This window comes from Pseudomonas sp. S3_B08, assembly GCF_054667725.1.
Map to the genome: position 1 here is coordinate 1,581,499 of NZ_CP162750.1, position 56,873 is coordinate 1,638,371.

Annotated in this window: 53 protein-coding genes (2 of these 53 only partly in view); 20 read left to right on the forward strand and 33 right to left on the reverse strand. The window is 59.8% G+C overall.

Annotation, left to right across the window (positions count from 1 at the left end):
• Positions 1–161, reverse strand: partial view of a fumarate/nitrate reduction transcriptional regulator Fnr gene (fnr, locus tag AB4N73_RS07345; RefSeq protein WP_353187760.1) — the 5' portion only. The gene continues 580 nt to the left of window position 1, outside the view; 161 of the gene's 741 nt are visible here — the first part of the coding sequence; it begins with the start codon at positions 159–161; its stop codon lies beyond the left edge, outside the window.
• A gap of 233 nt (positions 162–394) precedes the next feature.
• Between fnr and AB4N73_RS07350 the strand changes: the two genes are divergently transcribed.
• Entirely contained in the window at positions 395–1,366 is a 972-nt protein-coding gene (locus tag AB4N73_RS07350; RefSeq protein WP_460143173.1) for a universal stress protein, read from the forward strand.
• On the opposite strand, the gene AB4N73_RS07355 is transcribed toward AB4N73_RS07350, so the two are convergent.
• The 9 genes from AB4N73_RS07355 to AB4N73_RS07395 form a co-directional block, all read right to left on the reverse strand.
• Positions 1,360–1,572 (reverse strand): hypothetical protein, encoded by a 213-nt coding sequence (locus tag AB4N73_RS07355; RefSeq protein WP_252869429.1) that lies wholly within the window; start codon positions 1,570–1,572, stop codon positions 1,360–1,362. The two genes, AB4N73_RS07350 and AB4N73_RS07355, sit on opposite strands and share 7 nt — an antisense overlap.
• Before the next feature lie 342 nt (positions 1,573–1,914).
• Positions 1,915–2,118: a hypothetical protein gene (locus tag AB4N73_RS07360; protein WP_224787232.1), complete on the reverse strand. Its 204-nt coding sequence runs from the start codon at positions 2,116–2,118 to the stop codon at positions 1,915–1,917.
• Positions 2,119–2,126: 8 nt separating this feature from the next.
• Entirely contained in the window at positions 2,127–3,497 is a 1,371-nt protein-coding gene (locus AB4N73_RS07365) for an ATP-binding protein (protein ID WP_460143174.1), read from the reverse strand.
• Positions 3,494–4,156 carry a response regulator gene (locus tag AB4N73_RS07370; RefSeq protein WP_016774538.1) on the reverse strand — a complete coding sequence of 221 codons (663 nt, stop codon included), beginning with the start codon at positions 4,154–4,156 and terminating at the stop codon, positions 3,494–3,496. The genes AB4N73_RS07365 and AB4N73_RS07370 overlap by 4 nt, the downstream gene beginning before the upstream one ends.
• A gap of 11 nt (positions 4,157–4,167) precedes the next feature.
• Positions 4,168–4,812, reverse strand: coding sequence for a tetratricopeptide repeat protein (locus tag AB4N73_RS07375; RefSeq protein ID WP_041478760.1), 645 nt, complete (start codon positions 4,810–4,812; stop codon positions 4,168–4,170).
• Positions 4,809–5,618, reverse strand: coding sequence for an SDR family oxidoreductase (locus tag AB4N73_RS07380; RefSeq protein WP_041478761.1), 810 nt, complete (start codon positions 5,616–5,618; stop codon positions 4,809–4,811). The genes AB4N73_RS07375 and AB4N73_RS07380 overlap by 4 nt, the downstream gene beginning before the upstream one ends.
• Positions 5,605–6,279 carry a TenA family transcriptional regulator gene (locus AB4N73_RS07385; RefSeq protein WP_056785591.1) on the reverse strand — a complete coding sequence of 225 codons (675 nt, stop codon included), beginning with the start codon at positions 6,277–6,279 and terminating at the stop codon, positions 5,605–5,607. Before AB4N73_RS07385 ends, AB4N73_RS07380 begins: the two co-directional genes overlap by 14 nt.
• Complete coding sequence (locus tag AB4N73_RS07390) at positions 6,279–7,757, reverse strand: AMP-binding protein (RefSeq protein ID WP_460137947.1); 1,479 nt, start codon at positions 7,755–7,757, stop codon at positions 6,279–6,281. The genes AB4N73_RS07385 and AB4N73_RS07390 overlap by 1 nt, the downstream gene beginning before the upstream one ends.
• The gene (locus AB4N73_RS07395) at positions 7,747–8,424 is read right to left on the reverse strand and encodes a thermostable hemolysin (RefSeq protein ID WP_460143175.1); all 678 of its coding nucleotides are present in this window, start codon (positions 8,422–8,424) and stop codon (positions 7,747–7,749) included. The genes AB4N73_RS07390 and AB4N73_RS07395 overlap by 11 nt, the downstream gene beginning before the upstream one ends.
• A 206-nt stretch (positions 8,425–8,630) precedes the next feature.
• On the opposite strand from AB4N73_RS07395, the gene AB4N73_RS07400 reads away from it, so the two are divergent.
• Both AB4N73_RS07400 and AB4N73_RS07405 read left to right on the forward strand, forming a co-directional pair.
• A complete protein-coding gene (locus tag AB4N73_RS07400; protein ID WP_460143176.1) occupies positions 8,631–9,182 on the forward strand; it encodes a cytochrome b in 552 nt (183 codons plus the stop codon).
• Positions 9,183–9,314: 132 nt separating this feature from the next.
• Positions 9,315–9,443 (forward strand): hypothetical protein, encoded by a 129-nt coding sequence (locus AB4N73_RS07405; protein ID WP_024012797.1) that lies wholly within the window; start codon positions 9,315–9,317, stop codon positions 9,441–9,443.
• Positions 9,444–9,450: 7 nt separating this feature from the next.
• Here AB4N73_RS07405 and AB4N73_RS07410 read toward each other — a convergent pair whose 3' ends face one another.
• The 17 genes from AB4N73_RS07410 to rfaH all read right to left on the reverse strand — a co-directional run bounded on the left by AB4N73_RS07410 (position 9,451) and on the right by rfaH (position 29,985).
• Positions 9,451–10,860 carry an MFS transporter gene (locus tag AB4N73_RS07410; RefSeq protein ID WP_460143177.1) on the reverse strand — a complete coding sequence of 470 codons (1,410 nt, stop codon included), beginning with the start codon at positions 10,858–10,860 and terminating at the stop codon, positions 9,451–9,453.
• A 215-nt stretch (positions 10,861–11,075) separates the two neighbouring features.
• A complete protein-coding gene (locus tag AB4N73_RS07415; protein ID WP_460143178.1) occupies positions 11,076–11,750 on the reverse strand; it encodes a polysaccharide lyase family 7 protein in 675 nt (224 codons plus the stop codon).
• A gap of 27 nt (positions 11,751–11,777) precedes the next feature.
• Complete coding sequence (locus AB4N73_RS07420) at positions 11,778–12,962, reverse strand: MFS transporter (protein ID WP_252878090.1); 1,185 nt, start codon at positions 12,960–12,962, stop codon at positions 11,778–11,780.
• Positions 12,963–13,371: 409 nt separating this feature from the next.
• Positions 13,372–14,850: a family 16 glycosylhydrolase gene (locus AB4N73_RS07425; RefSeq protein WP_460143179.1), complete on the reverse strand. Its 1,479-nt coding sequence runs from the start codon at positions 14,848–14,850 to the stop codon at positions 13,372–13,374.
• Between the two features lie 30 nt (positions 14,851–14,880).
• On the reverse strand, positions 14,881–15,936 hold the full coding sequence (gene galE / locus AB4N73_RS07430) for a UDP-glucose 4-epimerase GalE (protein WP_305383002.1): 1,056 nt from the start codon (positions 15,934–15,936) through the stop codon (positions 14,881–14,883).
• 31 nt (positions 15,937–15,967) lie between these two features.
• The gene (locus tag AB4N73_RS07435; protein WP_305383003.1) at positions 15,968–17,386 is read right to left on the reverse strand and encodes an oligosaccharide flippase family protein; all 1,419 of its coding nucleotides are present in this window, start codon (positions 17,384–17,386) and stop codon (positions 15,968–15,970) included.
• Between the two features lie 17 nt (positions 17,387–17,403).
• Positions 17,404–18,333: a glycosyltransferase family 2 protein gene (locus tag AB4N73_RS07440; RefSeq protein ID WP_056785618.1), complete on the reverse strand. Its 930-nt coding sequence runs from the start codon at positions 18,331–18,333 to the stop codon at positions 17,404–17,406.
• Entirely contained in the window at positions 18,327–19,634 is a 1,308-nt protein-coding gene (locus tag AB4N73_RS07445; protein ID WP_095179847.1) for an O-antigen ligase family protein, read from the reverse strand. The genes AB4N73_RS07440 and AB4N73_RS07445 overlap by 7 nt, the downstream gene beginning before the upstream one ends.
• Before the next feature lies 1 nt (position 19,635).
• Positions 19,636–20,742 carry a glycosyltransferase gene (locus AB4N73_RS07450; protein WP_056785623.1) on the reverse strand — a complete coding sequence of 369 codons (1,107 nt, stop codon included), beginning with the start codon at positions 20,740–20,742 and terminating at the stop codon, positions 19,636–19,638.
• Positions 20,739–21,818 (reverse strand): glycosyltransferase, encoded by a 1,080-nt coding sequence (locus AB4N73_RS07455; RefSeq protein ID WP_460143180.1) that lies wholly within the window; start codon positions 21,816–21,818, stop codon positions 20,739–20,741. The genes AB4N73_RS07450 and AB4N73_RS07455 overlap by 4 nt, the downstream gene beginning before the upstream one ends.
• An 11-nt stretch (positions 21,819–21,829) precedes the next feature.
• Positions 21,830–22,537: a WecB/TagA/CpsF family glycosyltransferase gene (locus AB4N73_RS07460; RefSeq protein ID WP_460143181.1), complete on the reverse strand. Its 708-nt coding sequence runs from the start codon at positions 22,535–22,537 to the stop codon at positions 21,830–21,832.
• On the reverse strand, positions 22,534–23,892 hold the full coding sequence (locus tag AB4N73_RS07465) for a UDP-glucose dehydrogenase family protein (RefSeq protein ID WP_460143182.1): 1,359 nt from the start codon (positions 23,890–23,892) through the stop codon (positions 22,534–22,536). Before AB4N73_RS07465 ends, AB4N73_RS07460 begins: the two co-directional genes overlap by 4 nt.
• Before the next feature lie 46 nt (positions 23,893–23,938).
• Positions 23,939–25,330: an undecaprenyl-phosphate glucose phosphotransferase gene (locus tag AB4N73_RS07470; protein WP_460143183.1), complete on the reverse strand. Its 1,392-nt coding sequence runs from the start codon at positions 25,328–25,330 to the stop codon at positions 23,939–23,941.
• Between the two features lie 66 nt (positions 25,331–25,396).
• Positions 25,397–27,706: a GumC family protein gene (locus AB4N73_RS07475; RefSeq protein WP_460143184.1), complete on the reverse strand. Its 2,310-nt coding sequence runs from the start codon at positions 27,704–27,706 to the stop codon at positions 25,397–25,399.
• Between the two features lie 2 nt (positions 27,707–27,708).
• Positions 27,709–28,242 carry a polysaccharide biosynthesis/export family protein gene (locus AB4N73_RS07480; protein WP_305383009.1) on the reverse strand — a complete coding sequence of 178 codons (534 nt, stop codon included), beginning with the start codon at positions 28,240–28,242 and terminating at the stop codon, positions 27,709–27,711.
• Positions 28,243–28,254: 12 nt separating this feature from the next.
• Positions 28,255–29,415: an outer membrane beta-barrel protein gene (locus AB4N73_RS07485; RefSeq protein ID WP_305383010.1), complete on the reverse strand. Its 1,161-nt coding sequence runs from the start codon at positions 29,413–29,415 to the stop codon at positions 28,255–28,257.
• A 51-nt stretch (positions 29,416–29,466) separates the two neighbouring features.
• Positions 29,467–29,985, reverse strand: a complete 519-nt coding sequence (rfaH, locus tag AB4N73_RS07490; protein ID WP_305383012.1) for a transcription/translation regulatory transformer protein RfaH — start codon at positions 29,983–29,985, stop codon at positions 29,467–29,469.
• A gap of 685 nt (positions 29,986–30,670) precedes the next feature.
• Between rfaH and AB4N73_RS07495 the strand changes: the two genes are divergently transcribed.
• A complete protein-coding gene (locus tag AB4N73_RS07495) occupies positions 30,671–31,645 on the forward strand; it encodes an NAD-dependent epimerase (protein WP_460143185.1) in 975 nt (324 codons plus the stop codon).
• Position 31,646: 1 nt separating this feature from the next.
• Here AB4N73_RS07495 and AB4N73_RS07500 read toward each other — a convergent pair whose 3' ends face one another.
• Both AB4N73_RS07500 and AB4N73_RS07505 read right to left on the reverse strand, forming a co-directional pair.
• Positions 31,647–31,856, reverse strand: coding sequence for a hypothetical protein (locus tag AB4N73_RS07500; RefSeq protein WP_460143186.1), 210 nt, complete (start codon positions 31,854–31,856; stop codon positions 31,647–31,649).
• A gap of 94 nt (positions 31,857–31,950) precedes the next feature.
• The gene (locus AB4N73_RS07505; RefSeq protein WP_460143187.1) at positions 31,951–32,877 is read right to left on the reverse strand and encodes an alpha/beta hydrolase; all 927 of its coding nucleotides are present in this window, start codon (positions 32,875–32,877) and stop codon (positions 31,951–31,953) included.
• Between the two features lie 118 nt (positions 32,878–32,995).
• Between AB4N73_RS07505 and AB4N73_RS07510 the strand changes: the two genes are divergently transcribed.
• From AB4N73_RS07510 to AB4N73_RS07550, 9 genes are all read left to right on the forward strand, one after another.
• Complete coding sequence (locus AB4N73_RS07510; RefSeq protein WP_341637643.1) at positions 32,996–33,901, forward strand: LysR family transcriptional regulator; 906 nt, start codon at positions 32,996–32,998, stop codon at positions 33,899–33,901.
• Between the two features lie 202 nt (positions 33,902–34,103).
• Positions 34,104–35,351 (forward strand): ABC transporter substrate-binding protein, encoded by a 1,248-nt coding sequence (locus tag AB4N73_RS07515; RefSeq protein ID WP_460143188.1) that lies wholly within the window; start codon positions 34,104–34,106, stop codon positions 35,349–35,351.
• 77 nt (positions 35,352–35,428) lie between these two features.
• Positions 35,429–36,304 (forward strand): branched-chain amino acid ABC transporter permease, encoded by an 876-nt coding sequence (locus tag AB4N73_RS07520; RefSeq protein WP_122507239.1) that lies wholly within the window; start codon positions 35,429–35,431, stop codon positions 36,302–36,304.
• A gap of 11 nt (positions 36,305–36,315) precedes the next feature.
• Positions 36,316–38,097, forward strand: a complete 1,782-nt coding sequence (locus tag AB4N73_RS07525) for a branched-chain amino acid ABC transporter ATP-binding protein/permease (protein ID WP_205869292.1) — start codon at positions 36,316–36,318, stop codon at positions 38,095–38,097.
• A complete protein-coding gene (locus tag AB4N73_RS07530; protein ID WP_016774571.1) occupies positions 38,090–38,794 on the forward strand; it encodes an ABC transporter ATP-binding protein in 705 nt (234 codons plus the stop codon). Before AB4N73_RS07525 ends, AB4N73_RS07530 begins: the two co-directional genes overlap by 8 nt.
• 33 nt (positions 38,795–38,827) lie before the next feature.
• Complete coding sequence (locus tag AB4N73_RS07535; protein ID WP_024012827.1) at positions 38,828–39,598, forward strand: SDR family oxidoreductase; 771 nt, start codon at positions 38,828–38,830, stop codon at positions 39,596–39,598.
• Positions 39,599–39,622: 24 nt separating this feature from the next.
• The gene (locus AB4N73_RS07540; protein WP_460143189.1) at positions 39,623–40,747 is read left to right on the forward strand and encodes a glycerol dehydrogenase; all 1,125 of its coding nucleotides are present in this window, start codon (positions 39,623–39,625) and stop codon (positions 40,745–40,747) included.
• Positions 40,748–40,877: 130 nt separating this feature from the next.
• Positions 40,878–41,414, forward strand: a complete 537-nt coding sequence (locus AB4N73_RS07545; RefSeq protein WP_024012829.1) for a 2,4'-dihydroxyacetophenone dioxygenase family protein — start codon at positions 40,878–40,880, stop codon at positions 41,412–41,414.
• Positions 41,415–41,501: 87 nt separating this feature from the next.
• Positions 41,502–42,407 (forward strand): LysR family transcriptional regulator, encoded by a 906-nt coding sequence (locus AB4N73_RS07550; protein ID WP_460143190.1) that lies wholly within the window; start codon positions 41,502–41,504, stop codon positions 42,405–42,407.
• Positions 42,408–42,528: 121 nt separating this feature from the next.
• On the opposite strand, the gene AB4N73_RS07555 is transcribed toward AB4N73_RS07550, so the two are convergent.
• From AB4N73_RS07555 to AB4N73_RS07565, 3 genes are all read right to left on the reverse strand, one after another.
• Positions 42,529–44,988 carry a fimbria/pilus outer membrane usher protein gene (locus AB4N73_RS07555; protein WP_460143191.1) on the reverse strand — a complete coding sequence of 820 codons (2,460 nt, stop codon included), beginning with the start codon at positions 44,986–44,988 and terminating at the stop codon, positions 42,529–42,531.
• Between the two features lie 197 nt (positions 44,989–45,185).
• Positions 45,186–45,935, reverse strand: a complete 750-nt coding sequence (locus AB4N73_RS07560) for a fimbrial biogenesis chaperone (RefSeq protein WP_041478776.1) — start codon at positions 45,933–45,935, stop codon at positions 45,186–45,188.
• Positions 45,936–46,003: 68 nt separating this feature from the next.
• Positions 46,004–46,609, reverse strand: coding sequence for a fimbrial protein (locus AB4N73_RS07565; protein WP_056785673.1), 606 nt, complete (start codon positions 46,607–46,609; stop codon positions 46,004–46,006).
• Between the two features lie 320 nt (positions 46,610–46,929).
• On the opposite strand from AB4N73_RS07565, the gene AB4N73_RS07570 reads away from it, so the two are divergent.
• The 6 genes from AB4N73_RS07570 to AB4N73_RS07595 all read left to right on the forward strand — a co-directional run bounded on the left by AB4N73_RS07570 (position 46,930) and on the right by AB4N73_RS07595 (position 55,665).
• A complete protein-coding gene (locus AB4N73_RS07570) occupies positions 46,930–48,150 on the forward strand; it encodes an EAL domain-containing response regulator (RefSeq protein WP_056785675.1) in 1,221 nt (406 codons plus the stop codon).
• Positions 48,151–48,323: 173 nt separating this feature from the next.
• A complete protein-coding gene (locus AB4N73_RS07575; RefSeq protein ID WP_041478777.1) occupies positions 48,324–49,031 on the forward strand; it encodes a response regulator transcription factor in 708 nt (235 codons plus the stop codon).
• Positions 49,032–49,038: 7 nt separating this feature from the next.
• A complete protein-coding gene (locus AB4N73_RS07580) occupies positions 49,039–52,671 on the forward strand; it encodes a transporter substrate-binding domain-containing protein (RefSeq protein ID WP_258708114.1) in 3,633 nt (1,210 codons plus the stop codon).
• Between the two features lie 102 nt (positions 52,672–52,773).
• On the forward strand, positions 52,774–53,151 hold the full coding sequence (locus tag AB4N73_RS07585) for a type 1 fimbrial protein (RefSeq protein WP_016774580.1): 378 nt from the start codon (positions 52,774–52,776) through the stop codon (positions 53,149–53,151).
• 308 nt (positions 53,152–53,459) lie between these two features.
• A complete protein-coding gene (locus tag AB4N73_RS07590) occupies positions 53,460–53,921 on the forward strand; it encodes a hypothetical protein (RefSeq protein ID WP_056785680.1) in 462 nt (153 codons plus the stop codon).
• A 115-nt stretch (positions 53,922–54,036) separates the two neighbouring features.
• On the forward strand, positions 54,037–55,665 hold the full coding sequence (locus AB4N73_RS07595; RefSeq protein WP_095179876.1) for a methyl-accepting chemotaxis protein: 1,629 nt from the start codon (positions 54,037–54,039) through the stop codon (positions 55,663–55,665).
• 38 nt (positions 55,666–55,703) lie between these two features.
• Here AB4N73_RS07595 and AB4N73_RS07600 read toward each other — a convergent pair whose 3' ends face one another.
• On the reverse strand, positions 55,704–56,288 hold the full coding sequence (locus tag AB4N73_RS07600; protein ID WP_056785683.1) for a hypothetical protein: 585 nt from the start codon (positions 56,286–56,288) through the stop codon (positions 55,704–55,706).
• A gap of 330 nt (positions 56,289–56,618) precedes the next feature.
• Between AB4N73_RS07600 and AB4N73_RS07605 the strand changes: the two genes are divergently transcribed.
• A protein-coding gene (locus AB4N73_RS07605; protein ID WP_056785684.1) for a fimbrial protein crosses the window boundary here: on the forward strand, positions 56,619–56,873 show its beginning. It continues 702 nt past the right edge of the window; the window shows 255 of its 957 coding nt (coding positions 1–255); its start codon is at positions 56,619–56,621; its stop codon lies off the right edge, out of view.

Genomic DNA, 56,873 nt, shown 5'->3' on the forward strand with positions numbered 1-56,873 from the left:
TAGAGAGCGACACCTTTCTTCACCTTGTATCGCTGCACGATCAGCGTGTCGAGCCGCTCGACCTCCGGGCCCGTCAAACCGAGCGGCAGGCATAACTCCACCACACTGCAATTGCAACAGGCAGTTTTAAGAATCGGCGGGGGCGAGTGGGCTTCAAGCATGGATAAGCAGCCTCCAGTGAGTGTGATAAGCATAGAAGTCTTCGCAGCGCACGTGCCTTTCGTTTGGCGTGCCAGCGTGATTACGGACGAACGGCGGGGAGGGGAATCACAAAGGCAACGGCCTCTGCGCCGCTCTTGTGTCGCAGGCTTGATGGGGAGACTTGATGCATATCAAGCGTGGCGGTTGGCAGAGTTGCAGAATCGTCCAATGGCGCTGACTGGAAATACACGTGATGTTCAGGCTCAAACGCATTCTGTTGATCGCACCCGCCGAAATGACCCGCACCCCGGCGTTTGATCGCGCCCAGGCACTTGCTAGGGCCAGTGGCGCGTTGCTGCACATCGTAGCGTTCGATCATGTCCAGTCCTTGGCGTTGGCCGGTCTGTTCGATCACGACGCCATGGCGCAAGCGCGTGAAGGCTATTTGCAGATGCATCGCCAGTGGCTGGAGCAGCAGGCCCGGTTTCAACGTGGCGCCGGCGTGCAAGTCAGCACCGAAGTGGTCTGGGCCAGGGCCACGCCGGCGCATGTACTTGAGTACATCAATGACTTTCATGTCGATCTGGTGATCAAGGATGCTCACCATGTTTCGGCGCTCAATCAAACGTTTCACCAGCCGTTGGACTGGCTATTGGTACGAGATTGTCCCGCCTGCGTGCATCTGGTCATCGAGGCCGCACATCCGAAACCCTTGAAGATACTGGCGGCCATTGACCTGTCGCATCTCGAGGATCTGACCCAAGGGCTCAACGACCGGATACTCGGCGTTGCATCGACATTGGCAGCGAAATGCGATGCGTCGCTGCACTTGTTGAATGTGAGCAACTGGTCAGTGGTGGGTGATGCGGCGATGAGTGTGCCGAACTTGAGCCTGGACCACAGTTTGCGCGATGCGATCAACGATACTCAGCAGGAAGCCTTCGATACGCTGGCCGAGCGCTATGGTCTCGATGAAGAGCATAGCCACTTGCTCTCGGGTGTCCCGTTCCGGGTGATCGAAGACTTCGCCCGGCAGAACGCGTTCGACCTGCTGGTGCTCGGCATCTGTCACCATCAAACGCTGGACGGCTTCATCGGCGGCACGGCCGAATGCCTGATGAACTGGGCTCCGTGCAGTTTGATGATGGTCAAGGCAATGCCTGCCACAGCCTGCCCGGTCATCGCAGCAGTTGATGGTAATCGGTTGAGGGTAATCAATCAGTGACTGCGCCCACCATGTGCGTATTGCCATTGTTGCCAGGCGTGCCGATATTTCTCATCGGCGCGTTTCCTCGCTTCGCTGAACTTGTGCATGGTGTCTGGAGAAAACGGCTCTTCAAGGACGGCATAGGCCTGTTCGCTGAGCCGATCGGCTTCGTGAAACAGTGCGCCACTGTCATCGATTGCGTCGCGGACATTGGCGGTTGTCATGGCTGGATCATTGATGACCATATCGTGAACCTCGCAAAGCAAGAATGAGGGTGGGTTGCGGACCTGTCACCCTGTGGCCGCATCTGTAACTTTCACGTGTTCGAGCAGCTTGTGACTGTCGCTGATCCGAAACGCGGGCGCCGCCGAATCATGACCCTATTTCGATCCGGTTTGTCGTCGCAGCGATTGATCCAGATCAATGCCGCTCGCCAGTTTCATCGCCGCTTTGTCGGTTTCCCAGGCGCTTGCGCAAGGGTGGTGGACAAGCCTCCATATTCAGGTTTTTCACTGTACCAGGACCCCTGCAGCGTACTGGCGGTCTAGCGCAAACGCTGGTGCACCTTACAAAGTCAGCGTTCCGGCCCACAACATCCGGCCAGCGTAAATCGCGGCGGCCCAGATGATGATCAACACACCCGTTTCCGGACCGCTGAGCGGCTGACCCTGACGCGTTTTCAGCGTGCCCAGGTAAATCAACGAGCCAGGCGCGTAGAGCAGAGCGCTGAGCAGCAGGTATTTGGGGCCGGCGGCATACAGCTGAATCAATCGGATGATTATTCCCCTGCCGGAATCGATAACGTCGCCCTCAAACCGCCCTCTGCGCGGTTCGCCAGTTCAATCCGTCCGTTCAGTCGCATCGCGATGGTGTTGACAATGGTCAACCCCAACCCGGCGCCATGCTCCGTGCCACGGCTGTAGAAACGCTCGAACAATCGCTCTCTGTCCGATTCATCGATTCCCGGCCCTTGATCGTCGACCGTCAAATGACAGAAGCCATCGGACTTGCTCAGGTGCACGGTGATCGCACCGTGTTCGGGGGAGAAATTCGCCGCGTTGGTGATCAGGTTATTCAGCGCGATATCGATGGCGGCGGGGTCGGCGAGGACATGAAACGGTTGGTCGCTGACCTCGAAGATCAACTCAAGGTGTTTGCTCAGCAACCATGGTGTCAATTGCACCAGGCAGTTGCGTACGGTTTCGCTGAGATCAATGCGTTGCAGTGGCGGCGGGTTGGGTTTGGGTTCAAGACGTGCCATGGTCAGCAGTTGGTTGACCAGCCGGCTGGTGCGGTCGACTCCGGAGATCAGAAATTCCAGCGACTCACGGCGCTCCTCTTCGGTACCGGCCTCCTGCAGATTTTGCGCATGCACCCGCAGCACCGCCAGCGGCGTGCGCATTTCGTGCGCGGCATCGGCGATAAAACGACGCTCCCGGCCGAGCACTTCCTGAATCTGCGCGAGCATGCGATTGAGCGCTGCCTGCATGGGCTCCAGCTCACTGGGCAGGGGCGTCAGTTGCAGCGGCTCAAGTGAACCACTGTGACGGGCGCGCAGAGTCGCCGCCATGTCTGCCAGGGGCTTGAGCCCCCAGCCTATGGCCAGCCAGATCATCGCGGCGAGGATCAGGCTGCCAACTATGTTCGGCCACAGTGTGTGGCGCACGATGCGGTCGACCAGGTCGGTGCGCACATCGTCGCGCTCGCCGACCCAGATGCGCAGGCCATTTTGCTTGTCTTCCAGCATGAACGCTCGCCATTGCCGACCTTTCAGATCGACCACGTCGCTGAAGCCCGTTCTCGTCGGCGGCGCAGTGAAGGAGGGCGCACTGGCGGTATGTACCAGCACCTCGCCTTGCGGGTTCCACACCTGGAAGGCGATTTTGCTTTCGTAAGGATGTCCATCAACCCGTGGCTTGGCTTCGCCGAGAGCCTGATTGAACGCCTGATACAACTGCGCGTGCTCGGTACTCGCCATCGGCATACGCATCACGCCCTGCAGCAGGCGTGCGTTCTGCGCCAATTGCGCGTCGTAGACCTCGGCGATTTCGTGGTTGCTGTCATGCACGTTGAAGAGGCTGAGTACCGCCAGACCGGCCAGTAACAGGCCGATGATCAGGGTCAGCGTGCGCCGGCGGATCGAGGTCATCGACGCTCCTCCACCAGATAACCCACGCCGCGGATGGTGCGGATCAGGTCGGTAGAGAACTTCTTGCGCAGGTGATGAATGTGCACTTCCAGGGTGTTGCTTTCCGCTTCTTCATTCCAGCCGTAAAGCAACTGGATCAATTGATCGCGAGTCATCACCCGCCCCGGCGGCGACAGCAGTTCGTGCAGCAACTGATATTCCTTGGGGGTGAGCGCGACCGGTTGGCCTTGATAACTGACCTGCTGGGTGCCGGGGTTGAGGCTGATGCCGGCGTGTTCGATCAGCGCCTGGGCGCGCCCGGCACTGCGGCGCAACAGGGCACGCAGGCGGGCTTTGAGTTCGGCGAGGTCGAACGGCTTGACCAGGTAATCGTCAGCACCGGCGTCGAGTCCGGCAATGCGGTCTTCGGTGGCATCGCGAGCGGTGAGAATCAACACCGGCAGGTTCGAACCGCTGTCGCGCAGGCGGCGCAACACTTCGAGGCCATCCATGCGTGGCAGGCCGAGGTCCAGCACGGCGACATCAAACGTTTCGCTGAGCAGGGCATGCAAGGCGCTGCTGCCGTCCTTGAGCCAGTCGACCGTGTACCCCTCGCGGCCCAGCGCCTGATAGATGCCTTCACCCAGCGCCACGTCATCCTCGATCAGTAATAAACGCACGCGCACTCCTTTCAGTCGAGTTTCTTGTTCACGTCCACCAGCAAGGCGTCGATCTCTTTACGACGCCCGGCATCGGCACTTTCGCGGCCCGCACGGGGTGCGGCTTGTCTGGCCTTGATCAGCGCTGCCTTGGCTTCAGCGTAGCGCTTCTGACGGTAGAGATGGTCGCCCCAGAAGTACAGACTGTCGATGCCATCGGGGTTGAGCTGCAGGGCTTGTTTGAGCAATTGCTCGGCCTTGTCGCTGTCGCCGAAGCCGATCGGCCAGCCCGGTACCCGATCGTACAATGCAGCGAGGCTGGTGTATGCCGAGCCTTGCAGGGCTTTAGGGTCAAGCGTCAGGGATTTTTCCAGGTCCGCTTTGGCGTCCTTGGCTTTGCCCAGGGCACCGAGCCCGCCCTCGGCACCGGCCCAACTGCTGGTGACGATGCCTTTCCAGATCCAGGCTTCGGCCACATTCGGACGTTGCGTGGTGAACGCGTTGGCTTCGCTGGCCAATTGCTCGAACGCCGCGGCGCGCTGCTTTTCCGCGACCTCGTATTGAATGTGCGCCCAGTTCTGCTGGATGCCGGTGAGACGTTGCTGATCAGCCGGCTCAAGCGCCCAGACACTTTGACTGAGGGCGGCAAACAGCAGGCATGTGGAGAGTTTTTTCATGGCTTTGAAGCCTCGTTGTCAGGTTTTTCACTGAGACGGCGGATCAGTGGCAATTGCTTGCGCAGACCGCGATCCACCAGATGCGGAAGTAAGCTGTTCAAACGGACGAAAAATCGCTCCGGCCAGCCTAGGTAGAGATCACGACGGTCGCCGGCAATCGCATGCATCACTGCCGACGCCACGGTCTGCGGATCGTCAACGCTGGCCTTGAGGGCATCGTTCAAGGCTTGTGCAGCGGCGCTGTTCATCGAGGTGCGGGTGGCCCGGGGCGCTACATACAACACGCTGACCCGCGTGTCGGCCAGCTCGCGGCGCAACGCCTCGGAGAATCCGCGCAGGGCGAATTTGCTCGCGCAATAACTGGCGTAACCTGGGTAGCCGATGGAGCCATAGGTCGAGCCGACGTTGACCACCATCGCGCTGTCAGCCTGCTTGAGCTGCGGCAACAGCATTTTGGTCAGGCAGATTGGCGCGCTGATGTTCACCGCCAGCATCGCGTTGATGTCACTGTCATCGAGCTGTTCGAGCATGGCGAAGTGATTGACCCCGGCGGCGTTGATCAGCAGGTTGATGCCGCCGATGGCGTCGGCGGCGGCCAACACTTTGCGGCGATCGCTGAGGAAGGTCAGGTCGGCGGCGACCCAGCACAGGTTCTGCGGATACCGCTCAAGCAGCGGCAACAGCGCCTCCTGATGCCGCGCCACGGCCAATACCCTGGCACCGGCGGCGCACAAGGCACTGGCGATGGCCAGGCCGATGCCGCCACTGGCACCTGTCAGCACCACGCGGGCTTCATGCAGCTGCATATTGGGCCTCAGCGTCGCGCGGCAGATCACGGAACATGTCGGTGTAGAGCCGATAGACGACTTTCGAAGCATGAATGACCGCCGCTTGATCGTCAGGGTCTTCCAGCTGATTCATCAACCGCCGATAGGTCTGCATGTGCTCGATATCGAGTGCGCCGTGGGAGCTCAGATAGCTGAATGCCGTTTCCGGCAGCGCCAGGCGATCGCGAATGCTCCCCGCCGCGTGGGTCGCCAGGGCAATGCTGGTGCCTTCGAGCACGTTTACCATGCCGAACAGACCCACCGGATTGCCCCGGGCGATCAGGTCGTAGAGAAAACTGACCATCAGCTCGATTGACAATGACGGCTGGCCATCGCGCACGGCGTCGCGATCACCACCACAGGCGGCAATGTCGTTGAGTACCCACTGCTCGTGGCCGTATTCATCTTCAATGTATTCGCACACCGCTTTGCGCAGCCATTCCAGGCGCGTCGGCAGGCGTGCACCGCAAGCCATCATCAGCGGCACGGTGTGGCGCACGTGGTAGTAAGCCTGGGCAAGAAAGGCCCGATAGCTGTCGAGGCTGACCTTGCCTTGCAATGCATCGACGATGATCGGCAGGTTGAACAGTTCGTGGCGTTCGCGTTGCGTGGCTTCTTGCAGGGTGTCGAAAAAACTCATTATGCGGATTCCTCGGAAGTGGCGGATTCGGTCAGTTGCGTGCGGTACTGCGCGATGATGGCGTCGCGGCGCGGCCGGCCATTGGCGGTGAGCAGGCCGTTGGCGGCGGTGAAGGGCTGCGCCAGGCGCGTCCACTGATGCACCTGGGCGTAATCGGGCAACGCCTCGTTCGCTTCGGCGACGGCAGCGGCCAGCTCGGCATCGGTGCAGTCCGGACGATGCGGCCAGAGCAGGGCGTGGTTGTGCGGCATCGCCTCGCCATAGACGAACGCTTGAGCGATGTGGCGGCGCTGGGTCAGTTCCGACTCGACCCATTCCGGGTTGACGTTTCGCCCGTAGCTGGTGACGAATTGGTGTTTTTTGCGGCCCTTGAGATAGAGAAAACCTTCCGGATCGAACTCACCGAGATCGCCACTCGGCCACCATTGATCGGTATACGCCGGCTCCCCCAGATAACCGAGCAACACCGAACCCTTGATCAGCACTTCACCGTCCTCGGCCAACCGCACCTCGAGGTGGGGCAGAGGGCGCCCGACGCTGCCCGGACGGCGCGCGCCGGGGCGATTGAGGCATACGACCGAGGCGCACTCGGACAAGCCGTATCCCTCGTAAACCGCTAACCCGACCCGTTGCGCGCGGTGCAGCAGATCCGCTGACACCCGCGCTCCACCGACCGCGGCGAAGAGCAGGGTTTGCGGATCGAAAGCCTTCTGTTCAGCGGCGCTGACCAGAACTTGCAGCAGCTGTGGCACGAGTATCAGACTCTCCGGCGCACGCTTGCCCAGATAACCGAGCAGGCGCGCAACATCGATGCCGCTGGCACCTTGAATGCCGAGGGTTGTCTGGCTTGGCAGGCTCAACACCGCACCGGCGTACAGCGCGGCATAACAGCCCAGGTTCTCCAGCAGGATCGCCAAAGGCAACAGCGCCAGATGGTGCTCCGGTCCAGTGGCTGCGCTTGCCTGATCAAGCTCCCGGGCAACTCGCAGGAAGCTGTCGGCGCTCAGGCACACCCCTTTCGGCGTGCCGGTGGTCCCGGAGGTAAACGTGAGTTTCGCGGTGCCCGCCGGCATGCGACTCGGGCCATTGAACGAGCGACACCAGAATTCACCTCGTAATTCATAGCCCGCCGCCAGCAGCTCGGCTTGCAGTTCCGGCTCGGCGATCACCCGTTCGGCCTGGCTCTGCTCCAGACAATGGGCGCGCTGCGCGGCGCTGAAAAACGGCGGCAGCGTTACGCAGGTCAAGCCTTCGAACAACACAGCCAGATCCCAAAGCATCGCGTCGACGCCGTTGTCCAGCGCCAGCGCAATCACCTGCACCTGCTCATCGCGCAGGCGCTCCTGGCGATACAACACCTCGGCATACAGCGTGGCGTAATCTATTCTCAGCGTGTCGCCCCACAGGGCTGAGGCGTTGTCATTGCGCCGGGCATGGTCGCGCAGGGTTTCCTGGAAGCGTTGCAATTCAAGCGACATGGCAGGCTCCTTCAACAGAAATCGGCAAACCCAGGCGAGTGAACAGGCCAATATTGCGCAGATGGACAAATCCCGCGCGAATGTTGCCGACGTGCACCCAGGGTTTGCTTTCGTAATAACTGCCCCATTGTTGACGCTCGTCACCCAGTCGCTGTGGATCAGCGGCGCACAATGTCACGGGCTTCAGACCCAGGCGATGGAAGCTGTTGACCAGCCCGATGTTGCCGGTGAAGGTCACCCATTCCAGGCCACCCATGGCCAGCAGATAGGTGATGGCGATGATGCTCAGGCGCGCACTGCCGGTATCGCTGGCGGCGAGGTTGCCGACTTCGACGATGACCGTGCGATCCACTGCACGACCGGCGGCGGCGCTGATCAACGGCTCGATCGGTTCATCCAGATAGCGCTCGAGAAACAGTGCCTGCAGATGCGCTCGACGGACCCCGGCCACTGCGCACAACTGGCCATCGCTGTTGTGCATGCCGAACAGCTCGGGCATGAAATGGCGGATTTCGGCACCGTGAGCCGTGCGAAAACGCTGCTGGATAAAGGCTTCGAAGGGCGCGCGCAGCTCGTCCTCCGGCAACGCGTTTCTCAGCGTCATCGGCAACGACTCGGCTTGGCCGAAGTGCAGGGGCAGCGGGATGTTCCAGTCGAATTCGGGCATGGGCAGAACGCCTCCCTCAATGGGTTTGAGCGCAGTATCCAAGCCATTTCTTAACGAAGTCTGAAGATGAAAAACCGTTAACCGCAGCGCCGATCTTCAGACTCCCTTAAGGCTGGGCAAGCATGGTTAGCCTTGATTCAGGGCAACCGGATCGATAATTTCGAGCGAGATGATCGTCGCTCCACAACAATCACGAGGCGTTTCCTATGATTCGCGACACCGCTGTAACCCGTTATGGAAAACTCTCAATCATCCTGCATTGGCTGATGCTGGCGTTGTTCGTTGGTGTGTATGCGTGCGTCGAAATAAAAGGCTATATGCCCAAAGGCAGCGAAGCACGCGGCCTGCTGATGGGTATGCATGGGCTGTTTGGCGCAAGCATCTTCGCGTTGGTGTGGATTCGTCTGATCGGCCGATTGACCCCGCGTCCACCGATCACCCCCAAACCGCCGGCGTGGCAGACCGCAGTTGCGCACCTGACGCACCTGGCGCTGTATGGATTGATGATTGTCACACCGCTACTCGCCTGGCTGATGCTCGCGGCGGGCGATAAACCGTTTCCGTACTTCGGTTTCCATGTGCCGGCGCCGGTGGCTATTGATCCGGACCTGGCCAAACAACTCAAGTACTGGCACGAATGGATTGGCAGTGCCGGCTACTGGCTGATCGGCCTGCACGCGCTGGCGGGGCTGTTCCACCATTACTGGGTGAAGGACAACACGTTGCAGAGGATGCTGATTAAGCGTGCCCGCTCTTGAGGCAAGCATCTTGCGCTGTTCGTCGAAGGGAATGTTCGCCGCAACTCAAGCGCATGGCTGCGGTGGAGTTGAAAATCCGGAACTGCCAGCCCTCGCCGATGCCGAAACAGCATCGACAACGAGGGCAAAGCCATGACTGAAGAAAAAACCGAAGTGCCGCAAGAAGTACCGGATCAAACCACCCCGGCGCATTCCACCGAAGAAGAGCGCGAGCGCTTGAAGGACTTCAACAAGGATGGCATCCCGCCGGGCAGTTGCTGATCAGCGGTCACCGTGGCTGCGTCACCAGTTCCCCGCTGATCGCATCCATCATCGCCGGATGCTCCTCAGCGGCCACGCGCAAATCCTCGGTGACCCGCAACTCCGCACCTGTCGGTGAATAGGTGGCTGCTGCCGTGAACGGTGCGGGGTTGGCCGGCACCGGGCGTTTGCCACGGCGCCAGAAGAAAAAGCTGACCATGCTCAGATTGACCACAGCGAAGACCCAGAACAGACCGTTGGCGCCGAACGAGTTCATCACCGGCGAGATCATCATCGGACTGATGGCCGAGCCCAGCGAGTTGATCAGCAGCAAACCCTGAATCATCGGCACCAGCGCTTCGGCCGGGGCGCGGTCGGCCGCGTGGCTGACGGCAACCGGGTACAGCGCGAACACGCCGCCACCGAGCAGAAACAGCATCGCCGCGAGCATTGTCGAAGACAGCGGCAGCAGCACAATCACCAGCGATAATGCCGTGCATGCCACCGTCAGAAGTGTCAGCACCTGCAAGCGATCGGTGCGGTCGGACCAGCGTCCGACCGGATACTGCAGCAACATCGCGCCGAGAATCGTCCACGCCATCATGGTGCCGACTTCACCGACGTCCAGACCTCTGCGTTGCAGATACAGCGGCAACAAGGTGTAGATCGCCGCGATGGTCACCCCCGAGCCGAAACAGCCGACCAGCCCGGTCGGCGTCACGCCCAGCAGTTGCCGGGGCTTGAGCGGCTCGACCTGATCGAGCAGCGGCGACACACGCGGCAGGATCACGATCGGCAGCACCGACAGCGCAGCAAGCATGCCGGCAACCATGAACGGCGCGCTGTCGCTCATGCCGGTGATGGTCCCGAGCGTCGCCTGGCCCAAAACGCCAGCGCCATAAAGGACGATCATGTACAGCGCGAGCAGGCGCCCGCGAATCTTCTCGTCACCGGCCAGCAGCAGCCAGCTCTCGATCACCAGAAACACACCCACCGTGGCCCAGCCATTGATCAGCCGCAGGACGAGCCAGCCCCAGGTGTCGTAGAACAGACCCTGCAACAGGATCGTCACGGCAATCAGCGAGGCGAAGCTGCCGTAGGCGCGTATATGGCCGATGCGCAGAATCAGCCGGTCATTGAACACCGCGCCTAGCGTCAGGCCCATGAAGTAGGCCGAGGAAACAATCCCGATCATCGTCGCCGAGGCGCCGGCGGCGTCCAGGCGAAGGGTGGTCAGGGAAGACAGAAAACCATTGCCCAGAGCAATAATGAACAGCCCGAGCAGGGGCGCCAGCGCCATGGCCAGCAAACGCGGAGACATAAAAACCTCAAGAAATAGTACAGCGCAACGTGCGCCTCTGCGCGTGCGGTTGCCAGGCTGGAACAGGTGTTGTGCAAGAGTCTGCCGATCGGGCAGGGCGGTGGCGTCGAACGACATGGCCAGCCCTGCAGATCGCGACTGTGACGAGACACGCGATGCCAGAGCGCGCGGGATTCTACGGCTTGCGCAGGATTTGCCAATAGCTGAAGGCTGCGACGTTAGGACGCAGGCTGTTTTGAGGTTCGAGAGGAGGCTGAAAACCAATCATCGGGCTGAGCTCCGACAAGGGCCATGCATGCAAAAGCTATGCAGGCCCTTGCTCGTTTCAGCGCCTAAGTATGCGATATCAACAAATCACTGATGATGCAGATCGAGCCATCCTCTGGCGGGGTGGCGTCGGTGTAGTCGATCTGGTTGTAGACCCCGCCGTGGAAATTGAACACCTGCGAATTCCAGGTTGAGTCGAGCTGCAAATCACCTGATGTACCGACAACGCCGTTGTAGTCGACGGTGACTCGAGCTACGCCGGCAGAGTTGGCGCGAATGGTCACCTTGAATTTCGCGCCCAGCGGTACGCCCTTGAGCACCGTGGTGTTGACCGGGGTGGGCTGGTTGAAACTCTGGCGGAAGCCCATGGTGATGTTGCCTTTCTGCCAGAACACCTTGATGGCGGGGCTGTCGTCGTTTTTCACATGCATCTGCGAGATAACCACTTTCTGCGCAGAGTTGACCTTGGTCACGGTCATTTCCTGAAAGTTGAGGTGGTCAGCGGCGCTGGCCAGCGACCAATAGAAGGATTCTTTCCATTCGCAGCGAGTGCGGTGAGTGCTCTTGCTCGAGGCGCCTTTGGTTGGCGCGGACAGTTGCAGCGATCCATCCGGCAGCACCGTGACGATGCTGGGAAATTGCGCAATGGCTTCGGCGCCGTTGAGCTCCAGTGCGACCGGATTGGTCGCCGAGACGGGTACCGGGGTGGAGAGGGTGAGATTGCTGATGCTTACGGCCATGGTTTGTACTCCTGACGATAAAAATCATTAGCGACCCAAGCCTTCGGTGGATTGGCACATCTGTCTGCGCGGACTTTCACCATCTCTTGGGCACAACACCATGGCGGCGCAAGCGGCCGCCGCGAAAACACACAGGGCAAAGGTCACGCCCGTTGCCTCCAGCACTGCGCCGAAAACCGGCGTGCCAGCGGTCTGACCGAGCGCCAGAAGCAGAAACGGAATGCCCAGTCCCAGGTCCGGGCGGTCCGGCAACAAACGAATGCCTTGCAGCAGATAAACGCCTGAAGAAACGATGTAGGCCGCGCCAAACAGGCACATCGCGGCGAGGCCCGATCCGGCTGAAACTGATGCGCCAGTGAGGCCCAACGTCCCGAGGGCGATCCCGGCAAGCGCCAGATGCTGCATGCGTGCGACACCGAAGCGGCCGGTGAGCACACCGGTCATGCAGCCGCTGATTCCCGCAGCGCCCAATACGATCCACGCCCACGCAATGCCCTGATCGGAGAAACCAGCCTCACTGCGCAAAATATCGGCGCCGAATGTCCAGATCGCCGTGCTCGCCAGGCCCATCAGGAAAGCACTGGCGCACAAAGGCAGTACGCCGGGTCGACGCAGCATTGCCAGCGAGAAGCTCTGCGCGACGTCACGCTCGACCCGGCGCGGTACCGCAAACCAGAGCCAGATCGTGACGCCGATGCCGGTCAAGGCAAACAGGGCATACAGCTGGCGCCATTGCCCGGCCGCCAATATCGCCGCAAAACCGGAAAAAACGATTCCCGCCGCTGTCCCGGCATTGATAAAACCATTGGCCCGCGGGCGATCCGCATCATCAAGACGCGCTGCCACCGCGCTGGCCAATGGCGGCGAAGTCAGACCCGTGCTCAATCCCGCCAGCGCCACACCACAGCCCAACGTCAGCCCCGACGAGGCCACAACCACCAGGCCCATCCCCAGCGTGGCCGCTGCACCGGCCATCACCGTCAACCCGCGCGGACTGATTTTGCCATTGCAGACAAACGTCGCAACGATGCCCACACAGTAAGCGGCGAACGCACTGCCACCAATCCATCCCGCAGCGGTCACGCTGAGCGTCAGATCCTGACGAATCTGCGGCAGCAGCAATCCGTAAGCGAAGCGCGCGAGGCCATAGGACAACGCCGTCAGCGCGAACGCTGCCGTGACAAGATTGAGGCTGCGCCGGTCAAGGCTCACGGTGAAATCGGATCGCTGGCAGGACAGGTTGTCTCGACCGCATGCTCCGGTCTGGACCAGATGCGATCGGAGTTGGAGGGATCATTAGCCATGAGTGTCCTCGAGGATGTCTGTTGCTGGAGTGGTTATCGATTCTGATAACGGACTTGCACTTGGGTTTGATGATTTTCCAACACAGCCGATGGATGGTAGAGCAAAGGGCGAGGGCAGCCGCTCGGTTGGCTTGGCGCACGTCAACCTTTGCGAGCAGGATCGAGTGATGTTTGCGGGTATCGAGGGGCGGGGGATGGCGCTTGGAGAGAGGCGAGTTAGTGCAGGACGGCACGCCGGAAGAACTGCGCGAGCGTCAGGGAGTTTTCCGCGCGCGGTGGCGGATGCAAGCGAGGGTACAAAACCGTTGAACACAGCACTACTGCGCTGAGCGCGTCCAGACCCGCACGTAATCGATGCGAAACACCGACGGCAGGTCAGCATCGTCGACCACGCCGAACCAGTCCCACATCGCTTCGCTGTCGAAGACGATTTGCATCGGGAAATGCCAGTAGCTGTTCTTCGCCTCCCGGACCAATACGCCGTCGACGTACCAGCGCAAGGTCTCGGGTTGCCAGTCGAAACCGTAGACATGAAAGGTACTGGCCAGCCGCCAAGGGGCATTCCACGTGCTGCCGGAACTCAGGTGTTGATCATTCTGCGGTCTGGCCCAGACATGGGCGTTCATGTTGTACCGGCGGTCGAACGCTTCGTTGCGGGTTTTGCCGCCGATTTCGAAGATGTCGATTTCCGTGGCGTTGTCCGGAAGCCCGGTCCACGCCAGCCAGAACGCACTGGAGCCGGCAGAGTTCATCGGCTTCGCCCGGGCTTCGTAATAGCCGTACATGCCCCGTTCATGGGTACGCACCATCGCCGAGCTGTAATCCTTATAGCCCAGGGCTAGGTATTTTTCCGGCAAGGTCTGTTTGCGGAAAGTGATGTTCAGATTGCCGTTGCCGACCTTGGCGTTCTCCGGCAAAAACAGCGCCGGTTTGCGCCCGAGGGAATCGGTGCCGGTGGCGTTGTTGACGTGCCAGCGTTCGGCATCGAGGGCGCTGCCGTTGAATTCGTCGGACAGCCGCGTATCGCGTTTCCAACCGCCGGCATTGGCCTGGTCCGATAACGGCAGGTCGGGCGTAACGTGCGTCGGGGTCGGGCCTAATGGGCCGACGCGAGTCCAGGCATCGACCTGTTGCGGAATGGCGACCGCCCACTTTTGCGCCAGATACTCGAACACGTTGCGGCGTTCTTCCTGGCTGCTGAATGGGCGGTCATAAACCAGTACTTCGGCGATGTCACCGCGGAGGATTTCCGAGGTGCCCACCACATTGCGCGCCACCGCGAACGGGCCGATCGGCACGTCACTGGTTTCCAGCAACGCCAGCGCCGGCTCGTAGGCGGTGGTCTGCTGCACACTGATGCCGAAATTCGGTGCGACGTTGTCGTTGTCCGCCAGTTGCGGCCGCGAGCTGAACAGGCGCTGCCAGGCCTTGCCGCCGGCCTGCTCGGGCAAGCGCCGCGAGACGACGAACACCGTCACCGGGCCTTTGCTCGTGCGAATCGCCTGGCCCATGAATGCCGCTGTGCCGCTGAAGCGCACCACGCCGTGGCCGTTGAGGGCGTTGTCGACGCGCGTGGGCAATGTCGTCGCCGCGCGATTGTCGACGGTGACGTCATTGCCCTTGCCGGATTTATCCAGCCAGCGCACGACCTGGTTTTGCCCCTCCAGAGTCATCGAGGCGGGATCATTGCCGTCCAGCCACAGCACCAGTCCGTCAGCCACCGGTTGGGGAATATTGGCGCGGGCGCCAGCGCTCAGCAGCAGCAAGACAAACAGCAAGCATCGTGATCTGTTCATGAGTCGTCCCTAACATGGATGTGCGCCGGTTCAGCTACCCACCGCCAGCAGCGGCGCCGGTTGCGGGCGGTAGCCCCATGGGTTGCTGGTCTGCCAGCGCCAGCTGTCGATGAGCATTTGCGTCAGCTCGCGTTGTGCCCGCCAGCCCAGCTCGCGCCCGGCCTTGCTCGCGTCGGCGCGGCACTCGGCGATATCTCCGGCGCGGCGTGGGGCGAAGCGGTAGGGAATGCGCAGGCCGGTGACGTCTTCGAAGGCGCTGATGATCTGCAATACGCTGTAGCCGGTGCCGCTGCCGAGATTCCACACGTGCAGGCCATGCTCGTCGTCCTGCAAAACCTGTAGCGCCTTGAGATGACCTTCGGCCAGATCCAGCACATGGATGTAATCGCGAATACAGGTGCCGTCGACTGTTGGATAGTCGTTGCCGTAAACGGTCAACGCAGCGCGCTGGCCGCTGGCAACCTCGGTCAGGCACGGCAGCAGATTGTTCGGCCGTCCATTGGGCGCTTCACCGATCAATCCGCTTTGGTGCGCGCCGATCGGGTTGAAGTACCGCAGCACGGCGATGTTCCAGCGCGCATCCGCGAGGGCAAGGTCGCTGAGCAATTCTTCGATCATCAACTTCGAGCGCCCGTAGGGATTAACCGGTTTGCCGGTGCCGTGCTCTTCGACGATGGGCATGCGGGCCGGCTCGCCGTACACCGTCGCCGAGGAACTGAACACCAGATTGAACACGTGGGCGCGGGCCATCACCTGACACAGGTTCAGCGTGCCGAACACATTGTTGGCGTAGTAATCCATCGGCCGGCGCACGCTTTGCGCAACCGCTTTGAGCCCGGCGAAATGCAGCACCGCGTCGATCGCGTAGGTGCTGAAAATCTCTTCCAGCAGCGCTGCGTCGCGGATATCGCCCTCGATGAAATCGACGTGCGAATGACTCAACAGCTCCAGCCGTGCGACTGCTTCGCGGCTGCTGTTGCACAGATTGTCGAGGATCAGCACCGAGTGTCCGGCTTCGATCAGTTGCAATGCCGTGTGCGAACCGATGTAGCCGGCACCGCCCGTGATCAACGTGGTTTTGCGCATGACGACGTGCTCCATTGCGAGGAAATCCGGCTCAGCGGGCGGTGAACACCAACTTGAATTCTTGCGGCCAGCGCGGGTGCAGCAGGCTGTAGGCCAAGGCATAGGTCAGCGTGCCGATGGCAATGTCGCCGGCCAGGTGCGCATAACCGGACAGGCCGGTCTGCCGCGACAGCCACATCACCACGACGACCATCACGGAAGAGGCAAGCAGGCTGCGGTAACTGGACTGAAAGAAGCTGCGCCAGTCGTAACCGATCGCGGCGTGCAGGCCGCGTACCTGCAACGGCGTGATCAGCAGCATGCGCAGCAGCAATGCCAGCGCCGCCGCCATGCCGCCGTAGGTCGCGCCAAGCAAATAGACCAGCGCCAGCGCGAGCAGGGTGGTGGCAACTTCCGCCTTGAGGGTCAAGTGCGTGCGATTGACCGCCACCAGCGCAGTGGTTGCATACAGCGCCAGATTGCCCAGCGCCGCCGTGCAGGCGAGCACTTGCAGCAAGGGAATCGCGTCGGCCCATTTCGCGCCGAAGATCAGCAGGATGATGTCTTCGGCGGTCAGGGCGATGCCGAAGAACAGCGGCGTGAGCACGAAGCCGCTGATCGCCGTGGAATCGCCAATCATCCCGATCAGCCGCGCCGGTTCGGCACTGCGCCGGGCGAACACCGGCAAGGCGTAACTCATCAAGCCGTTGTAGATCGCCGAGCGCGGCAGATCGATGATGCGCATGGCCAGATTGAACATGCCCACCGCGTGCGCCCCGGCAGTCAGGCCAAGAATCAGATTGACGCCGCGTTGCAGGGTTTGCGAACTCATCACGTTGACGCAGACCGGCAGACCGGAGCGCAGCAGTTCGCCCAGCACCTGGCGGTCGATCAGCAAGGGAATGCGCCGACGTTCGCTGCGCATCAGCACCAGCGTGGAAACGCCGTCCATGATCAGCGCTTGGGCAACCACCGCCCACGGGCCGAAACCCAGCAGCGCAACAGCCACGCCGCCAACCCCGCCAGCCACTTTGCCGAGCAAGGTGCGCGAGGCCAGCAGCTTGAAATTGCCGCTGCGGCGCATCTGTGCCACATACACCCGCGCCATCAGGGTGAAAAGGATTTTCACCGAGGCCACAGCGGTCATCCAGCGCAGCGCGGTGGACGGCGTATAGAGCACGACCGCCAGCGAAATCAACGCGATCGATAGCAGGCTGACCAGCACCGCAAACCAGAACACGCTGCTGATGTGTTTGTCTTCCATCCGCTGCAGGCGCACCAGCGGGTCTTCCAGCATCGACGAGAACAGAATGCCGACCACTTCGACCACGGCGATGATCAGCGTGCCGATGCCCAGCTCAGTCGGCGTCAGCAGATGCGCGTAGACGACAAAGGTAATCATCGACAGAAAGATCAGGCCGAACTTCTCGGTGAAAATCCATGCGAGGGTCATCAGGCGACGGTTGGCCATGGCGCGATCCCTGAAATTCAGCGGCTGTTGCCCAGACTTTTCAAGCAGGCGTAGAGGTAGCGAAGGGTCGGTTTGCCCCGGGAGAACAACAGCGTCTGCCACGAATGCCCGAGCATCTGCCGGAACACCTCGATGACCCGGCGATGATCGCCGCGCCGGGAAAAGGCATTGAGAAATTCCGCGTGATTGGCGAGGACGAAATAGATCCGCTGCTGCTGGTTCAGCCGGGTGCCGTAACGCGCCAGGTACAGCTGGATGAAGCGCAGCTTGTGCGGGTAATACTTGTGCGGTTGCGCGGTGATGTTGGCGGCATTGACGGCGCGCCAGTGCAGAATCTGCGGCACGCTGTGGATCTCGCTGATTTCCGCGATGCGCGTCCACAACAGGCGATCTTCAGCGAAGCGCAGGCTCTGATCGAAGCCGCCAATGGCGACGATGATCTCGCGCAGGGCGAGTACGCCGGAGGTGCCGTTGATGATGTTCTCGCGCATGAAGTCGGCAAAGTGCTCGCCGTGTTTACAGCGATCCTCCAATTGGCGTTTGCCATCACTGAATTCGCTCATCTGAAAGCAATCGATCAAACCGACTTTGCGTCCCTGTCGGGTCAATTCCGCGTGCAGTGCCAGTTGTTTTTGCAGTTTTTCCGGATGCCAGCGGTCGTCGGCATCAAGGAAAGCGATAAAGGTTTCTTCGGCGCTGAACACGCCGCGATTGCGTGCACTGGCCGGGCCTTGGTTGGGCTGCTGCAACAGCACGATGGGGAAGGGCGCGGCGTACTGCCTGACGATCTCTGGCCCGGCATCGCTGGAACCGTCATCAACGACAATGACTTTGTCCGGCGGGCGGGTCTGTGCGCACACCGAGTCCAGTGTGCGTTGAATGCTGGCGGCGGCGTTGTACAGCGGAACCACCACGCACACGGTGACGGCCGAGGGATCATTCAGCATGGGCGTTGTTCCCGGAAAGTGCCGCGCATTGGCCGAGCATTCGCCGCTGGCAGCGGCTGCGGACGGGCGACGAGGTGGTGGCGGAAGGTCAGGCTGAGCACGCAGAAAATCAGGAACTCACCCGAGCGATAGTTGGGGATCACGTAGGCGACGTAATTGGTAACGACGAACAGGCCGATGATCACCAGCGCACAGGCCTGATAGCGCGCGGACTGATCTGCGGTGATTGCGCGATAGCGCTTGCTCAGGGTCTGGGCAAACATCAGCAGCAGGGCGATCAACTGAATCAGGCCGCCATTGAGCAGGGTTTCGACGTAGCCGCTGTGCGCGTTGCCGATGTAGCCCCAGCGCGTAATGAACGCATCTGCATCGGCACTGGCCCAGAACGCGCCGAAACCATAGCCCTTGAGAAATTGCGCATCGATCAGCGGCTGCAACAGCTCCCAGATCAACGTGCGGTCAGTGAGTGACGGGTCGCGGCCGACCAGTTCCAGCAGCATGGCGTAGTTGGCGTAAAGCACCCCACACAAGAGGAAGAACACCAGCGTGGCGGCGGTGAAGGCCAGCAGTGAGCGGTTGATGCGCAGCCGGATCAGCGTGATGAAGTAGGCGTAACTGGCGGTGCCGGCGACGATCAGCGCAATCGCCGTGGCTGACTGCGCCAGACCGATGGCGATCAGCGCGAACAGCCCATACAGCATGGCCAGCGGGTTGCGCTGGCGGATCATCGGCAGCAGCAACAGGATCGCAATCGCGTTCAGGCGTGCGCCAGCGTTCTTTTCCGCGAACACCCCGCGAAAGGCCCCGTCACGGATGCCGCCGGAAATAAAGGCGATGTCCGGGCGAATCACGGCGAAGATCAACCCGACTAGCGCCGCTGCACCGATCACGCAGCCGAACAGAAAAGCGATCCGCTCGATGCTGTAGCGCCAAGCGATAAAACCGGCAAAAAACACCACGCTGAGCAGCGCAACGAAACGCTTGAAACTGAGCATCGGCTCGCTCGACCAACTGATCGACGCCGCCACGCAGCCGAGAAACAACAGCAAAAACAGGTTCTGCCGGTAGAAACTCTTGCTGAGGAACACTTTGTGGCGAATGAAGAAGAAGAGCGGCACCAGCAACGTCAGCAAGCCGCAGACCTGATTGGCCAGATTGCCTTCCAGATCCTGCTGGGCATCGTCCAGCGTGCTCACATTCCCCAGGCGCAGAAAGAAGCCGATCACTTGCGTATAGAACAGCACGCCAAACAAGGTGAAGGCGTCGGCCAGTGTCGAATAACGCACTTGCAGGCGGTTCATCTCAGCGCCTCCCGAGTAACGCCTTGAGGTAGGTCTGCACCGCGCGGCCGCTGACGAAGCGCGCGGCGGCATCAATCCGCCGCTGGCGATGCAGGGCTCGTGGCGCGGCCATTTGTGCGCTGATTGCGCTGGCGAGGGCGGCCGGATCGTCCACCTCGACCAAGGGGGCGACGGCGCCATCTGCGAGGATTTCCTGCGGGCCGTACGGGCAGCGGGTCGCCACGACCGGCGTGCCGGTCGACAGGGCTTCGACCAACGCGTTGGGGCTGCCCTCGAAACGCGACGACAGGACGAAACAGTCCGCTCGGGCAATCTCGGCGATAGGGTCACTGGCGTATCCCGGTAGATCGCAACGCTCTGCGACGCCGAGCGCTGTCGCTTGGGCCAGCAGTTCGCCGCGCAGGGCGCCTTCGCCGAAGATGATCAGCCGCGCATTGCCTTGCGGCAGGCGGGCGAAGGCGTCGATCAAAGTGTCGAAGCCTTTTTGCTGCGCCAGGCGTCCTACAGCGACGATCACCGGAGTGGTTTTGGCCTTGAGCCAGGGATGGCTGGGCGCGGCGGCGGGTTTGTCACGAAAATCGTTGTCGAGCACCGGGTTGTCAGCGGTCGTCACATCGCGCGCACGGGCGATGGTGGTGTCGACCAGATCCTCGGCGACGCCTTGTGACACGCAGATCACCGGGTTGGGAATCAGCCGGTACAGCCACGGCGCCAGCCAGTAGGCGAGCTTGACCGACAATGCCGGGTTGACGTGTTTGTCCCGCGAAAAGGCATTGCGCTCGCTGACATGCAGCCGCGCCAGCGTCCCGGACAGCGCGGCGGCGGCAATCGCCACGACGTTGACGTGGGTGAGGGCAGCCAGTTGCGCGTCGTACTGATTGCTGCGTAAAAACCGTGTCAGTGCCGGCACAGCCGCCGCGCTGCGCGGACTGTCGAGCAGCACTTGTCTGACTCGTGGGTCGAGCGCCGGCTGATTGATGCCGGCACCGGTGAGCATCAGCAGCGTGACTTCGTTGCCGGCCTCAACCAAGGCACCGGCGAGGCGCACCATCATTTTCTCCGCGCCGCCGGCGCCGAGGTCCTGGAGAATGATCAGCAGCTTTTTCATCGGTTCCACACCTGGTAATAAGCCTGCGCGGCGTACTGGCTGGTATAGGGCAGGATCGCGTCGCTGACTGAGCGTCGGGGCGGCGGCTCGGGTTCGCGGCTGGCCAGACTGTCGAGCAGCGCCTCGGCCAGGGCTGGCACATCGTTGACCTTGACCAAACGCCCGAGGCGTCCATCGTCGAGCAACTCGCGCGGACCGCTGCCGCAATCGGTGGAGATCACCGGCGTACCCAGCGCCAGCGCCTCGACCAGTACCGTCGGCAAACCTTCGTGCAATGAGCTGAGCACCAACAACTGCGCATGGCGGATCAGCGGATAGGGATTGCGCAGATGCCCGGTGAAATGCACCAGGCGTTCGATGCCCAGCCGTTGTGTCTGCGCTTCAAGCGCTGCGCGTAACGGCCCGTCGCCGGCAATCACCAGATACGGCAGCGGGCGTTGTTGCGCCGCCAGCGCGTAGGCGTCGAGCAGCAGCGCGAAGCCCTTGGTTTCCACTAGCCGGCCGACACCCAGCCAATAATGATGGGGCACGCCACCGGGCAACGGCGCCTGAGCCGCACGCAACAGTTGCTCGCTGATCACCGCGTTCGGGCAATAACGGATGCGCGGCTGGCCCCACGGCATCAACCCGGCAAGGGACTGGCGCAGACCGTGGGACACCGCGACTACCTTGCCGCTGCCGCACAGGTACAGCGCGTACAACAGGCGCAGGCTGGCGCGCCCGGTGTTCTGCTCGGCGCAATCCAGCGCGGCGTGGCGGGTGTAGATGACTTTGCAGGCACTGCCCAGGGTGGCGAACCAGGTGCAGAGGTTGGCCTGCTCCTTGGCGCCAATCAGATGCGTCACGCTTTCGCGGCGAATCAGCCGGCGCAACAGCACGATCGACTTCAGCCAGCCCGCGAGCCCACTGCCGCCACCGGCCATGCTCGGCGCGCCGTCAACATTGGGCGAGTCGCCGTTCATGACGTAAAAACTCACCCGCCGGCCGTCCGCCAGAAACTGCTCGGCGAGGCGTTGCTGCACGCACTCGACGCCGCCGCCAGTCTGGTAATCCTTGAGCGTGAACAGAATATGCATCGGCACAATCCTCATGGGGCAGTGACATTGATTGCCACTTGCTGGCGCAGAATCAGTTCGGTCAGGCGCAGGGCATTGCTCGGGTAGTCGAGCAGGTAGCGCTTGATCGTGTGCGGCTCGCGGTACATGCGGTAGAAGGCGCGCAGGTGCAGGCGGTTGATGGCGTCGGGGTAGTAACGCTCGCCGGCATCGGCTTCCTGACGAATGAAACCGCCGCAGGTGAACGCCACGCCGCTGAAGCCACCACGCAGCGCATCGAGGACAAAGCGCTCCTGCAGACCGGCACCGAGCCCGACCAGCAGCAGGTTGGCCCGCCGTCGACGGATATCAGCCTGAAGCGCGGCGCCTTGCTCGGCATCGAAGTACCCGTTGTGCGCGCCGACCAGTTGCAGGCGCGGGTACTGCATGCCGAGCTTTTCCACAAAACGATCAAGCTCGGCCTGCCGCGCACCGACCACATAGACGCGTTTGCCGCGCTGCTCGGATTCACGCAACACCGGATCGGCAATCGAGGTGAAATCGAAACTGACCCGCTGCACCGCGCGCCCGGTGATGCGCGACATGAACCCGGACATCAGCATGCCGTCGCAGAAATACGCCAGCGACGACGGCGGCTGGCGGATGAAACTGCCGATCGAGGCGAAGTTGAGAAAGGAGAACGCGCGGTTGGATTCCAGCAGTGCTGGCGAATAACGGTCGAGCAATTCCAGGCGGATCATGACGCGAGATCCTGTACTTGGGCGGCGCAGGTCGGCCGGCCGACACTGATGTAGGTGAAGCCGCGCGCGCTGAGGCGCTGCGGATCGAACAGGTTGCGGCCGTCGAAAATCAGCGGATTTTTCAACTGGCGGGCGAGCAGTTCGAAGTCCGGCGCGCGAAACGCTTGCCACTCGGTGACGATCACCAGCGCGTCGGCATTTTTCAGCGCCGCCTCTTTGGTGCCGGCCAGCGTCAGGTCATCGCGCGGGCCGTAAAGCTGCTGCGCCTGTTCCATGGCTTTCGGGTCGAATGCCTGCACATTGGCGCCGGCTCGCCACAACGCCTCCATCAACACGCGGCTGGGCGCTTCGCGCATGTCGTCGGTGTTGGGCTTGAAGCTCAGGCCCCACAGCGCGAAGGTCTTGCCTTCCAGCGCACCGTTGAAGTGCTCGGCGATCTTGTGGAACAACGTGCTTTTCTGCTCGTTGTTGCGCGACTCCACCGCGCGGAGCAGGCGCGCATCGATGTCGACGCCGTGGGCGGCGTGGATCAGCGCGCGCACATCCTTGGGGAAACACGAACCGCCATAACCGATGCCGGGGTAGATGAACTGGTAGCCGATGCGCGGATCCGAGCCGATGCCATGGCGAACCATTTCGATGTCGGCGCCAAGCTTTTCGGCAAGCCCGGCCATCTCGTTCATGAAACTGATCTTGGTCGCCAGCATGCAGTTGGCGGCGTACTTGGTCAGTTCGGCGCTGCGCACATCCATGACGATGATTTTTTCGCGGTTGCGATTGAACGGTTCGTAGAGCTCGCGCATCAGCGCTTCGGCGCGCGGGCTGTCGGTGCCGATGATGATCCGGTCGGGGCGCATGCAGTCGTCGACCGCGCAACCTTCCTTGAGAAATTCCGGGTTGGAAACCACATCGAAGGTTAGTGCACCACGCCCGCTTTCGCCGAGGATGGCGCTGATGCATTCGCGCACCCGGTCCGCCGTGCCCACCGGCACCGTGGATTTGTCGACGATGATCTGCTCGCCGCGCAGGTGTTCGCCGATGGTACGGGCGACGCTGAGGACATGTTTGAGATCCGCCGAGCCGTCCTCGTCCGGCGGCGTGCCGACCGCGATCAGCAACACATCGCCGTGCTTTACCGCAGCGGCCAGATCACTGCCGAATTGCAGACGGCCGCTGTGATGATTGTCCCGCACCAGGCTTTTCAGACCCGGCTCGTAGATGGGCAGGCTGCCGTCGTTCAAGGCCTGCACCTTGGCCGCGTCGACATCCACACACAGCACGTTGTGGCCGACCTCGGCCAGCGCGGCGCCCTGGACCAGTCCGACATAACCGATACCGAATACACTCACATTCATGGGAAAACCTCATGCGTGGCGGGGTGGGCCAGAGCGCTGGCCGCTGTCAGTAGATGTTTTTCGAGAACAGGGTGAAGGGCGTTTTCAGCAGGATCTTGATGTCCAGCCACAGCGACCATTGATTGATGTAATTGAGGTCTTGGGCGACCCGGCGCTGCATCTTTTCCACGGTCTCGGTTTCGCCGCGATGCCCGGTGATCTGCGCCAGCCCGGTAATCCCAGGCTTGAGCCGATGCCGCGCCATGTAGGCGCGCACCTTGCCGGTGTAATAGATGTTGTGGGTGACCGCGTGCGGACGCGGCCCGACCAGCGCCATGTGGCCGAACAGCACGTTGAACAGTTGCGGCAATTCGTCGATGGAGCTGCGTCGCAGAAAGCGTCCCAGCGGTGTGACGCGGTCGTCGTCGCGGGTGGCCTGACGCACTTGCTGATCGTTGTGCACGCGCATCGAGCGAAACTTCCACACGCGGATCACTTCGCCGTCGCAGCCATGGCGGTTCTGCTTGAACAGCACCGGCCCCGGCGAGCTTAGCTTGACCGCGATGGCCACGCCGAGCAGCAGCGGGCTGAGCAGAATCAGCGCCACCGCAGCGACGCTGCGTTCAAACAGGTCCTTGCAGAACAGGCTGCCGGGGTGCGAGGTGAGCAGGCTTTCGTTGAGATAGATCGCCGGCATCCGCTCGATCTCGGAGATCGAATGATTGAGCAAGACCATGCTGCCCAGATCCGGAATCCACACCACGTCGACGTTCATGTCGAGGAGGTTGATGTACAGCGCTTCGATCGTCGCCGCCTCGGCCATCGGCAGCACGATGTACACCCGCCGCGCCTGCAAACGCATGATGATTTCGCGAATGTCCTCGACCTCGCCGAGCAGCGGCAGGATGCTCGGCGCCGGGCCGCTGTCGGCTTTCGCAGCGACAAACCCGAGCAGTAACGCGCGATCCGGGTCGAGGAGTTTGCGCGCCAGTTCATGGGCGGTCGGGCAGGTGCCGATGATCACCGCGCGGCGCTCGTTGCAAATCATTTTGGTGTACATGCGCACGAACAGATGCAGCGGCAGAAACGTCGCCGCCTGGGCGAGAAAACCGACCACCGCCCAGACAATCACCACCTGCCGCGAGAACAACGCGCTGGTCTGGGTGACGAAGGCGATGCTCATCAGCAGTCCGAGCAGAATCAGCCAGCCGGCCAGCAAACGGCCGAGCCCGACCAGCAGGCCATGACGTTTGTGGTAGACCTGAACGAGGCTGTAGACCGGCATCGAGCCGAGCACCGTGAGGATGATCAGTAGCCGGTATTCACTGGGCAAGGCGCCGATGCGCCAGTGCACCAGAACAATCAGCAACAGATTGACCAGGGTCATTGCGCACAACCATTGCCCCCAGAAGGTGAGGCCGCGACGGTGTGCCATTTGCGCGGAATATTGCGAGGTCATCGGCGCGATCTCCGATTCGTCGAACAGGGAAGGACAGGCTGCGGCCGGGCGGCACGGCCCGAAGGATCAGCGCGGGGCGAAGTCGTAGTCGTAGAAGGAACGGGAATGGCCATGGCCGTACTTGCGCGCCTTGCGCAGATCGACCTGATTGAGCACCACGCCGAACACCGGCGCCTGGCTCTGCTGCAATACGGCGATGCTTTTGCGCACCTGGCCGACCGGCGTGCTCTGCGCCTTGACCACGTAGATCACCGCATCGGAATGCTGGGCCAGCAACAGCGCGTCACTGACGATTTCCGCTGGCGGCGAATCGATGATGATGTGCCGGTAGCGCGACTTGAGAATCTGCAACAGCCGACCGAGGCGCGGTGAGCTGAGCAAGTCCTGCGCGGGGGCCACGGCGTTGCTCGAACTGCTCGAGACTTTCAAGCGTGGTGCCTCGAACGGGTCCAGCGCTGCGGGCGTCAGGCAGCCGGCCGGGAGCATGTCCAGATTACCGACGCTGCGGATGCAGTCTTCCAGCCGTGCGCTGCCGGCCATGAGGTTGGCGAGGCCGGGGCTCTGCGGCGGGAAATCGAAGTTCAGCGACAGCGTCGGCTGACGCATGTCGGCATCGATCAGCAGCACCCGTTCCAGTGGCGCCAGTGACGAGGCAAGGTTGTTGGCGATGGTACTTTTGCCTTCGCCGGACACCGAGGAAGTGACGAGCACCACCTGCGCCGGGCGTTCGTTGTTCTGCAGCATCAGCCAGGTGCGCAGGTTGCGGATGGTTTCGCAGAAGCGCGGGTGGTCGTTGTCTTCGAACAGCCGCGCCAACTGTCGCCGGCTCTTCTTCATCACCAGCGGCACGACGCTGAGCAACGGCACATTGAGCAGACTCTCGACGGTGTCGTCGGTCTTGAAGGTATTGCTGAGCGTATCGAAGAGGAAGGCGAGGGCGACGCCAACCACCGCAGCGACCAGCGCAACAATCGCGAGAATCAGGTTCTTGCGCGGTTTGCTCGCTTCCAGCGGTGCGATCGCCGGGTCGACGATGCGCGCCTTGGCCGAATCCATGTCCGAAGTGGCGGCGGTTTCCTTGAGGCGGGTGACGAAGGTTTCATACAGCGCGCGGGTGCTGTCGACTTCACGCTGGAATTCGCGCAGCTGGAATTCCTTGCGCGAAATGTCCTGAATCTGCGCTTTGTTGCTGTTGAAGGATTTGCGCAGGGCGTCTTCGCTGGCCACCGCCAATTGGTATTGACGCTCGATGCCGGCGACCACTTGCTGCACTTGCAGGCGCAGACTGTTGGCGGCGGTGCGCTGTTCGGAACGGGCGGATATCAGCGCCGGGTGTTTCGGCCCGTAGCGGCCCGACAACTCTTCGACTTTGGCCTGAGCCTTGGCCAGGTCGGCCTGGAACTGCTGAATCAGCGGATTGCTCAGCACTGCCGGCACGCTGGACAAACGGCTGATGTCGCCGTTGCTCAAGGCTTGCGCCTGACGGAACTGGCTCTCCGCTTCAGCACGGTCGCGGCGCGCATCGATCATGCGGTTGCCGGTCATCTGCAGCTCGTTGGCACTGATGGTGGCGACACCGTCGACATCGACCAGACCCTGTTCCTCGCGGTAGGCCTGCAACTTGTTTTCGGCAACGCGCAGGTTGTCGCGCAACTCGACCAGGCGGGTGTTCATCCAGCTGGTGTTGTTTTGCGAAGACTTGAGGCTGGTGTCCTGCTGGCTGTCGATAAAGCCTTGGGCGAGGGCGTTGGCCACCGCCGCAGCGAGTGCCGGGTCGGGCAGTTCGACGTCGATCTCCAGCAATTGACTCTTGCCGACAAACTTGACGCTGGTGTGCAGCATCAGGTTTTGCGTGACGTCGTTGAACACCTGTTCTTCAGTCGCTGGCGGCTTCGGCGGCGGCAACAGGTCCAGCCATGGCAGCCATTGGTCGCGATTGAGCTCCGCCAGCCATTGGCGCGGGGTGAACCAACTCTGCGCCTGCTGGCGTGGATCGGTGACCGGGTGGGTGGTGAGGCCCAGTTTGCGTACGGCGCGCTCGGCCAGCTCCCGCGATTGCAGCAGCGCTTGCTGGGTCTGCAAGTAATCGGTGGTGGTCGCGCCACCGGCTTCGGCGGCTTGCTGAAAACTCATCACGGGCGGCGTCTTGTCCTTGATCAGCAACGTCGCACTGCCGACATATTGCGGCGTGATGAACGACAGCGCCACCACGGCCAGCGCGCAACTGAGCAGCACAAGCCAGGCGATGTTCCACTTCGCCGACCAGATCACCCGCCACAGATGCAGCAGATCAAGGGTGTCCGACTCGTCGGCGGCTTGCGTTGGCAAGTGGCCCTGGAGCGGACGTTCGAGGTAGGTGCTTGGGCTGTTGTCCATGATCAGAAAAAGCCTTGTGCAATGGAAATGGTGTCGCCGGGGGCGATGACGGTGGTGCGCGAGACGTTTTCAGTGACCGGCGGGCCGCCACTGCCGCGCAAAATCGTCACGCGTTTCATTGAGGCGCGTTCGGTCAGGCCGCCACCCAGGGCGATGGCTTTTTCCAGAGTGAGACCGGGCTGGAAGGGATAACTGCCGGGCTTCTGCACCTCGCCGTTGATGTAGAACGGGCGGTATTCGATCTGGCTGAGGCTGACTTTCGGATCGACCAGATAGCCTTGCCTGAGGCCATCGACGATCTTCTGTTCGACCTGATTGGGCGTCAGGCCCTTGGCGACGATTTCGCCGAGAAACGGGTAGGAGAACGTGCCGGCATCATTGAGGCGAATCTTCTTGAAGCTCAGTTCCGGCTCGCCGAACACGATGATGCGCAAGACATCGCCAGCGGCCAAGCGGTAATGGGTGTCGGTGTCCGCCGCCTCGACCGTGGGCACTGTCCAGAGCAGCAACAACAATAAAATCAGGCGCGTGTGCATGGCCCAACCCTCCTAAAGACTGACGTCGAACGTGATCTGGAAAACATTGCGGGTGAAGCTTTCGTTGTCGGCATCGGAGTCGTTGTCGCGGTGGCGGTAGGCGACTTCGACGTCCAGCCAGCGGCGCATTGCGTAATTCACGCCGAGTTTGTAGTCCTGCAAATCGTCGCTGCGGTCCTGGCCTTCGTAGACGTAATGACCCATGCCGGCTTCGGCGACGGTGGTGATGCGCTCGGTCCAGCCGTGGCGCCAACCGATCTGGGTGAAGGTGGCTTTCACCGCGTCGGAGCCGTCATCGCCTTCGGCCATGGCCTGGCGCGCGAGAAAGGTGAAGGTCGAGTAGGTGCGCGGTTTCCACGCCAGATCCACTTGCCAGGTGGGGTTGCTCAGGTCGTCGGAACCGCTCTGGTCGAAATTCTTTCGCTCGTAACCGACGCGCAGCTTGCCGGTGGTTTTCGCTGTCATGTCCCACTCGGCCCCAGCCAGCACCGCGTCGGAGCGACTGCTGCGCGGGCTGTTCGATTGCAGGTAATCGAAGCGGGTGTGGTCGTATTCGAGCAGGCCACGGGTCTTGCTGCCGAGGCGGTGATACCAAGTGCTGGACAGATTGCTGGTGTTGCGCTCCTTGTCATCGTTGATGCCGTCGGCGTTGTCATAGCGAAGCTGTGCGTAACTGGCGCCGAGGTCGATCTGGTTCAGCGCACTGCGCGCGCCGAAGGTGTAGACGCCGCCGACGCGCTGGCTCTCGATTTTGTCGTTGATGCCGTCGACGGCGGTCGAGGTGGTGCGCTCGTACTTGCGTGCCTCGGCTTCGAGTTTCAGCCGATGCCGGTCGGTGAACTCCATGATGCTGTCGGCGCGCAGACGCTGGGCGGTGTTCGAAGCGTCCGAGGCGCTGTGGTAGATGTAGCGGGTCGGCTCCCAGATCACCCGCGTGGCGCTGTTGCGGTCCTCGGCTTTGAGCTCGAAGGCCGGCGCCAGGCGGGTGACCATGGTCGATTCGACATCGTGTTCGACTTCACGAAAGTTGTCGTCGTAGCTTTCCGACAAGGCAAAGGTCGGGGTGAAATCGAAGCCGTACACATTGATCGCTTGCGGCTCAACGCTCCAGGCAGCTTCGGGGGCACAGCATGCGACGACTAAAACCAGGGAACAGCGAGGCTTCAGAGCCATGGATCACGCTCCTGATTAAGGGGGTCGGGGTCAGGGCGAAGCGGATCCGGACTATTGTCGCTGGCGTTCGAGGTAACTCAGCGGGACGCTGACGTGCTGTTGGCGGTTGAGGAAATTGAGCAGGATCATTACCCGCTCATCGCCCTGCATGGACAGGAACACGCCTTCGAGCGGGGACAGTGGACCCTGGACGATTTGCAGAGGTTCGCCGGGCTTGAGTGTCGGTTCCGCAGGAAAGCCGATCGACTCCTGACTGCGCTCACGCAATTGCGCGATCACGTCTTCATCGACCCGGGCGGGCACATGGTTGAATTCGACGATGCGGCTGACACCACGGGTCGAGCGAATCGGTGCCCAGTTGTCGTCGCGGCTCAGTTGAATGAACACGTAGCCGGGAAACAGCGATTCCAGTGTTCGTTGGCGTTTGCCACGAATACTTCGCTCGCTCACCAGCTGCGGCCGAAAGGTCGAATAGTTCTGTTGCTGCAGATTGAGTTGTGCCCGTTCATCCTGGCGGGGCTTGCACTGCAATAAATACCAGTTAGAGCCGTTGCGGCAAACCGTTAGCATGCTGGAGTACTCCATACATAGCGATCGTGTAAGCAGGGCGGCCGATAACGTGGGACTAGCCGCCAAGCTTGCTAGTAGGTAGTAGGCTGATCAAGGCAAAGTGCCGAGCCAGATGCATCAATGTTTATTGGCAGAAGAAGTGTTTCAAAAATGAATCAACTTGGTTGGTTATTGTTATATCCGTGGCCGTCTTGGCTATAACGAATCGGCGCGCTTTCATTCAGGCAAAGCTACCGCACGGTTCGCAGTTGCGACCTTCAGGATCCAATTACATAAGTAGCCGGAGAGCAGAAAAGTGCGCGGCGGCGCGAGCTCTTCGGGCAGTGCTAAGTTATCGACCAGTCTTTGCAAGCTGTCAATTAATAACAGTCAAAAAGACTGCCTTTCATCCGCTGATAATGGCCGTGTTCCGTAAGTCATTGTTTGTGAATGGTGAAATTTATTCGTCGGATTTTTTAAACTTTTCGAAGTTATTGAAGTCGCGGGTGTTAGATGGCGTCCGTGATAGCAAATTAGTTTCAATCTTACATCTTTCGATTCATCGGCAGTTCGGCTTTTAAATACCTCGCGTCGGATGCTGCTGGCCAGGGTAACTAGGGTCGTCTATCAATAGTTGCCGTTGTTGGCCGGTAAATGTTCGGTGCTGTGTATCTCCTTAAAGTCCAACCGGTGAGCCGAGGTGATCATGAGTGTTCTGGTAACAGGTGCCGCAGGTTTTATCGGTTATCACACGGTCATGCGTTTGTGTCGCGAGGGGCTCGAGGTTGTGGGTATCGACAATCTCAATCCTTATTACGACGTCAAACTCAAAGAGGCGCGTTTGCACAGATTGCAGACGCTGGCCAATTTCACTTTCCATCGACTGGACATTGTTGATCAGGCGGCGTTGAACGCGCTGTTACAGCACGGACACTTCAAACAGGTCATTCACTTGGCCGCCCAGGCCGGTGTGCGCTACTCGCTGGACAATCCTGATGCATATGCGCAATCGAATCTGGTCGGGTTTCTCAACGTTCTGCAGGCATGCCGTCGTCATCCGCTGGAGCACTTTATCTACGCCTCGAGCAGCTCGGTGTATGGCGCCAATACCAAGATGCCGTTTGCAGAAGACGACCCGGTCGACCAACCGGTTTCGTTGTACGCCGCGACCAAGCGTGCCAACGAATTGCTCGCGCACAGTTACTGCCATCTCTACGGCTTGCAAGCCACCGGCCTGCGTTTTTTTACCGTCTACGGTCCCTGGGGTCGACCGGACATGGCGCTGTTCAAGTTCACCGAAGCGATGCTGCAGGGGCGCGCCATCGACCTTTACAACCAAGGCGAAATGGCGCGGGATTTCACCTACATCGATGACATCGTCGAAGGGATTTTCCGACTGCTCGACAAACCGCCCGCACTCAGCGCCGAGCGTGGTACTAACCGGCTGTTCAATATCGGTCGCGGCAGTCCAGTAGCGCTATTGATCTTCGTCGAATGCTTGGAGCAGGCATTGGGCATGAAGGCCCAGCGCCGTTATCTGCCGATGCAGGAGGGCGATGTATTGAAGACTTGGGCCGACGTGTCGGCGCTGGCACGCTGCATCGACTTCAGCCCGCAGGTGCCGATCGAGCAGGGCGTGCAAGCGTTCGTGCAGTGGTATCGCGAGTTTTACCAGCTCTGATTCAGTGCAGGGTGACGGCCCTGCGACTTTCCCCGATGCGGATCCGGTCGAGGGCGCGGTTCAACGCATCCAGTGCATCGAGCAGCGCCTTGGCCTCGGCCTCACGCCCGTCGCTCCACAGGCGTTCGGCCATTTTGTTCAAGGCCAGAATGGCGCGTTCGATGTCGGCTGCGCTGGCGGTGTTCTCAGGGGCTGGTGGTTTTTTCGGCATTCACGGTTCCTCGGCGGGCGGCAAACCACCATACCGCCAAGACGCCGAGCTATACAGCCAGAAGTGTCGCCGATCAGCAGCGAATGCTGTCTGATCAGCGAGCCGCCCCAATCAACTCCGCCTCGATAAACCGCACCGAACTCTCCAGCGCCTGCTGCCCCTCGGCCAGCATGCCCGCGTAGAAATGCCAAGCGTGAAACATGCCGGGCCACACTTCAAGATTGACCCGGACGCGGTTGTCCGCCAGGTGATTGGCCAGACGCATGGCGTCACTGAGCATCAGTTCGTTTTCGCCGATCTGCACCAGAATCGGTGGCAGTCCGGTGACGTCGGCGAACACCGGCGACGCCAGCGGATGGTTGGCCAAGGTGTCGCCGAGAAAGGCTCGCGCGAGGATATCCAGCACGGGCTTGGAGTTCAGCGGATCAAGGCCTTCACGATTGCTCATGGAGACGCCGGTGTGTTCGAGGTTGGCCCATGGCGAGATGGACGAACCCACTGCGGGCAAGGGCAAGCCTTTGGATTTTGCCGCGACCATCACGCTGACCACCATCGCGCCACCCGCCGACTCGCCTGCGAAGGCAATCTTGCTGGCGGCGATGTTCTGCTCAAGCAACCACTCATAGGCGCGCAAAGTGTCATCGATGGGGGCGGGGAACTGATGCTCGGGTGCGAGGCGGTAATCCGGCATGTACACCCGCGCGCCGAGCATTTTTGCGTAGTTGCCGCCGATGCCGTGGTAGCCGTCAGGTCGACCGACGATGTAGGCACCGCCGTGGATGTACATCAGCACCGCGTCGGTCTTGAGTTCATCCGGAGTCACCAGCGTAGCGGGCACGCCGCCCATGTCGACTGCTTCAAACCTCACGCCAGCCGGTGGTTGATTCTGCCCGAGCATTTTTGCGTAGGCATCGCGGATGTCGCTCATCTTAGTGGTGGTATCGATACCCTTCAGCACGGGCACCAGATCGCTGAGGCTGTTGGCCCAGGTTTGTACAGCTGCTTTTACTTCAGTGTTCATATGACCTCGATCAGACGTTAGTGATGGCTTAACTAATCGAGATGGTATGCTCATGATTGGGGAATAGGGTTCCCCATAACCGGTGCCAAGCCGCTTGAATGCCAAACCCGGAGGCCTCATGGAACTGCATAACCTGAACGACATCGCCGCCTTCGTCGCCTCGGTGGATACCGGAAGTTTTACGGCGGCTGCCAGGCAACTCGGGCTGACCCGCTCGGCCGTTGGTAAATCGATCGTGCGGCTTGAATCGCGTTTGCAGGTCCGTCTGCTCAACCGCACCACCCGCAGCCTGAGCCTTACCGACGATGGTCGGGTGCTGTATGAGCGATGTGTGGGCATCTTGCAGGATCTGGACGAGGTCGAAGAGGCTTTGGCGTTCCGCCGTTCGACGCCCAGCGGCCGCTTGCGCATGAGCCTGCCGGTCGCACTGGGCCGGCTGCACGTTGTGCAGCACATCGAGCGCTGCCTGAGAGACTGGCCGTCGCTCGCCATCGACGCGACGTTTTCCGATCGGCTGGTCGACCTGATCGACGAGGGTTTCGATCTGGCGATTCGCATCGGTCCGCCCAAGGAAGACTCCGGACTACTCACGCGCACGGTGGCTTACCAGCAAATGATCACCTGTGCCTCGCCCGATTATCTGAAAGAACATCCGGCACCGCAGACACCCGAAGATCTGGCCGGGCATGCGTGCCTGCACTTCGTCAGCGGCGGCCGATTGCTGGCGTGGAATTTTCGCGTCAATGGTCAGCCTGTGCCGGTCATTCATGCCGGACGGCTGCAAATGGACAGCGCCGAAGCCTTGCACCAGGCGACTGCGGCAGGCCTCGGTATCGCGACGTTGCCATCCTATGTGGTCAACGATGACCTGCGCAGTGGCAAGCTCGTGCAGTTGCTCGCTGAGTACGCCGAGGCTGCCGAGCCGATCCGGGTGATTTACCCGAGCAAGCGACACCTGTCGCCGAAGATTCGGCTGTTTATCGACAGGCTGGTGGAAGCGTGGTCACCGGCGCCTTGGGAGTGATCAGCCCGCCATAGGAGCTGTGCCGCAAATTCACAGCAGGTGTGCTTTTTCAGCTATATCCAGCCAATCTTGGCGAGCCGTACTCTTGCAAACAGTGGCGCAGAAACTTGCGTGTCATCGCCACTGTAATCCGACGATGTCTGTGCTCGGCACGGATCATTTGAAGGAACAATAAAAACAATATCTGCGGGAGATGAATCCAATGAGACTCGCTCAAGAGGAAGCCGTGGCCGTGGCGGCTACCGCGAAAAGCTGGCTGAAAGCTGCCGGCATCCTGCTTTGCCTGTCCACCCCGGTCGCCGCGCTCGCGGACATCAGGATCGGTGCGCTTTATCCCCTGAGTGGATCCCTGGCGTTACTGGGCGACGAGAGCTTCCGTGGCCTCGAACTGGCCGTCGCCGAACGAAATGCCTCGGGCGGTTTGAAGGGCGAGCCGATCAAGTTGCTCAAGGCCGACGCAGTCGATGCGGGACAAGCGGTCGGTGCCGCGCGCCGGCTCACCTCTGTTGAGAACGTCACTGCTGTATTTGGCAGCTATTCCTCGGCGCTGTCATTTGCGGCCACGCAGGTGACGGAGATGGCGGGGGTGCCGTTTTTCGAATTGGGTGCGGTGTCCGACCACATCACTGAGCGTGATCTGAGCTACGTGATGCGCAGCAACCCGACCGCCAGGAATTTCGCCGAAGGCACCATCACCGCCATCACGGACATTGTCAGCCCGTCGCTCAAGGTCGATCCGAAACAATTGAAGGTCGCGATCATCCACGAGGATGCGCTGTACGGTACAACCATCGCCGGGTTTCAGAAAAAAATCGCTCAGGAGCAAGGTCTGAATGTGGTCGAGGTACTACCGTATTCGGCCAAAGCGGTCGATCTCTCATCGCTGATCCTGCGTTTGAAAGGCGCCCAGGCGGATGTGGTATTGCAGACCAGTTATCAGAACGACACGACGCTGTTTTTCCGCCAGATCCACGAAGCCGGTTTCAGGCCCAAAGCCGTTATCGGCGCCGGCGGCGGCTATTCCATGCAGGACACGGTCAAGGTCGTCGGCGCAGCCAATATGGAAGGCGTGCTCGATGTCGATTTCCCACAGTTCCAGACCAATGAAAACGGCGCTCCCGGTATCGGGGCGTTCGCCAAGGCATACAAGGATCGCTACGGCAGCGAACCGCGCTCGGGCCACAGCCTGATCAACTATGTCGGGGCGAAGATATTCCTCGATGCCATGGAAAACAGTACTTCGCTGGACGCCGATGCGATCCGTGCCTCGGTGGCAACCATCGATATTCCTCTCGGCGGTACGGCTGCCGGCATCGGTGCCAGGTTTGGCAAGAACGGCCAGAACCAGCGCGCCAATACGGCAATCATGCAGTGGCAGAACGGACTGCTGAAAACCGTTTACCCCCAGGCAGCCGCCGTTGCCCAAGCGCGTTTTTCCCACCAACCCTGATACCTGAACCCCGCAATCTGCTGAAGCTTGATCATTGAGCTTCACGGGTTCGTTCGCTCGCAAAGAGGGCGCCAACCGTGGAAATTTTCATCCAGCTCCTGTTGAACGGCTTATTGCTCGGTGGCACGTTGGCCATCATCAGCATCGGCCTGACTCTGATTTTCGGCATCGTGCGAGTGGTCAACTTCGCCCATGGCGAGTTTCTGATGATCGGCCTGTATGCCGTGTACTTGCTGAATTCGCACTTCGGCATCCACCCGTATATAGCGATCATTCCTGCGACGATCCTGTTGTTTGCCGCTGGTGCGGCAATGCAGCGTTTCATCATTCAGCCGTTGCTTGGCGCTGAGGGACATATCCAGATTTTCGCCACCGTGGGCGTCTCGATTGCCCTGATGAACGGCGCGTTGCTGATCTTCGGTGCCGACGTCATGACGGTGAAGAACATCAACGTCGGTACCACAACCGTCAGCTTTGGCGCCTTTCGCGTCAGCAGCGGTCAGTTGATCACTTTTGTCGCGTCGCTCGCACTGGTCGCGGGGCTGCACTGGTTTTTGCAGAACACCTTTCTCGGCCGGGCCGTCCGCGCTACTGCACAGCATCGCAACGCGGCGCAACTGATGGGTGTCAACGTCAAGAACATCTATGTGTTTGCCTTCGGCCTGGGTTGCGCCTGCCTGGGCGTCGCCTCGGGACTGATCGCTCCGCAATATCCGGTCTTTCCAACCGTTGGCACTTTCTTCGTGCTGACGGCGTTTGTGATTGTGGTGCTGGGCGGCCTGGGCAGCCTGTCCGGCGCACTGATCGGTTCAATGCTGATCGGCATCGTCGACAGTCTCGCCGGTTACTACATCGCGCCGGACCTCAAGGAGGTCGTCTATTTCACGATTTTCCTGGGCATCCTGGTGTTTCGTCCGACAGGTCTTTTCGGCGCCGGTCGCGGGTCTGAGTGAGGAAAATGGTCATGAATATTTTGCACCCGCGTGTCTATGTCAGTGCACTGGCCCTGGCGCTGTTACTGATCATTCCATTGAGCGTTGGCTCGCCGTTCGTTTATCACCTGTTCATCCTCATATGCAGTTATGCGGCACTGGCCAGTGCCTGGAACATCGTCGGCGGGTTTGCCGGCCAGCTGTCGTTGGGTCATGCCGTGTTCTATGGAGTGGGCGCTTACACGACGACGCTGTTGATGATGAAACTGGGCATCAGTCCATGGATCGGCATGTTCGCTGGCGCAATCCTGTCGTCAATTGTCGCGGTGCTGATCAGTTGGCCGTGCTTCAGGTTGCGCGGGCCGTTTTTTGCCTTGGCGACCATTGCGGTGCTGGAGGTCGTGCGTCTGGTGGCGATCAATCAGCATGACGTGACCGGTGGTGCGGCAGGGCTGGGCGTACCGCTGAAGCTCGGTTTCGAGTGGATGTTGTTCCGCCCGCGCTGGCCATACCTGCTGATTGCCTTCGCGTTTCTGCTCATCACATTGGCGGTGTCGTGGAAGATCAAGAATTCCCGACTGGGTTATTACCTGATCGCCGTGCGTGAGCGTGAAGACGCCGCCCATGCGGTGGGCGTGAACTCGGTCAAGGTCAAGCTGATCGCCGTGGTGTTGTCCGCATTTATCACCAGCCTGGTCGGCAGCTTTCACGCGATGTACCTGACCTTCATCGAACCCGGCTCGATGTTTTCTCTGGAGATGTCGATTCAGATCGCCATGTTCGCGTTGATTGGTGGACTGGGCACGGTATCGGGACCGCTGATCGGCACTTTGCTCGTGCTGCCGCTGGCTGAACTGGCACGCGGCTGGCTGGGCGATCTGGGCAGCGGGGTGCACGGTCTGGTCTATGGCATCGTGCTGGTCGCGGTGGTGCTGACTATTCCGCAAGGCGTGGTGGGGCGTTTTGGGGCCCGGATATTTGCCTGGATCGACTCATTGCCCGGCGGCTGTCGTCCGATGGCAAATACAGAAGCACCGATCGGGCCGACCTTGGCGCAAGCCCACTCGGCCACGCACGGTGAGCCGGTTCTGGTCGCAGAAAACCTGCACAAGTTCTTTGGCGGACTGCACGCCACCAACGATGTTTCGCTGAGCTTGGCCGAAGGCGAAATCGTGGGTGTGATCGGCCCGAATGGCGCCGGCAAAACTACGGTGTTCAACCAGCTCTCCGGATTTCTCCTGCCGTCCAAAGGCCAAGTGAAAGTGCGCCTGCTCAATGGCGACTGGGTCACCCCGAACAGCCCGGCCGAGTTCGCCAGGGCAGGCATTGGCCGGACCTTTCAGATCGTCCAGCCATTCGCTGATTTGAGTGTCTGCGAAAACATCATGCTCGGTGCATTCATGCACACCGCCGACGCGAAGGAGGCGAGGGCGATCGCCGAGCAAGTCGCCGAGCTGACCGAACTCACCGCGCTGCTCGACACCCGGGCGCGCAACTTGACGGTCGGCGGCATGAAGCGCCTGGAAATGGCCCGCGCCCTGGCGACGCGCCCGCGCATCCTGCTGCTCGACGAGGTCATGGCCGGCCTCAACCCGACGGATGTTGCCAAGGCCATCGCAGTCATTCGCCGGGTGCGTGATTCGGGTGTCAGCGTGTTGATGATCGAGCACTTGATGCAAGCCACCATGAGCCTTTCTGACCGCATCGTCGTGATCAGTTCCGGCACGCTGCTGATGCAGGGCGCGCCTCACGATGTGATCAACGATCCTCAGGTTATCGAAGCCTACCTCGGTAAGGAGTACAGCCATGCTTAAACTCGACAACGTCCACAGCGGCTATGGCGGTACGGAGATCCTTCGTGGCGTGTCCTTCGAGGTCAATGCCGGTGAGGTGGTGACTATCGTCGGCGCCAACGGCGCCGGCAAAACCACGACCCTGCGCAGCTTGTGCGGCATCGTCACACCGTCCCAAGGCACGATCGAATTCGAAGGCCAGCGCATCGATGGCAATCGCCCCGATCAGATTGTCGACGCGGGCCTGACACTGATACCGGAGGGGCGCCAGTTGTTTCCCTTCATCAGCGTGCGCGACAACCTCTTGATGGGCGCCTACAAACGCAGTGCACGAGCAGGCTACAGGCAGCGTCTGGACAATATTCTCGATCTGTTTCCGAGGGTGCGCGAACGCCTTGATCAGAACGCCGGGACACTGTCGGGCGGCGAACAACAAATGGTTGCCATCGCCCGGGGCCTGATGGCCGAGCCGAAATTGTTGATGTTTGATGAGCCGTCGCTGGGCCTGTCACCGCTGCTGGTGTCGCAGGTCTTCGAGATCATCGACAGGATTCTCCAGTTGGGCACCACCGTGTTGATCGTCGAGCAGAACATCGTTCATACGCTGCGCATTGCTCATCGCGGTTACGTGCTGGAGAACGGCGAGGTGGTGCTCAGCGGCACCGGCCAGGAACTGCTGGAGAACCCGCACGTCAAGCGTGCTTATCTGGGGCTCTGACCCAGTCCATTCATCTGCAAGCGAGAGAAGGTCATGACTCATTCCAGACACGCCGGGCGCACCGTATTGGTCACCGGCGCCGGGGGCGGCATCGGTGCGGCGATCGCGCGGTTGTATTGCGAAGAAGGTGCAGCCGTGGCGCTGCTCGATGCTGATGCCGACAAGGTGCAACAGCAGGGCGTGGCGTTGCGTGATGCCGGTTTTGCGGTCGCGTGGGCGCAGGCTGATGTCGCGAGTTTTCAAGACTGCGCTGCTGCCTGCGAGCGCGTGCAAGGTGAGCTTGGCCCCATCGATACCCTGATCAACAACGCCGGCATTTCGCCCAAACACCACGGCGCACCCGCGCCGATCTGGACCATGGCGCCGGATGAGTGGCTGCGGGTGGTCGATATCAACCTCAATGGCTCCTTCAACCTGGTGCGAGTGCTCGCGCCCGGCATGGTCGAGCGCCGGTTCGGGCGCATCGTCAATATGTCTTCGGTGGCGGGCAGCGCGTTCTTGCCGATTGTCGCAGCGCACTACAGTGCGACCAAAGCCGCAATCATCGGCTTTACCCGCCACCTGGCCGGCGAACTCGGGCCGTTCGGTATCACCGCCAATGCGCTGGCACCGGGACGAATCGAAACGCCATTGCTCAAGACCGTATCAGCCCAGGCCAATCAAGCCGTGGTCGACGAGACACCGCTGCGCAGGCTGGGCACACCGCTTGAGGTGGCAAGGGCGGCGTGTTTTCTCACGTCGAGTGAAAGCGACTTCATTACCGGCCAGGTGGTTGATGTCGCGGGCGGCTGGTTGATGCGCTGATGACTTCTTGCGAGGACGTTTGTCATGGTTAAAACAATGGGATTTCCCGGACGCTACGAGCAGGGTCCGAATGCATTGCACCAATTGGGCAGAGTGCTGCACGACATGGGCCGATCGCGGCCGCTGGTGCTTTGCGATGAGTTTGTCGCCCGGCATCTATGGCCGCAGGTTGGCGCCGCGTTGCAGGACCAGGGATGGGAGCCATTGCACATCGAGTTTCCCGGCGAGTGCACGCGCGCTGCGATTGCGCAGTTATCCGAGCAGGCATTGCTGCACGCCCCCGACACGATCATTGCGCTGGGCGGTGGCAAGACCATCGATACGGCGAAGGGGCTGGCGGCCAATCTCGACGTACCGATCATTGTCTGCCCCACGATCGCTTCAAGTGACGCGCCAACGAGTCGGCTGATCGTGCTTTATGACGAAGAGCACAAAGTGGTGGGCGTGGAGTTCCTGAAGATGAATCCCGCTGCGGTGATTGTCGATACAGAGGTCATCGTTCAGGCGCCGGCACGGTTCTTCGCGGCCGGGATCGGCGATGCCATCAGCAAGAAATTCGAAGCCCGACAGTGCTACGCCGCCGGCGGCCACAACTCTTTCGGCACACCGCCTCTGCACACGGCGTTGATGCTCACCAACCTGGTTTTCGACACGCTGATGCAGTACGGCGTCCCGGCTTATCAGGCGGTGTGTCGTCATGAACTCACCGATGATGTCGAGCGGGTCATCGAAGGCACCGTGCTGATTAGCGGTGTCGGTTTCGAGAGCGGTGGTTTGTCACTGTCCCATGCCCTGGTTCGGGGGCTGACCGCGATACCGGCGATGGCGTCGATGCTGCACGGCGAACTGGTAGCGTTCGGCACGCTGGTGCAGATGGCGGTGGAGGCGCGACCGGTCGAAGAGATTGAACAGGTCGCGCGTCTGCTGCACGCGGTGAAGCTGCCTGTGACGTTCGCTGAGCTGGGTCAGCGCACGCCATTGACGACGGCGCAGATCACTATCCTCGTGGACGCGACCTTATCGGCGGTTTACGCCAGAAACATGCAGCCGCCCTTGACCTACCAGCGCCTGGTGGAAGGATTGGCGGCGGCTGACAGCCTGGGTGCGCGGTTGATCAGAGGCTGCGCGAAGCCGCCCGCGACGCTGTGATCCTGTGTCACAACAGGTATGACCAAGTAGCTGTTTTCTCCCGTACAGCGACGCCATAACCTTTCCCTCAAGCGAAATCCTGGCGCAATCAAGTGCTGTGAGTTCGTCAAGAAAACCTAGAGGCCTGACAATGAATACTCCTGTTAAACCTGATGAGCTCGCCATTGCGTACCAGTTGCCGCAAGTTCCATTCATGACGCCCGACATGGTGCATCCGGGCGTCATGACGCAGTGGCTTGAAGACGATGCGCTGTGGGTGCCGGTAACGAAATCTGTCTCCTTCAAGCCATTGCTGCTCAACACCAGCGGCGGCTATTACATCAACCTGTTGCGGGTGCGTCAGGCCGGCGTGCTGTCGCGTCACCGCCATACCGGCGGCGTGCATGCGATCGTGCTCAAGGGTCGCTGGTACTACCTGGAGCATGACTGGGTCGCGGAGGAGGGGTCTTTTGCCTATGAGCCGCCCGGTGAAACGCATACCCTGTTCGTCCCCGAGGATGTGAGTGAAATGATCACTTGGTTCCACGTGCAGGGTGGCTACACTTACGTCGATCCGCAGGGCGTTGCCGTAGGTTACGAAGATGTGTTCACCAAGCTTGAAGCCGCCCGAGCGCATTACAAGACGCTGGGTTTGCCGGACGACTACATCGAACAGTTCATTCGCTGACCCGGACCCCAGGAAAAAGCGCGCTTCGGCGCGCTTTTTCATGAGCGTTGAGACAACATGCCTTCAAGCTTTTCGCCAGGACCGGCCATGGACAATTATTCGCAGCTACTCGCTTTTATCTGGTCTACCGAATGTGGAAGTTTTTCTGCTGCCGCGCGCGCCCATCACCTGACGCCATCAGCGGTCAGCAAACTGATCACCCGCCTGGAAGATCGCTTGCAGGTCCGGCTGTTCCAGCGCGGCTCACGCGTGCTGACGCTGACCGAGGAGGGCGCCGCTTACCTGCGCAGCGCCAAAGCCGTCGTTGAAGCCATGAACGAGGCGGACTCGCTGGCCGAGGCGTTGCCCTCCAGGGTCAGTGGCACCCTGCGCATCCACACCATGACCTCTTTCGCCAAACACCAGATCGTGCCGTGGCTACCGGAATTTCTGGATTTGTATCCCTCACTGGACGTTGAGATCCAACTCGGCGCGCAATTCGTCGATCACTTCGAGCAAGGGCTCGATATCGCCATCCACAGCGGCGTATTGCCCAGCTCATCACGCATTGCCAGACGCATCGGCGAATGTGAATGGCTGATCTGTGCCTCGCCGCAGTACCTGGCTGAACACGGCACACCAACCACACCCGCAGATTTGCTGAATCATCGTTGCTTCAATTTCAGCTTCGTCAGCCCGTGGAACAAATGGTCATTTTTGCAGGATGGAGACGGCGTCTCGGCACCGGTGACCGCCAGCGCGTCGTTTACTCAAGGCGATCTGTTGCGCGACATGGCGCTGTCAGGCGCTGGCGTGGTGAAGCTTGCGGACTTTCATATCGGGCTTGATGTAAAAGCGGGAACGCTAGTGCCGTTGCTTGAGGATTTCAAAACGGGTGTGGTCGAGCCGATCTACCTGCTTTATTCGGATCGCAAGCATTTGAGTCCACGGATACGAGTATTCATCGAGTTTTTTCAGAACAAGTGGCGTGAGCATCCGTGGAAGGTCTCCTGACGTTCAGCTCTGGGGGCAGCGTATTGATCAACGCGATGCTCAAACTGCGCATTAAAAAGCCCTGAATCATCAGGGCTGAGTTTTGGTTGAGGGGGCGTAGAGTGACAAGCTCGCGGTCGGTCTACTTCGCGCTCGAAGAGCAGGCCAACCGGTATTGCTCATAGTTCAAGCCTTCGACCTTTTCCGGCAGCTTGTACGGCACGGGGCAGCTTTTGCCCTGCCACTTGATGGTGATGACACCGTGATCTTTGGTCACCAGCGCCAGGGCCTTGCCCGTCGGATCTGACAATGCCAGTTGTTTGCCGTCGCTATCCAACAGCACCGCGCCGAATGGAATCGGCTGGCCGTTGGCATCGTACAGTTCAAACTGGACGCGTCTGCCTTTGCTGCCTTCGAAGCGTGCAAGAACTATCGAACCTCGTCTTGGCACCAGTTGCTGGGTGGCATTGTCCAGCTCGATCTCACCGCCCAGGTTACGCGTGTCCAGCGTTACCCAGTTCACGCGGTACGGTTGCGCGTTAGGCAGAACCGCATAGCCGTTCAGGCCGGTTTTCACACCCGAATAGCTGCTGACTTCGACGCCCGACATGCCGGGGACTTCCACCAGGCCGAACGTTTCACCGACGGTCTGGCCCATATTGATGCCGCCGGCATGAGCCACGATCGATCCGGCCGCACTCAGGTTCTGCGACTCATAGCCGCTGCCTCGGTTGTAGCCAAAGCCCAGATCGCCCATCGACGTACGGGTACTCAAACTGAGCGAGCCAGAGCGCTCGCCCTGGACGCTGCGCCCGGTCTGCACGGAATAGTAGGTGTCGCTGTCCTCGGTCAGATAACCATTGATCCCGGCTTGCGTGCTGGTACCGGCGTTCTGATGGTTACTGGAAACGTAGGCACGCGGTGCGCGTGGTGTCGATCCGAGCGGGAACGATATTGAAACGCTTAATTGCGTATCGTTGCTGGTGTCACCGCGTGCGCCGAATTCCTGGGTTTTGCTCAGGCTGATGTTGTAGTTCAGGTCGCGCCAATTGTTGTTGTAGCCGGCGGAAAAGCTGCGCGAGCCACCGCGATCCCAATAGCGCTGGTCACTGGCATTCAAATAAAGCGAGCCGAACTGGCGCGCTTCGCCAAGGGTCTGGTTGACCGTGAGATCTGTACGGGTTTTGGCATTGCCCGCGCGCCGCGTAGCGCCAGCGCTGGTGTCCTGCACATGGTCGGTCAGCGTGCGGTAACCCTCGGTCGAATAACGATAGGCGGCGAGAGTGAAGCTGGTATCGGTACCGGTGAAGGTCTTTGCATAGAGCGCGCGGACACTGCTGCCCTGGGTAGTTTTGCCGAATGCCTTGCTGGACGATTGCGTAACGTCCAGGGACATCGCGCCAATCGAGGTGTTCTTCGCCGCACCGATGGACAGCGCCTTGAAGCCGTTGCTCGCCTGAATGCCGGCAATGCCCGTCAGATTGCTGGTCAAGCCGTAGGCGAAAGTGCCCCCAAGGAAAGCCGGTTTGTCATAGCCCTCGCTGTTGTTGTTGAACTTGCCGCTCGACAGGCTGTACTTCAGTTGCCCCTCACGCACCATCGTCGGCAGGGCGGAGAACGCCTGCCGGGTTACCTTGCGCCGACCATCCGCTTCGACAATGGTGATCTCCAGGTCACCGTTGGAGCCCGATGGGTAGATATCACTGATCTCGAACGGACCCGGCGGTACATTGGTGGTGTAGAGAATGTAGTTGTCCTGGCGGACCTCGATCTTCGCATTGGTTTCCGCCACGCCACGAATGATCGGTGCATAACCGCGCTCACTGTCCGCACGCATGCCTTCATCAGAAGCGATCTTGACGCCTTGGTAGCGCACGCTGTCGAACAGATCCGAGTCGGAAAAGATTTCACCCGCGCTCAGTTGCCCCTTGATCGCCGTGAGGTCGCGCTGGATGAACGTGCGGTTGCTGACAAAACGGTTGGGCCGGCCGGTGGAGCTGCTCAGGTTGGATTCGTTGCGCAGACGCCAGGCACCAAAGTTGATGCCGTTGCGCAGCCCCAGGTTATTGGAGATTTGCGTGGTGTAATCGGTTTTGCTGCGGGTGCTGCTCAGCTGGTAGTTGATGAAACCGGCGGCCACACCTTGGTCCCAAAGCTCTGGATCTACATAGCCGCGCATGCCACGCGCCATGGCGACCTGCGGCACACTGATATTGAGGCGCAGGCGGTTGGCATCGAAATTGAGACTCGCTTGCTCGATCATTGCAGGCAGGTCGTAGTGATCGGCAGGGTGCTGCTCGTCAACAAGACCCTGCTCACGAAGTTTGCGCATGTCCACACCCAGCTGCTGCAACAGTTCCAGAGTGATGCGTGGCTCGACTTTGCCGTTGACCGGGTTGGCCGCGAAATCAACGTCGCGTCGACCGACCAGCGTGCCGTTGCTGAAAACGTCAACGCGGTATTGGCCCGGCAGTACGCTGTTGGCATTCAACAAGGGTTGCAGATCGACCGCTGATGAACCTTCAAGAAACAACGTATTGAAAGCTTCACCCGCTACCGCGGCCGGCGCGTCGGCACCTATGGCAAATCCACAGATAGCCATGTTGATTGCAAAGCACAATGGATGCAGGCAGCCCAACGCCGCTTTGTTTTTCTGGCGCGCAACATGATGCTTAACACAACTTTCAGATGTGTGGTGTTGGGAGGGAAACATGCAATTTGCCTTATCAGTCCGTGTTGCTTCAACCGGAGTCCGGAACTTGTGAATAGCTTGTAAGTTGGCAGGGTGGGGTGGGGGATTTACTGGGCGGAGGCATCTTTCACGCGCTCGGCATGGCTTTCGGCAACGCTTAGTGGTGCATCGAATCGTTGTTGTGCGCCGTAATCGTTAATTGCTGAAAAACTCAAATGCGAAGTACCAGCTGGCAGATCTTTCAGATTGAATGAGCGAACTTCCCCTGGAACGATCATTGTCGAATCAATTACCAATTCCGCTTTTTTTCCTGCAACGACTTTCAGATCGGCCAGCGACACGTGGTAGTTGCTTTGGTTTTTTACTTTCAGCACCGACTTGCCAGCCTGAGTGACCAATTGCCATGCAAGTTGCTCCGGTGCCTTTGCGGCATCACCGGTGAGTCCGTCCGGGCGGAAGAAGACCTTGATACGCTGACGTACCGCCAATTGCAGCGTGTTGACATCGGCAGCACTGGCCTGGGGGATTTCCTGCACGTTCAGCCATACCACCGACTCCTTGTCCGCAGGCATGCCGCGGCCTTCATAAAGAATCCTCAGTAATTGCTGTTGATTGGGCTCAAGTTTGGCCAGTGGTGGAGTAACTGCGAAAGGCGGTGCGCTGCCAGCGGTGTCGCCGGCATCCAGCCACGATTGCGCCAGAATGGTTTGTCCGCCGTTGCGCACGGTGACATTCGCCTCTTTGTGCGCGCCATCGAAGATAATCCGGGTGGAGCTCAAGGAGATGCTGGCGAATGCCGAGTGCGTCATCAACACCCCGGCAAGCCCCAGGCAAAGCGGAAAGTAGCGACTTAACATAGATTTCACCGATTAATCTGTTCGGGAAGGACGAGGCACAGCGGCCCCGTCCAGGTATTGCGGGCTGCTTATTCGTATTCGAGAACGAACGGCAGAGTGGCGTTACCGGTACCGGCAGTAGCGGTGGTCTTGTCGCCGGTGGTGACGTAAGCGGCTGCGAACGACAGGGTGCCATCACCACCTGTGGTTGCGTCGCCAGTCAGGTTGGTCTGCACTTTGGCAGTGGCTTCGGAGCTCAGGTCGATCAACTGGCCATTGCTGTCCAGCAGTGCGATACCAACGCCCTTGGCCGCGTCTGCACCCTGCAGCTTGAGAACTTTCTTGCCATCAACCAGGCCCGAACCGCCGTTTACGGTTGGTTTGAACAGCATCGAAACCTTGGTGCCAGCGTTGCAGTTCACTTTCAGGTTGAAATCGTTGGCGGCCACACGACCGGCGCCCGGAGCAGAGTCGGTGCCCATGTCTTTGATCGACACGCTGCCCATGTCCACGGCAATCATCTTGTCGTTACCCGAAGCGCCGTCTACCGAGCAGGCGTCGTTGTTGATAACGCCGGTGAAGCTGATTTGACCGCTGCCGCCCTTGACAGCTTTAGCGGCTTCTTCTTCAGCCACTGCACCAGTGGAGGCAGCCAGTACGGAAAGAGTGAGTACTGCGAAAGCGAACTTTTTCATGTTTATATCCGAAGTTATTGTGAAGTGCTGCATTGAAATGCCAGGCCATATTAGGTGTGCGGTGGTGGCGGGTCTTTGGGATTTGTCTTAAAGCGATAAAGGTGCGAGCCAGTCAGTAATATGGCAGTGGCGTATTCATATTTGCGGTAATGGTGCAGCGAGCCAAATGAGACAATTCTCAAAGTCGTGCGGTCTTTGTCTGGCTAGTATTCGCGGATGCAGAAATTCTCAGTCAACGCAAAGTTTGTGAGCGGGCGTCCTGCTTGAAAGATTATTCAAACTTTCGCTATTAACGACTGATAGAAAGAGGTTCCAGGTTTGTGAACACGCTTCGTATATTGGTCTTGGAAGATCACGCCTTTCAGCGCACGGCGGCAGTCAGTGCGCTTAATAGTCTGGGGTACAAAAATATCTTTCAGGCGGCTGACGGCAAGGATGCGCTGGCTGTGATATCCCAGGCTGGAGGCGTGGACGTTGCATTGTGTGACTTGAGCATGGCCGGGATGGATGGTTTGACGTTCTTGCGCCTGGCGAGAGAGGCCGGTTTGATTCGTGCAGTGATCATCTGCAGTTCACTGCCTGAAGACTTGTTGCGCACGGTTGACCGGATTGTCACGTTGCAGGGGCTGGAATTGCTTGGCAGTGTCGGCAAGCCTCTGATGATCGATGTGCTGGGGCCATTGTTGGCGCGTTATCGGCCGCACACTCCGGGCGATACCAAAGTGGTGGAAAGTCATCTCGATCAGCCTTCGGAGAACGAAGTGCTCGAAGCGATACGCCGTCAGGAATTTCGCGCCTACTTCCAGCCCAAGTTTCATCTGCGCAGTGGTGAGGTGGATGGCGCCGAGGTGCTGGTGCGATGGCAGAGCCCCAGTCGCGGCTTGCTCTCGCCAGGCATGTTCTTGCCGACGATCGAGCGCTGCGGGCTGCTCGATGAGATGTTTTTCAGCCTGCTCACGCAAGGCTTGAGTCTGCAGCGCTTCGTCCAGTCTCACGGCAAGCCGTTCAAGCTGGCGTTCAATCTCGACGTGACGCAGATGGCCAATCCGAATCTTGTCGACCGGATCAAGGCGCTGTTGCGCATCCATGGCGCCTCGCCAGCTGGGCTCATTTTCGAGCTCACGGAAACCGGCCTGCTGCAGATGCCCGAGATCAGCATGGAAAACATGGTGCGTCTGCGCATGCTCGGCTTCAGTCTGGCAATCGATGATTTCGGTGTCGGCTATTCTTCACTTGAGCGGCTGTGCCAGATGCCGTTCAACGAAATCAAACTCGACGCCGGCTTCGTGCAGAATTTCCATCAGGCGCGCTACAGCGCGGTCATCCACGGGGCGTTGGCCTTGGCGCGGGAATTGGACATGCGCGTGGTGGCAGAGGGTATTGAAACCGCAGATCAGGTTCAGCATCTGGCGCGGCTTGGTTGTCAGTGGGGGCAGGGCTTCTTCTATGCTCGCCCGATGAATTGGGCGCATTTGGTCGACTGGCGTTTCGAAGGCCAGAAGTCGTCCTGGCGCCGCGCAATAGGCACATCCGATCGTTGATGCAAGCGGCATTCTGACTTTTGGGACAAAGCCCTATTTCGTCACGCCTTCAAAACACTCATCATGTGCCGAGAAATCAATCAGATGCACCTGAATGCTTCGGTGATGCCCGGAATTTGCTGCGGTTGCCAAGTGCTGATGGTCCTCCAACACTCTTCATCATGGAGCTGTTCATGCATTGGTCAGTCGTGAATCCGTTACGCGTTGCCATCCTTGATGATCACTCGCTCATACGTCTGGCGATGAAGTCGCGGCTGACGCGCGAAGCCGAGTTCAGTGTCGTAGGTGTGTATGGCAGCAGCGCGCAGTTGCTCACCGGATTGCGCGAAATCGACATCGACCTGCTGATACTCGATTACAAACTGCACGATGGGGAGCTGGACGGGCTCAATCTGATCCGCCTGCTGCGCAAGCAATATCCGGGCATGCGCATCCTTGTCTCATCTTCCGAAGAGCGCCCGGCGGTAGTGAATATGGCGATCGGGGCGGGCGTCAGCGGATTCTTCGGCAAGTCGCAGTCGGTCGATGACCTGATCACCGCCATCCGCAGTGCTGCGTCCGGCCAGTTGTATCTTTCGCCGGAAATGGCCTTCGAACTCGATGTGCTGCCTGCGTCGGTCGACGAACCTGCTGGTGCCAATGACGATGGCGCGGCGCACGGCGACGACTTCCTCAGTAATCCTCTTCTGTCACCGAAAGAAAAAGAAGTATTGCGCTGCTGCCTCGAGGGGATGGGAGTGACGCAGATCGCTTTGAAGTTCTCGCGCAGTCGCAAAACCATCAGCGGGCAAAAACAGGCCGCTTTCAAAAAGCTTGGCATTCGTGGTGATGCGGAGCTGTTCAAGTTGCAGCACAGCCTGACGGCGGACAACCAGGGATAACTCGCTTATGTTTCATCTGTTGCGCGGTGTTTTGCTAGTCAGTGTGCTTGTCATGTTCGGTAGCGGGTCGTTGTGGGCAGCAGAGCCGCGCACTCTGCAGGTGTTCGGTCGGTCTGACTGCAAGGAGCTACAGGTCGATCTGGCCAATGAAGACTGGAGTTGGCTGCGGCAGAAGCGCAGTCTGGTGCTGGGCTCGGCGCTTCCGGATTTCCCGCCTTATGTCATGACCGCCAGCGGTACGCGGTACGAGGGAATAGCCGCCGACATCGCCTGCATTATCGGTCAGGCCTTGCATGTCGAAGTTACCGTCAAGGCTTATCCCGACCGTCGCGACGCCATGGCGGCGCTCGAGCGTGGCGACATCGACATGCTGGGCAGTTCCAACAGTTTCGAGTTGATCGACGGCCTCGTCACGCTCAGTAAGCCTTATGTCGAAGACGTGCCGGCAATGTTCATGCGCGGTGATGATCGGCGCCCGATGCCGGCCAATCTGGCCGGTTTGCGTATTGCGGTTGCCGACGATTACCTGCCTTCCAGTCAATTACACGCGTTATACCCCAACGCCGAATTCGTGCTTTTTCCATCGAACGAGTTGGCACTGGCTGCGCTGGCTTTTGGCAAGGTCGACCTGTTTCTCGGCGATACGGTGTCGAGCAATTACCTGATCAACCTCAACTACTTCAACTATGTGCGGCTGCACTCTTTCGTCAAAACCCAAACCAGCGGTTTCAGCTTTGCCTTGCGCCGGGGCAACGACCAATTGCTGCGTCTGATCGATTCGACCCTCGAGTCGCTGGGTGATGCGAAGATTGCCGAAATTACCAAGCGCTGGTCGGGCGGCGGCGGGGCGCTGACGCCCAAACGCATTGACCTGACACCCGGCGAAGCACGTTGGCTTGAGCTGCATCCGGTCGCGCGGTTCGTGATCAATGACGATCAGGCACCGTTTGCATTCTTTGATGGTGACGGCAACTTTGGCGGGATCGGCGCTGATCTGCTCGAGCTCATCCAGCGGCGTACCGGCTTGCAGATCAATGTCGAGCGCACCGACAGCTTTTCCAGTCTGAGCACGCGTCTGCTGGATGGCAGCGCGGATATTTCTCTGCTGACACCAACGGTCTCGCGGGAAGTCGGCATGCGTTTCACTCATCCGTTCCTTGCCAGCCCCTTTGTGATCGTCACCACCAAGGACGCAGGCGCGCCTTCAAGCCTGCAGGAGCTGCGCGGCAAGCGCGTCGCAGTGCCCGAAAGTTCGGCTGAGCGTGAGCTGCTCAAGGACTACCCCGACATCGAGATCGTTGATAACGAAACAGTTCTGGGCGCCTTGGCTGACGTGAAGGACGGTCGAGCGGACGCGATGATTACCACGTTGCACAGTGCGCGCTACTACATCGCCCACATCTACAGCGACAGCTTGCGTATCTCCAACATCGTCGGCATGAACAAAGGCTTCCTCGCTTTCGCCGCGCGGCGTGCCGATACCGAACTGGTCAGCATTCTGAACAAGGCGCTGCTGAGCATTCCGCCGGATGAGCTGGACGTAATCCTCAACAGGTGGCGTCCCATTGCAGCGTTTTCGGGGTTGTCGTGGCGCGATTACAAGGCGCTGATCTACCAGATCAGCGCTGGCGCGTTCCTGATTATCCTGGGATCGCTGGCGTGGAATTTCTACATCCGTCGGCAGATTCGCGAACGCAGTCGTGCAGAGCGCTTGCTCGGCGATCAGCTGAAGTTCATGGGGGCGCTGATCAACGGCACGCCGCATCCCATTTACGTACGTGACCGGGAAGGTCGGCTGGTGACCTGCAATAATAATTATCTGCAAACATTTGGCCTGTCAGAAAAGGACGTGATCGGCAAGACCGTGCTCGAAAGCGGCAAGCGCAATCGTCAGGAGGCGTTGCAATTTCACGACGACTACCTGCGCGTCATCGAGCAGGACGAACCTTACGAGGTGGATCGCACGCTGCATGTGGGTGATACGCGGCTGATCATTTACCACTGGATCCAGCCGTATCACGACACGGCGGGTGAAGTCAGAGGCGTGATCTGCGGCTGGATCGATATCAGCGAACGCCGTGAACTGATCGAGGAGTTGCGTTCGGCGAAAGAGCTGGCTGACGAGTCGAGCCGCGCCAAAACCACGTTCCTGGCGACCATGAGCCACGAAATCCGTACGCCGATGAGCGCCGTGATCGGCATGCTCGAACTTACCCTCAAGCGTGCCGAGCAAGGTCACTTCGATCGGCCGGCGATTGAAGTGGCATACGACTCGGCAAAAGGTCTGCTGGAACTGATCGGCGATATCCTCGATGTGGTACGCATCGAATCGGGCCATGTCAGCCTTTCGCCGAAACGTGCCAACCTGCGCGAATTGGTCGAATCCGTGGCGCGGGTGTTCGACGGCTTGGCCAGGCAGAAGAGTCTGGTGCTTAAGCTCGACATCGACGCCACTGTCGGCTGTGACGTATTGGTTGATCCGATGCGCTTCCAGCAGGTGCTCTCGAACCTGGTGGGCAACGCGATCAAGTTTACCGACACCGGTCATGTCACCGTCTCGATTCGCGGCCAACGTCTCGCTGACGAACGCTTACAGGTCGACCTCAAGGTCGAGGACACCGGCATCGGCATTTCCAGCGCCGATCTGCAGAATCTGTTCCAGCCGTTTTCCCAAGCCAATCATGGCCCCTCCAGCAGAGGCGGCACCGGTCTGGGACTGGCGATCTCCCGTTCATTGTGCGAATTGATGGGCGGGCGGCTGAACATTACCAGTACGCTTGGCAAAGGCACCTGCCTGGAAGTGTCGCTGTTCTTCAATATTCTCAGCCCGCTTGGCGGCAAAGTGCTGCCTGTTTCGGTTGTTCAGGACAAACCGGTACCGACACTCAGGATTCTCGTAGTCGATGACCAGAGCGCCAACCGCCTGCTGTTGACGCAGCAGCTGAGTTTCCTTGGCCAGGCGGTGCGTGATGCCGCCGACGGTGCCCAGGCATTGGCGCTGTGGCGCTCGGAGCCGTTCGACATTGTGATCACGGACTGCAACATGCCGGTCATGAACGGCTATGAGCTGGCCCGCACCATTCGCCAGGACGAACGCGAAAGTGGTGGATCGCCGTGCATCGTACTGGGCTTCACGGCCAACGCGCAGCCGGAAGAAAAAGTGAAATGCCGGGAGGCCGGGATGGATGATTGTCTGTTCAAACCGATCAGTCTCGGCACCTTGTCGATCATGCTTGCAGGCTGGGAAAAAAATGTTGAAACCCAGCCATTTGAAAGCCCGCCTGCGGCGACTATCAAGGAGCTGGGTTCGATTCGCGAGCGTCTTGACGAGCTCACCGGAGGCGATCTCGACATGATGAAAGAACTTCTGCGCGAGGCGCTGTCGAGTTGCGAAAAGGATCTGGAGGAGTTGCATTCGCTAATACCCGAAAGCGATCCCGGGCTGTTGGCTGACCTGGCGCACCGCATCAAGGGGGCGGCGCGCATTGTTGCCGAGCATCAGGTCATTGAGGCGTGTAACGAGCTTGAAGCCGAGTGCGAGGCGCCTGTTATCGATCCGCTGGACCTCAATCGCAGTGCATTGAAGCTGGAGCATGCACAGGCTGATCTGATCAAGAAAATCAAACGGATCGAGCTGTAAACGTATCGGCTCATGACCATCCGACTGGCCTTGCATTGAAGCTGACGTTAAAGATCATTTTGCAGCGGGCGATACCTTGGTTAATAACCATGGAGTTTCGCGATGATCATTCGACGTCCTTTATTGATTGCCTGCCTTTGCCTGCTCGGTTTTGACACCGTCAGCGCAGCCCAGTCTGCGCCGGTCAGCGGAGTGATTCGCTTCAGCGGTCGAATTGTCGAGGCAAGTTGCATTGCGAGTGGCGCCAGCCATTCTTCTGTCGAGTTGCTTGATTGCCCCCAGGCAAGCACCGGGCAGATTTTTACCGTGAACAACGTCAGTGCGGCAGGGCGAGGTGAGTCGCGCCAGCAGGTGTTTGTGAAGGTGATTGCCGATACTCATGAGCAGGACGATTATTACGACCAGCGCTTGCTGCTCACGGACAACAAGGGTCACCAGATAACGAGCGGTAATTACGTAGTGACGATGACGCTGCCTTGATGGCTTGGAAAGAATGAGTCTGCGCCCCTTGTTTCAAGGTTACTGACAAAAAGGGGCGTTAATAATGAGAATTGTCTGGTTCGCACAGAACCGTCCCGCGCTTCTGGCTTGTCGCCACTCCCCTGCGTTGCAAAATCCCTCCTTCAACACTTTCTGAGCCAGACCATGCGCCGATCGCTTGGGCTGTCGTCAAGGTGTGGCTTTTTATCATCTATCCCTGCGTTCATTTTTGAGACAAGTCTCATATCAGGCAGGTTGGCCCTTGGTTATTTTCTTGAAAGGAAGAATGGAGCTGCCAAAGGTGTCCGATGTTTCTTGAAAATAACCGCAGTCGATCCTTGCGGATCCTGATCGCCGATAGCGATGTGCGCAGAGGTCTGTCAATCGAACAGCAGTTCAACAAGCTGGGCTGTCTCAGCGTCTTGAACGTTTGCACTTATCGTGACCTGAAAATACTGACGTATTACTGCCCTCAACGGTTGAGCCTGGTCGTCGTCAATGCTGAGTTGCTCAGCGAAATGGCGATGGATCCGCTCGACTTTTTCGGGGAAAACCCGCTGATTCGTCATCTGCTGATTTTCAATCCCAACGATGATCACCAGTGGTCGAAGACCTTCTTCAACCCGCATCCGCAACGCTGGATGCGCCTGGTCTCGAAAATCAATCTGCCGCGCCTGGCAGATTTTCTGATGCTGGCCGACCCGGCGCTCAAGGAACTTGCGGAGCCGGCCTCGACCGACTCCACACTCTCTTCGTGCGCAAACCGCTAGCTGCTTCACCTTCCCGCGATGATCCACGTAGACGCTGAGGTGCTATTGCCCAGCGCCTGCTGTGCCGCCCACTCGTTTGCCCCATTGTCTTGAATACACTCTAAGGTAAGGCATCATGCTGCTTCGTAAACTCAATCTCGCGCCTCGTTCGGCGCTGTGTTTCGGCTTGTTCTGTCTCATGATTATCGCGATCGGATTGATCGCTCTGCAGCAAGTCGACTTGCTCAACAAGGCAGAAACGTACGTCGAGACGACGATCGTGCCGAGTATCAAGCTGCTCGGCCAACTCGATCGAGAGTTCGTCGAAATCAAGGGCAACAACGCTCGCTTGCGCAATCCCATCGAAACCCCTGAGCGCAAGGCGCAAGCCCTGATGGACATTCAGCAGTCGCGTCAGCTGATCAAAAAACATCAGCAAGCGCTCATTGATCTGCTGGCCACTGACGCTGGGCGCGAGGCGTTCGAGGAGTTTGCCAAAGCACAGAAGGTCAACGATCTGGCTCAGGAGCAATACCTTCAAACCGTGGCGAACGGGCAGCTTGAAGCGGCCATTGCGTTGTCAAAGAATCAGATGCGTGCTGCCTCGGATGGTGTACAAGTCGCGCTCAAGAAGCTGATTGCACTCAACGAAATAGAAGCTTATGAGGCGGGCAAGCAGGCCGACAATGTCTATGAGCACACGCTGTTGATCGTCAGTGTGTTCATTCTCATCGCGATCGGTGCTTCGTTGGCCCTGGCCGTGTTGTATACCCGCAGCCTGACGGTACCCATTGCAGGCTCGCTAAGGGTGGCGGAATGCATCGCCGCCAATGATCTGAGCGAAACCATTGCGCTGGATGGCTCCGATGAGGCCGCGCAAATGCTGTCGTCATTGGCGGCGATGCAAACCAGTCTGCGAGATGCCTTGATCATGATCCGTGATTCGTCCACGCAGTTGGCCGAGACCTCGGAGGTCATGCACGGCGTCACTGAAGATATCTCGCGTATCACTCAACGTCAGAGCCATGAAATCGAAATGGCCGCCACCGCCGTCACTGAAATGAGTGCAGCGGTGGAGCAGGTTGCAGACAACGCCGCATCGACCTCGCAGTTGACGTCGGAATCAAGTGCCGCAGCCGTCGCCGGTCGAAGCCAGGTCAGCGACACGGTAGCCGCAATCAACCTGATGGTGTCCAGCGTGCACAGCACCTCGGCTGAGGTGCAGGCGCTATCGACCATGGCGAGCGATATCAGCAGCGTGCTGGACGTTATCCGAGAGGTTGCCGAACAAACCAATCTGCTTGCCTTGAACGCAGCGATCGAAGCAGCGCGGGCGGGGGAGGCGGGTCGCGGTTTTGCCGTGGTTGCCGATGAGGTGAGAGGGCTGGCGCAGCGTACTCAGAAGTCGACCGAGGACATCGAGTCCATGGTCAGCTCCATTCAGTCGGGCACCAGCCGCGCAGTTTCCTCCATGAGCCACACCCGCGCTCAGGCCGAGAGAACGCTCGAAATGGCCAATATCGCCGGCGAAGTGCTGACCGACATCACTGGCTCGCTGAATCTCATCAACGAGCGAAACCTGCTGATGGCAACCGCTGCCGAGGAGCAGGCTCAGGTTGCGCGGGAAGTCGACCGCAGCCTGATCAGCATTCGTGACCTGTCATGTGAAACCGCAGAGGGGTCGAAACAGACGGCAGTCGCATCGGCGGAGCTGTCGCAATTGGCGGCGTCGCTGAACAAATTGACCAAGGAATTCAAACTTTAATCAGTAAACGTAAAGCCCTGGCTACCAGGGCTTTTTGATCAGCGCTCGATCGGCGCAGCAAAGTCTTGCGCATGGGGTGCAGAGTCAGTTTGTGCTGGCGATGCGGTTTGTGCTGTCAACTGCTCAATGCAGCTGGCGAGTTGTTTTTCATAGCTTTCAAGTACCGCTTCGGCTTCAGCTTCGCGCTCATCACGCAGGCGGAAGAAATCGTCGCGATTGAGTTGGTCCGCAACAAGTCGGATGTTTTGCTCGATGATCGCGCACAGTGAATCTTCATCCTCTAACGCCGCGCTGGTCAGGGCTGCCTGTCGATTGTTTTCGAGTTCGGTTTTTGCGTGCTCAGCGGCCTTCGCCTGTTCCTTTGCGCTAAGCAGGTCGGCTTCCAAAACCTGTTTCTGTTCCGCCAGGCGCTTCAGTTCTGCGCTCATCGACTGGATTGCATCGGCGCGCTGGGTGAGTTGGACCTCCTGTTGTTGCACCACAGCCTTCAGTGGAAACAGTTCATTGAGTTGGTAGCCGGCGACCACAGTCATGGCGATCAGTGCCAGCGCAAGAATGGTCAGGCAGTAGATGGCGGCGTTGCTCTGGGGTTTTGAGCTATTGAGGGTATCGAGGGCTCTCACGGAATCGTTTCTCCTATCAAGAGTAGACAGTGTAATAACCTCGATTCGCTGGGCCTTTAAGACGAGTCTTAAATTGTGCTCTATTTGCGTATGTCGATAACGGCTAACATTTGTTAACGAATTCGCAGAAGGCTTCTTGTTTAAACCGACTATCTAAAGTTTCTTGTGGGTCCATGAGAATTGTCTTGTTTGCGAATAAATAAACTTTTTGCTCAAGCTCCTTTTTTTCATTATCGTCTGCTGCCGCTTTGGTGGCGTTTACTGCTGATAGTTCACGCAATCGTCCGCCATTCAAATGTTTGCAAACACGGCGAGTTCAGAGAGATTGCTATGAAGTTTTCCCATGTTTTAATTGTCGGTTTTTTGTATTTACTGCCATTTAACGCAATGGCTGCAGTTTGCGAATTTTATCCCGACCATTCCAAGGGCAGTGTCAGGGTGGTTCTTCCAGCCACGATCTCGGTGCCTCGTGACACGCCCAACGGCACGGTTATCTATGAAAGCCCGATCGTGACCCTGGGCGCCATACCCAGCTCATTCAGGTGCTCTGCGGTACACAACGAAGGTGTACGCAATACTGTCGGC

What these genes read in the sequence shown, in the direction of transcription:
- AB4N73_RS07350 (WP_460143173.1), top strand. Translation starts at nt 395, where the DNA reads ATGTTCAGGCTCAAACGCATTCTGTTGATCGCACCCGCCGAAATGACC.
- AB4N73_RS07355 (WP_252869429.1), bottom strand. Translation starts at nt 1,572, where the DNA reads ATGACAACCGCCAATGTCCGCGACGCAATCGATGACAGTGGCGCACTG.
- AB4N73_RS07365 (WP_460143174.1), bottom strand. Translation starts at nt 3,497, where the DNA reads ATGACCTCGATCCGCCGGCGCACGCTGACCCTGATCATCGGCCTGTTA.
- AB4N73_RS07375 (WP_041478760.1), bottom strand. Translation starts at nt 4,812, where the DNA reads ATGAAAAAACTCTCCACATGCCTGCTGTTTGCCGCCCTCAGTCAAAGT.
- AB4N73_RS07380 (WP_041478761.1), bottom strand. Translation starts at nt 5,618, where the DNA reads ATGCAGCTGCATGAAGCCCGCGTGGTGCTGACAGGTGCCAGTGGCGGC.
- AB4N73_RS07385 (WP_056785591.1), bottom strand. Translation starts at nt 6,279, where the DNA reads ATGAGTTTTTTCGACACCCTGCAAGAAGCCACGCAACGCGAACGCCAC.
- AB4N73_RS07390 (WP_460137947.1), bottom strand. Translation starts at nt 7,757, where the DNA reads ATGTCGCTTGAATTGCAACGCTTCCAGGAAACCCTGCGCGACCATGCC.
- AB4N73_RS07395 (WP_460143175.1), bottom strand. Translation starts at nt 8,424, where the DNA reads ATGCCCGAATTCGACTGGAACATCCCGCTGCCCCTGCACTTCGGCCAA.
- AB4N73_RS07400 (WP_460143176.1), top strand. Translation starts at nt 8,631, where the DNA reads ATGATTCGCGACACCGCTGTAACCCGTTATGGAAAACTCTCAATCATC.
- AB4N73_RS07405 (WP_024012797.1), top strand. Translation starts at nt 9,315, where the DNA reads ATGACTGAAGAAAAAACCGAAGTGCCGCAAGAAGTACCGGATCAAACC.
- AB4N73_RS07410 (WP_460143177.1), bottom strand. Translation starts at nt 10,860, where the DNA reads ATGTCGTTCGACGCCACCGCCCTGCCCGATCGGCAGACTCTTGCACAA.
- AB4N73_RS07415 (WP_460143178.1), bottom strand. Translation starts at nt 11,750, where the DNA reads ATGGCCGTAAGCATCAGCAATCTCACCCTCTCCACCCCGGTACCCGTC.
- AB4N73_RS07425 (WP_460143179.1), bottom strand. Translation starts at nt 14,850, where the DNA reads ATGAACAGATCACGATGCTTGCTGTTTGTCTTGCTGCTGCTGAGCGCT.
- galE (WP_305383002.1), bottom strand. Translation starts at nt 15,936, where the DNA reads ATGCGCAAAACCACGTTGATCACGGGCGGTGCCGGCTACATCGGTTCG.
- AB4N73_RS07435 (WP_305383003.1), bottom strand. Translation starts at nt 17,386, where the DNA reads ATGGCCAACCGTCGCCTGATGACCCTCGCATGGATTTTCACCGAGAAG.
- AB4N73_RS07440 (WP_056785618.1), bottom strand. Translation starts at nt 18,333, where the DNA reads ATGCTGAATGATCCCTCGGCCGTCACCGTGTGCGTGGTGGTTCCGCTG.
- AB4N73_RS07445 (WP_095179847.1), bottom strand. Translation starts at nt 19,634, where the DNA reads ATGAACCGCCTGCAAGTGCGTTATTCGACACTGGCCGACGCCTTCACC.
- AB4N73_RS07450 (WP_056785623.1), bottom strand. Translation starts at nt 20,742, where the DNA reads ATGAAAAAGCTGCTGATCATTCTCCAGGACCTCGGCGCCGGCGGCGCG.
- AB4N73_RS07455 (WP_460143180.1), bottom strand. Translation starts at nt 21,818, where the DNA reads ATGCATATTCTGTTCACGCTCAAGGATTACCAGACTGGCGGCGGCGTC.
- AB4N73_RS07460 (WP_460143181.1), bottom strand. Translation starts at nt 22,537, where the DNA reads ATGATCCGCCTGGAATTGCTCGACCGTTATTCGCCAGCACTGCTGGAA.
- AB4N73_RS07465 (WP_460143182.1), bottom strand. Translation starts at nt 23,892, where the DNA reads ATGAATGTGAGTGTATTCGGTATCGGTTATGTCGGACTGGTCCAGGGC.
- AB4N73_RS07470 (WP_460143183.1), bottom strand. Translation starts at nt 25,330, where the DNA reads ATGACCTCGCAATATTCCGCGCAAATGGCACACCGTCGCGGCCTCACC.
- AB4N73_RS07475 (WP_460143184.1), bottom strand. Translation starts at nt 27,706, where the DNA reads ATGGACAACAGCCCAAGCACCTACCTCGAACGTCCGCTCCAGGGCCAC.
- AB4N73_RS07480 (WP_305383009.1), bottom strand. Translation starts at nt 28,242, where the DNA reads ATGCACACGCGCCTGATTTTATTGTTGTTGCTGCTCTGGACAGTGCCC.
- AB4N73_RS07485 (WP_305383010.1), bottom strand. Translation starts at nt 29,415, where the DNA reads ATGGCTCTGAAGCCTCGCTGTTCCCTGGTTTTAGTCGTCGCATGCTGT.
- rfaH (WP_305383012.1), bottom strand. Translation starts at nt 29,985, where the DNA reads ATGCTAACGGTTTGCCGCAACGGCTCTAACTGGTATTTATTGCAGTGC.
- AB4N73_RS07495 (WP_460143185.1), top strand. Translation starts at nt 30,671, where the DNA reads ATGAGTGTTCTGGTAACAGGTGCCGCAGGTTTTATCGGTTATCACACG.
- AB4N73_RS07500 (WP_460143186.1), bottom strand. Translation starts at nt 31,856, where the DNA reads ATGCCGAAAAAACCACCAGCCCCTGAGAACACCGCCAGCGCAGCCGAC.
- AB4N73_RS07505 (WP_460143187.1), bottom strand. Translation starts at nt 32,877, where the DNA reads ATGAACACTGAAGTAAAAGCAGCTGTACAAACCTGGGCCAACAGCCTC.
- AB4N73_RS07510 (WP_341637643.1), top strand. Translation starts at nt 32,996, where the DNA reads ATGGAACTGCATAACCTGAACGACATCGCCGCCTTCGTCGCCTCGGTG.
- AB4N73_RS07515 (WP_460143188.1), top strand. Translation starts at nt 34,104, where the DNA reads ATGAGACTCGCTCAAGAGGAAGCCGTGGCCGTGGCGGCTACCGCGAAA.
- AB4N73_RS07525 (WP_205869292.1), top strand. Translation starts at nt 36,316, where the DNA reads ATGAATATTTTGCACCCGCGTGTCTATGTCAGTGCACTGGCCCTGGCG.
- AB4N73_RS07530 (WP_016774571.1), top strand. Translation starts at nt 38,090, where the DNA reads ATGCTTAAACTCGACAACGTCCACAGCGGCTATGGCGGTACGGAGATC.
- AB4N73_RS07535 (WP_024012827.1), top strand. Translation starts at nt 38,828, where the DNA reads ATGACTCATTCCAGACACGCCGGGCGCACCGTATTGGTCACCGGCGCC.
- AB4N73_RS07540 (WP_460143189.1), top strand. Translation starts at nt 39,623, where the DNA reads ATGGTTAAAACAATGGGATTTCCCGGACGCTACGAGCAGGGTCCGAAT.
- AB4N73_RS07545 (WP_024012829.1), top strand. Translation starts at nt 40,878, where the DNA reads ATGAATACTCCTGTTAAACCTGATGAGCTCGCCATTGCGTACCAGTTG.
- AB4N73_RS07550 (WP_460143190.1), top strand. Translation starts at nt 41,502, where the DNA reads ATGGACAATTATTCGCAGCTACTCGCTTTTATCTGGTCTACCGAATGT.
- AB4N73_RS07555 (WP_460143191.1), bottom strand. Translation starts at nt 44,988, where the DNA reads ATGGCTATCTGTGGATTTGCCATAGGTGCCGACGCGCCGGCCGCGGTA.
- AB4N73_RS07560 (WP_041478776.1), bottom strand. Translation starts at nt 45,935, where the DNA reads ATGTTAAGTCGCTACTTTCCGCTTTGCCTGGGGCTTGCCGGGGTGTTG.
- AB4N73_RS07565 (WP_056785673.1), bottom strand. Translation starts at nt 46,609, where the DNA reads ATGAAAAAGTTCGCTTTCGCAGTACTCACTCTTTCCGTACTGGCTGCC.
- AB4N73_RS07575 (WP_041478777.1), top strand. Translation starts at nt 48,324, where the DNA reads ATGCATTGGTCAGTCGTGAATCCGTTACGCGTTGCCATCCTTGATGAT.
- AB4N73_RS07580 (WP_258708114.1), top strand. Translation starts at nt 49,039, where the DNA reads ATGTTTCATCTGTTGCGCGGTGTTTTGCTAGTCAGTGTGCTTGTCATG.
- AB4N73_RS07585 (WP_016774580.1), top strand. Translation starts at nt 52,774, where the DNA reads ATGATCATTCGACGTCCTTTATTGATTGCCTGCCTTTGCCTGCTCGGT.
- AB4N73_RS07590 (WP_056785680.1), top strand. Translation starts at nt 53,460, where the DNA reads ATGTTTCTTGAAAATAACCGCAGTCGATCCTTGCGGATCCTGATCGCC.
- AB4N73_RS07595 (WP_095179876.1), top strand. Translation starts at nt 54,037, where the DNA reads ATGCTGCTTCGTAAACTCAATCTCGCGCCTCGTTCGGCGCTGTGTTTC.